Source organism: Bacillota bacterium, assembly GCA_033549065.1.
Taxonomy (GTDB): Bacteria; Bacillota; Dethiobacteria; order DTU022; family DTU022; genus JAWSUE01.
Genome location: JAWSUE010000012.1, coordinates 1 through 57,671, shown reverse-complemented (window position 1 = coordinate 57,671; position 57,671 = coordinate 1). Strand labels below are relative to the sequence as shown.

At 45.3% G+C, this 57,671-nt stretch carries 51 protein-coding genes, 1 tRNA gene and 2 riboswitches (1 of these 54 running past the window's edge); of the genes, 14 read left to right on the top strand and 38 right to left on the bottom strand.

Annotated elements, in window-relative coordinates; translation table 11 throughout:
• From SCJ97_09380 to SCJ97_09365, 4 genes are all read left to right on the top strand, one after another.
• Positions 1-1,659 carry the 3' portion of an aldehyde ferredoxin oxidoreductase family protein gene (locus SCJ97_09380; protein ID MDW7740250.1) on the top strand. It extends 96 nt beyond the left edge of the window, so the window shows 1,659 of its 1,755 coding nt (coding positions 97-1,755); the start codon falls outside the window, past its left edge; the stop codon is at positions 1,657-1,659.
• Positions 1,660-1,696: 37 nt separating this feature from the next.
• Positions 1,697-1,930, top strand: a complete 234-nt coding sequence (locus tag SCJ97_09375; protein ID MDW7740249.1) for a hypothetical protein — start codon at positions 1,697-1,699, stop codon at positions 1,928-1,930.
• A 54-nt stretch (positions 1,931-1,984) separates the two neighbouring features.
• Positions 1,985-3,592 carry a hypothetical protein gene (locus SCJ97_09370; GenBank protein ID MDW7740248.1) on the top strand — a complete coding sequence of 536 codons (1,608 nt, stop codon included), beginning with the start codon at positions 1,985-1,987 and terminating at the stop codon, positions 3,590-3,592.
• Between the two features lie 71 nt (positions 3,593-3,663).
• The gene (locus SCJ97_09365; GenBank protein ID MDW7740247.1) at positions 3,664-4,932 is read left to right on the top strand and encodes a saccharopine dehydrogenase NADP-binding domain-containing protein; all 1,269 of its coding nucleotides are present in this window, start codon (positions 3,664-3,666) and stop codon (positions 4,930-4,932) included.
• A 128-nt stretch (positions 4,933-5,060) separates the two neighbouring features.
• Here the strand turns inward: SCJ97_09365 and SCJ97_09360 are convergent, their stop codons facing one another.
• The 9 genes from SCJ97_09360 to SCJ97_09320 form a co-directional block, all read right to left on the bottom strand.
• The gene (locus SCJ97_09360) at positions 5,061-5,183 is read right to left on the bottom strand and encodes a desulfoferrodoxin FeS4 iron-binding domain-containing protein (protein ID MDW7740246.1); all 123 of its coding nucleotides are present in this window, start codon (positions 5,181-5,183) and stop codon (positions 5,061-5,063) included.
• Between the two features lie 355 nt (positions 5,184-5,538).
• On the bottom strand, positions 5,539-5,832 hold the full coding sequence (locus tag SCJ97_09355) for a metalloregulator ArsR/SmtB family transcription factor (GenBank protein MDW7740245.1): 294 nt from the start codon (positions 5,830-5,832) through the stop codon (positions 5,539-5,541).
• Between the two features lie 58 nt (positions 5,833-5,890).
• Positions 5,891-6,403, bottom strand: coding sequence for a DUF6125 family protein (locus SCJ97_09350; GenBank protein ID MDW7740244.1), 513 nt, complete (start codon positions 6,401-6,403; stop codon positions 5,891-5,893).
• Between the two features lie 30 nt (positions 6,404-6,433).
• Positions 6,434-7,978, bottom strand: a complete 1,545-nt coding sequence (locus tag SCJ97_09345) for an alpha-amylase family glycosyl hydrolase (GenBank protein MDW7740243.1) — start codon at positions 7,976-7,978, stop codon at positions 6,434-6,436.
• A 191-nt stretch (positions 7,979-8,169) separates the two neighbouring features.
• Entirely contained in the window at positions 8,170-9,585 is a 1,416-nt protein-coding gene (locus SCJ97_09340; GenBank protein ID MDW7740242.1) for an MATE family efflux transporter, read from the bottom strand.
• Positions 9,586-9,714: 129 nt separating this feature from the next.
• Positions 9,715-10,608: an MBL fold metallo-hydrolase gene (locus SCJ97_09335; protein ID MDW7740241.1), complete on the bottom strand. Its 894-nt coding sequence runs from the start codon at positions 10,606-10,608 to the stop codon at positions 9,715-9,717.
• A gap of 95 nt (positions 10,609-10,703) precedes the next feature.
• Entirely contained in the window at positions 10,704-11,783 is a 1,080-nt protein-coding gene (locus SCJ97_09330; GenBank protein MDW7740240.1) for an ABC transporter ATP-binding protein, read from the bottom strand.
• A gap of 11 nt (positions 11,784-11,794) precedes the next feature.
• The gene (locus tag SCJ97_09325) at positions 11,795-13,351 is read right to left on the bottom strand and encodes an iron ABC transporter permease (protein ID MDW7740239.1); all 1,557 of its coding nucleotides are present in this window, start codon (positions 13,349-13,351) and stop codon (positions 11,795-11,797) included.
• 41 nt (positions 13,352-13,392) lie between these two features.
• A complete protein-coding gene (locus SCJ97_09320; protein MDW7740238.1) occupies positions 13,393-14,433 on the bottom strand; it encodes an extracellular solute-binding protein in 1,041 nt (346 codons plus the stop codon).
• A gap of 469 nt (positions 14,434-14,902) precedes the next feature.
• Here SCJ97_09320 and SCJ97_09315 point away from each other — a divergent pair, with 469 nt between their 5' ends.
• On the top strand, positions 14,903-15,175 hold the full coding sequence (locus tag SCJ97_09315) for a hypothetical protein (protein ID MDW7740237.1): 273 nt from the start codon (positions 14,903-14,905) through the stop codon (positions 15,173-15,175).
• A gap of 135 nt (positions 15,176-15,310) precedes the next feature.
• Here SCJ97_09315 and SCJ97_09310 read toward each other — a convergent pair whose 3' ends face one another.
• From SCJ97_09310 to SCJ97_09290, 5 genes are all read right to left on the bottom strand, one after another.
• On the bottom strand, positions 15,311-15,823 hold the full coding sequence (locus SCJ97_09310; GenBank protein ID MDW7740236.1) for a C-GCAxxG-C-C family protein: 513 nt from the start codon (positions 15,821-15,823) through the stop codon (positions 15,311-15,313).
• A 90-nt stretch (positions 15,824-15,913) separates the two neighbouring features.
• Positions 15,914-16,252 (bottom strand): DsrE family protein, encoded by a 339-nt coding sequence (locus tag SCJ97_09305; GenBank protein ID MDW7740235.1) that lies wholly within the window; start codon positions 16,250-16,252, stop codon positions 15,914-15,916.
• Between the two features lie 106 nt (positions 16,253-16,358).
• Positions 16,359-16,452, bottom strand: a tRNA-Sec gene (locus SCJ97_09300).
• Positions 16,453-16,599: 147 nt separating this feature from the next.
• The gene (locus SCJ97_09295) at positions 16,600-18,021 is read right to left on the bottom strand and encodes a diguanylate cyclase (GenBank protein MDW7740234.1); all 1,422 of its coding nucleotides are present in this window, start codon (positions 18,019-18,021) and stop codon (positions 16,600-16,602) included.
• Between the two features lie 142 nt (positions 18,022-18,163).
• Positions 18,164-18,799 (bottom strand): class I SAM-dependent methyltransferase, encoded by a 636-nt coding sequence (locus SCJ97_09290; GenBank protein MDW7740233.1) that lies wholly within the window; start codon positions 18,797-18,799, stop codon positions 18,164-18,166.
• 98 nt (positions 18,800-18,897) lie between these two features.
• Positions 18,898-19,022, top strand: a riboswitch (molybdenum cofactor riboswitch).
• Between the two features lie 67 nt (positions 19,023-19,089).
• Between SCJ97_09290 and SCJ97_09285 the strand changes: the two genes are divergently transcribed.
• From SCJ97_09285 to SCJ97_09265, 5 genes are all read left to right on the top strand, one after another.
• Positions 19,090-19,293, top strand: a complete 204-nt coding sequence (locus SCJ97_09285; protein ID MDW7740232.1) for a TOBE domain-containing protein — start codon at positions 19,090-19,092, stop codon at positions 19,291-19,293.
• Between the two features lie 14 nt (positions 19,294-19,307).
• A riboswitch (molybdenum cofactor riboswitch) is annotated at positions 19,308-19,433 on the top strand.
• 209 nt (positions 19,434-19,642) lie between these two features.
• A complete protein-coding gene (locus SCJ97_09280; GenBank protein MDW7740231.1) occupies positions 19,643-20,554 on the top strand; it encodes a substrate-binding domain-containing protein in 912 nt (303 codons plus the stop codon).
• A gap of 128 nt (positions 20,555-20,682) precedes the next feature.
• Entirely contained in the window at positions 20,683-21,381 is a 699-nt protein-coding gene (locus SCJ97_09275) for an ABC transporter permease (GenBank protein MDW7740230.1), read from the top strand.
• Between the two features lie 58 nt (positions 21,382-21,439).
• Entirely contained in the window at positions 21,440-22,117 is a 678-nt protein-coding gene (locus tag SCJ97_09270) for a phosphate ABC transporter ATP-binding protein (GenBank protein ID MDW7740229.1), read from the top strand.
• Between the two features lie 17 nt (positions 22,118-22,134).
• On the top strand, positions 22,135-23,298 hold the full coding sequence (locus SCJ97_09265; GenBank protein ID MDW7740228.1) for a putative sulfate/molybdate transporter: 1,164 nt from the start codon (positions 22,135-22,137) through the stop codon (positions 23,296-23,298).
• Between the two features lie 78 nt (positions 23,299-23,376).
• On the opposite strand, the gene SCJ97_09260 is transcribed toward SCJ97_09265, so the two are convergent.
• From SCJ97_09260 to arcC, 24 genes are all read right to left on the bottom strand, one after another.
• The gene (locus SCJ97_09260) at positions 23,377-25,041 is read right to left on the bottom strand and encodes a cyclase family protein (protein ID MDW7740227.1); all 1,665 of its coding nucleotides are present in this window, start codon (positions 25,039-25,041) and stop codon (positions 23,377-23,379) included.
• A 266-nt stretch (positions 25,042-25,307) separates the two neighbouring features.
• A complete protein-coding gene (locus SCJ97_09255) occupies positions 25,308-26,732 on the bottom strand; it encodes a trimethylamine methyltransferase family protein (GenBank protein MDW7740226.1) in 1,425 nt (474 codons plus the stop codon).
• A gap of 60 nt (positions 26,733-26,792) precedes the next feature.
• Positions 26,793-27,587 (bottom strand): methyltetrahydrofolate cobalamin methyltransferase, encoded by a 795-nt coding sequence (locus tag SCJ97_09250; protein MDW7740225.1) that lies wholly within the window; start codon positions 27,585-27,587, stop codon positions 26,793-26,795.
• 64 nt (positions 27,588-27,651) lie between these two features.
• On the bottom strand, positions 27,652-29,667 hold the full coding sequence (locus tag SCJ97_09245; protein ID MDW7740224.1) for a hydantoinase/oxoprolinase family protein: 2,016 nt from the start codon (positions 29,665-29,667) through the stop codon (positions 27,652-27,654).
• 27 nt (positions 29,668-29,694) lie between these two features.
• The gene (locus SCJ97_09240) at positions 29,695-31,173 is read right to left on the bottom strand and encodes a trimethylamine methyltransferase family protein (GenBank protein MDW7740223.1); all 1,479 of its coding nucleotides are present in this window, start codon (positions 31,171-31,173) and stop codon (positions 29,695-29,697) included.
• 20 nt (positions 31,174-31,193) lie between these two features.
• Positions 31,194-31,826 (bottom strand): corrinoid protein, encoded by a 633-nt coding sequence (locus SCJ97_09235; protein MDW7740222.1) that lies wholly within the window; start codon positions 31,824-31,826, stop codon positions 31,194-31,196.
• A gap of 112 nt (positions 31,827-31,938) precedes the next feature.
• Positions 31,939-33,513 carry a BCCT family transporter gene (locus SCJ97_09230; protein ID MDW7740221.1) on the bottom strand — a complete coding sequence of 525 codons (1,575 nt, stop codon included), beginning with the start codon at positions 33,511-33,513 and terminating at the stop codon, positions 31,939-31,941.
• 356 nt (positions 33,514-33,869) lie between these two features.
• Positions 33,870-35,663, bottom strand: coding sequence for a sigma 54-interacting transcriptional regulator (locus SCJ97_09225; GenBank protein ID MDW7740220.1), 1,794 nt, complete (start codon positions 35,661-35,663; stop codon positions 33,870-33,872).
• 42 nt (positions 35,664-35,705) lie between these two features.
• Positions 35,706-36,191, bottom strand: a complete 486-nt coding sequence (locus tag SCJ97_09220) for a prolyl-tRNA synthetase associated domain-containing protein (protein MDW7740219.1) — start codon at positions 36,189-36,191, stop codon at positions 35,706-35,708.
• Positions 36,192-36,310: 119 nt separating this feature from the next.
• On the bottom strand, positions 36,311-37,843 hold the full coding sequence (locus tag SCJ97_09215) for a hypothetical protein (protein MDW7740218.1): 1,533 nt from the start codon (positions 37,841-37,843) through the stop codon (positions 36,311-36,313).
• Positions 37,844-37,936: 93 nt separating this feature from the next.
• The gene (gene tatC / locus SCJ97_09210; GenBank protein ID MDW7740217.1) at positions 37,937-38,704 is read right to left on the bottom strand and encodes a twin-arginine translocase subunit TatC; all 768 of its coding nucleotides are present in this window, start codon (positions 38,702-38,704) and stop codon (positions 37,937-37,939) included.
• A gap of 29 nt (positions 38,705-38,733) precedes the next feature.
• Positions 38,734-39,543: a hypothetical protein gene (locus SCJ97_09205; GenBank protein MDW7740216.1), complete on the bottom strand. Its 810-nt coding sequence runs from the start codon at positions 39,541-39,543 to the stop codon at positions 38,734-38,736.
• Between the two features lie 92 nt (positions 39,544-39,635).
• Entirely contained in the window at positions 39,636-40,349 is a 714-nt protein-coding gene (locus tag SCJ97_09200; protein MDW7740215.1) for a hypothetical protein, read from the bottom strand.
• Between the two features lie 40 nt (positions 40,350-40,389).
• On the bottom strand, positions 40,390-41,523 hold the full coding sequence (locus SCJ97_09195) for a Nif3-like dinuclear metal center hexameric protein (protein MDW7740214.1): 1,134 nt from the start codon (positions 41,521-41,523) through the stop codon (positions 40,390-40,392).
• Positions 41,524-41,534: 11 nt separating this feature from the next.
• Positions 41,535-42,386, bottom strand: coding sequence for a D-amino-acid transaminase (dat, locus tag SCJ97_09190; protein MDW7740213.1), 852 nt, complete (start codon positions 42,384-42,386; stop codon positions 41,535-41,537).
• Between the two features lie 66 nt (positions 42,387-42,452).
• Positions 42,453-43,919: a trimethylamine methyltransferase family protein gene (locus tag SCJ97_09185; protein MDW7740212.1), complete on the bottom strand. Its 1,467-nt coding sequence runs from the start codon at positions 43,917-43,919 to the stop codon at positions 42,453-42,455.
• On the bottom strand, positions 43,920-45,953 hold the full coding sequence (locus tag SCJ97_09180; protein ID MDW7740211.1) for a bifunctional metallophosphatase/5'-nucleotidase: 2,034 nt from the start codon (positions 45,951-45,953) through the stop codon (positions 43,920-43,922).
• A 38-nt stretch (positions 45,954-45,991) separates the two neighbouring features.
• The gene (locus SCJ97_09175; GenBank protein ID MDW7740210.1) at positions 45,992-47,053 is read right to left on the bottom strand and encodes an XdhC/CoxI family protein; all 1,062 of its coding nucleotides are present in this window, start codon (positions 47,051-47,053) and stop codon (positions 45,992-45,994) included.
• Between the two features lie 70 nt (positions 47,054-47,123).
• Positions 47,124-47,960: a glucose 1-dehydrogenase gene (locus tag SCJ97_09170; GenBank protein MDW7740209.1), complete on the bottom strand. Its 837-nt coding sequence runs from the start codon at positions 47,958-47,960 to the stop codon at positions 47,124-47,126.
• Positions 47,961-48,087: 127 nt separating this feature from the next.
• The gene (locus SCJ97_09165; protein ID MDW7740208.1) at positions 48,088-49,572 is read right to left on the bottom strand and encodes a succinate CoA transferase; all 1,485 of its coding nucleotides are present in this window, start codon (positions 49,570-49,572) and stop codon (positions 48,088-48,090) included.
• A 16-nt stretch (positions 49,573-49,588) separates the two neighbouring features.
• Positions 49,589-50,818 carry a DUF418 domain-containing protein gene (locus SCJ97_09160; GenBank protein MDW7740207.1) on the bottom strand — a complete coding sequence of 410 codons (1,230 nt, stop codon included), beginning with the start codon at positions 50,816-50,818 and terminating at the stop codon, positions 49,589-49,591.
• Positions 50,805-51,665, bottom strand: a complete 861-nt coding sequence (locus SCJ97_09155) for a carbon-nitrogen family hydrolase (GenBank protein ID MDW7740206.1) — start codon at positions 51,663-51,665, stop codon at positions 50,805-50,807. The genes SCJ97_09160 and SCJ97_09155 overlap by 14 nt, the downstream gene beginning before the upstream one ends.
• Positions 51,666-51,772: 107 nt before the next feature.
• A complete protein-coding gene (mnmA, locus tag SCJ97_09150) occupies positions 51,773-52,876 on the bottom strand; it encodes a tRNA 2-thiouridine(34) synthase MnmA (protein MDW7740205.1) in 1,104 nt (367 codons plus the stop codon).
• Positions 52,877-53,021: 145 nt separating this feature from the next.
• A complete protein-coding gene (gene arcC, locus SCJ97_09145; protein ID MDW7740204.1) occupies positions 53,022-53,963 on the bottom strand; it encodes a carbamate kinase in 942 nt (313 codons plus the stop codon).
• 286 nt (positions 53,964-54,249) lie between these two features.
• Between arcC and SCJ97_09140 the strand changes: the two genes are divergently transcribed.
• From SCJ97_09140 to SCJ97_09125, 4 genes are all read left to right on the top strand, one after another.
• Positions 54,250-54,447 carry a cold-shock protein gene (locus SCJ97_09140; protein MDW7740203.1) on the top strand — a complete coding sequence of 66 codons (198 nt, stop codon included), beginning with the start codon at positions 54,250-54,252 and terminating at the stop codon, positions 54,445-54,447.
• Positions 54,448-54,575: 128 nt separating this feature from the next.
• On the top strand, positions 54,576-55,589 hold the full coding sequence (locus tag SCJ97_09135) for an aromatic acid exporter family protein (GenBank protein ID MDW7740202.1): 1,014 nt from the start codon (positions 54,576-54,578) through the stop codon (positions 55,587-55,589).
• Between the two features lie 186 nt (positions 55,590-55,775).
• Positions 55,776-57,137 (top strand): sodium/glutamate symporter, encoded by a 1,362-nt coding sequence (locus tag SCJ97_09130; protein ID MDW7740201.1) that lies wholly within the window; start codon positions 55,776-55,778, stop codon positions 57,135-57,137.
• 208 nt (positions 57,138-57,345) lie between these two features.
• On the top strand, positions 57,346-57,671 hold a 326-nt coding region (locus SCJ97_09125), incomplete at its 3' end, for an FAD-dependent oxidoreductase (protein ID MDW7740200.1).

Genomic DNA, 57,671 nt, shown 5'->3' with positions numbered 1-57,671 from the left:
GGCAAAGGGCTGAGTATCAAATATCTCTACGAAGAACTGGAACCGGGTATTGATCCTCTATCTGAAGAAAATAAACTGATTTTGATGACCGGACCGATGACGGGTACGATTATACCCAACTCGGGGAAGCTCGCTATCGCCGCTAAATCACCGGCCACAGGCACAATTCTAGACTGTTCTATTGGCGGTCACATATCTGCCGAAATAAAATACTCCGGTTATGATGCTGTCATCATTGAAGGTAAATCTAAAATACCGGTTTATCTCTATATTGAAGACGATAAAGTTGAACTGCGCAGTGCCGCAGGGATCTGGGGTAAAGGCGCTCATGAAACAGAGCATATAATTGCCGATACTCTGGGAGATGTAGTTACCATGGCAATCGGACAGGCCGGAGAAAATCTTATCCCCATGGCCTGCATCAGTTCTGAACTATACCGGCAGGCCGGTCGCGGAGGTATTGGCGCCGTTATGGGCAGTAAAAACCTGAAAGCAATTTCTGTCAGGGGTACCAAGGGGATTAAAATACCCAATACCCGTAAATTTTCTGCTGCCATGAATAAAATAAAGCGTGAAGATACGATGACCGATGATAACATGTGGGCTTACAGTGACGGGACCCCCATGATTGTCGATTTAAGCCAGTCAACCGGGATCCTTCCTACCCGCAACTTTCAGGAAGGTACTTTTGACGATTATGAAGGTGTAAATTCCGAAGCAGTTAAAAGTTTCCTTAAAGCCAAAAAAGCCTGTTTCGCCTGCCCGTTGGCCTGCAGCAACTATGTCGTTAAAGGTAACACCCGGGTTGAGGGACCGGAATATGAAACACTTGCGCTTTGTGGATCCAACTGCGGAATAGGTGATCTGGAAGCAGTAATGGAATTTAATCGTCTTTGCGATGATCACTGTTTAGATACAATATCGGCCGGTAACGCTGTTGCCTTTGCCATGGAACTTACTGAAAAGAGCATCCATGACTTTGACATCAGGTTCGGCCAGGTGGAAAGATATTTGGAAATGCCCGGATTAATTGCCCGTAAAGAAGGCGTTGGCGCTGATCTGGCCATGGGAGTCAGGGCCATGGCAGAAAAGTATGGAGGCTCTGACTTTGCCATGCAGGTAAAAGGCCTTGAAATACCGGGTTACGAGCCGAGAGGATCATGGTCAATGGGGCTGGCTTACGGCACTGCCGACCGCGGAGCCTGTCACATGAGAGCCTGGCCGGCTGCTGTGGAAGCATTCGGAGATATTGATCCTTTTACCAGCGAAGGTAAGGCTAAACTGGTTATTGATCTGCAAGAAATTAATTCAGTTAAATTCTCAGCTATATTCTGTGATTTTTGGGCTCTCAGCACCGAGCGAATGGCTGAAATTCTGAGTTCACTTCTGAACAGGGAAATTTCTGCCGATGATCTGATCAAAATCGGAGAGCGGATTAATAACCTAGCCCGCCTTTTCAACGAAAGGGAAGGCTTCGTGCGTAAAGATGATTACCTGCCCGAGCGCATATATAAAGAAGAACTGACCACCGGTGCAACTGAAGGCAAACTTCTGCCGCGAGAGGAATACGAAAAAATGCTCTCTGAATATTACAAACTGCGCGGTTGGGAAGACAATGGCCGGATAAGCAAAGCCAAGAAAACAGAATTGAACCTTTAGAAAATGTAAGTAAGCAACAAAAGAGGAGGTGCAGAAAATGAAAGTTTTTCTCCAGTTAAAAGGCCCGCTGAAAAAATACGGGAATGATTCCGACACACTGGAACTAGAATTCGATAGAACGATACTAACAGTACGTGAAATTGCCGAACAACTGGGTATTCCCACCTCCTCAGTTTCTTTTATTCAGGTAAATGGAAGTAAATCTAGCCTGGACGAATCCCTTAAGGGAGGTGAGCTTATCGTCTTTAATCCCCGTGTTGCCGGAGGTTAATAGATACCTAAGTAATTTAGCATATTATTAATTAATAAGGAGGATTTACAACGTATGGAAGATAGTATCCTGCAAGTATTTTCAACAGCTAATTGGATCCTTCTATTCCTCGGAATCTACATGGTTGTTATTATCGGGCTCGGCGTTTTCTACAGTCGCAAAGTTCATGAAGCAGACGACCTTACCGTTGCCGGACGCCAGCTTAGCTTTATATTCATGGTCCCTTCGATTATTGCCACATGGATCTGTGCCGGGGCAATGATGGGAGCTGCCGGCTATGCATTTCTCTTCGGAATGCAGGGGGTTATTTTCGACCCCTGGGCACCAGCCCTTTGCATGGTCATTATCGGTATTTTCTTCGCTTACAGAATGCGTAAAGCCAAGTATACAACAGTTACAGATTTCTTTAACCATCGTTATAGCAAGTTCAGCGGCTTACTATATACTATCATTCAGATTCTCTCTGCCCTGGCCTGGCTGGGCGGGCAGTTGGTGGCTTTAGGAATTATTGTTTATCTCACCACCGGGTTCAGCATGCAAACTGCTGTAATTATCGCTACGGTGGCCATCATCATAGTAACCAGCTTCGGTGGCCTCTGGGCCCTGTCCCGGGTTGATGCCATCGGGTTTGTTCTGATCATTGTTGGTCTTCTGGTTCTCCTGCCTGCTGCTTTGGGTGAGGTTGGCGGACTTGGCGAGCTATTCCAAACCGCTGAAAACTGGGCTGAACTGCCAACCTGGTCGATGAAGATAGAAAGTGGCGAGGAGGGGTACCTCTGGTATACCGGCCTGTTTGCCGTCCTGCTATATATTTCGGCGTGGACTTCACTATCTCTGGGCGATGTTCCGAGCCAGGTATTGATGCAGCGAGCGTTGGCAGCTAAGAACGAGAAGACAGCTGTTGCCGGTTTTCTGACCAGCGGGGTGCTTTACCTGACTATCGGTATGATACCGGTTTTGATCGGAATTGCCGTATTTACGACAGGGATGCTCGAAGGGGTGCCTGTATCTGAAGCTGAAAATGTTTTGCCCTGGGCAGCCTATACGTTCCTGCCTCCCTGGGCTGGCGTACTCTTTATCGTATCCCTGGCAGCGGCCATTGTCAGCACTTCCGGAGACAATTCGCTGATTATTTCTACCCTGATCGGGCATAATATTTATCGCAATTTAAAACCTGAAGCCACTCCACAACAGGTACTGAAAGTAGTCAGGATTTGCATTCCAATTGTAACTCTTTTTGCTATGGCGATTGCCCTTTACTTTGAAACAGTCTACAAGTTGATCGTCCTTTCCGGTGGCATCCAGCTGGCTACCGTTTCCGGAGCCTATATAATCGGTTACTTCTGGAAGAAAGCGAATGTAGCAGGCGCCGTAAGTTCATTCTTTACCGGCCTTGTTTCCTGGATCATTGTCTACCTGGCAGTCCTGCCTGCAACCATGGAAGCAAATATGGATGTTTTGGTTGAGGGCGAGGTATATATGTCATGGGCTATGGATGATGCAATCTTCATTGCCCTGGTTCCGGCTTTTATCATCAGCTTCCTGACTTTAATAATTGTTTCACTGGCAACCCAGAAGAAATATCCTCCTAAACCGATGAGGACGCTTGACGGCGAAGACATGAGTAATATGCCAAAATTCTTCTGGTCCAAGTCTTCTTAAATACATGGTGTAAACAGGCGGCCGTTTAATGGCCGCCTTTGTTTATAAATAAACTCTGCGGAGGGATACCCTTGAAATTACTTATTATCGGCTCGGGAGGTGTGGGGCAATCGACAGCAATGATCATCAAACGGGCCGGAGAAGAAGGCTCCTGGGCAGAAAAAGTTGTCCTGGCTGATTATAAACTGCCCAGAGCTGAAGAGGTTGCCGCCATGTGTAGCGACTACCGGTTTGTCGCCGAAAAGGTTGATGCGGGTAATGCAGAAAGTATCAAAGAGCTGATTAAAAAACATCAGATTGATTTTGTGATGAATGCGGTTGAGCCGGTTTTCAACGAAAATATTTTCGACACATGCCTGGAATGCAATGTAGGCTATATAGACTGTGCAATGACTTTATCTAAAAAGCATCCGGAAAAACCTTACGAGTTGACCAACGTCAAGTTGGGTGACTACCAGTTTGCCAGGCATAAAGATTGGCAAAAAGCAGGTTTGATGGCTATAGTCGGTTCAGGAGTTGAACCCGGTATGGCCAATGTTTATGCCAAGTTTGCAGCCAAGCATCTTTTTGATACCATCGATGAAATAAACGTTCGGGATGGAGACAATTACGAAATACCCGGGTATGAGGGCGTAGCTTTCGGTTTTTCAATCTGGACTACTATAGAAGAGTGTCTCAATCCGCCTGTTATATGGGAAAAGGATCGCGGCTGGTACTGTACTGAAGTTTTTTCTGAACCGGAGATCTTCTCTTTTCCGGGTGGAATAGGCGACGTTGAAGTGATCAATATCGAGCATGAAGAGGTTATCCTCATCCCCAGAGAGATCGACTGTAACAGGGTTACCTTTAAGTTCGGGGTTCCCCGTGAAATGAGGGCATTGCTGCTCAATCTTCAGGACTGCGGAATGGATAGCGCCACCAGGAAAATCAAGGTTGGAGAAAGTGAAATAACTCCACGGGATTTTCTGGTTAAAGTTGTTCCGAACCCCCTTGAACTTGCACCAAAAATGATCGGTAAAGGTTGTGCCGGGACCTGGGTAACCGGGAAAAAAGACGGGATGAGAAGATCAGTTTACCTTTACCAGGTAGCAGACAACCAGGAGTGTTACAAGAAATACAGGACAAATTCTGTTGTAGCACAGACTGCATTCAGTCCGGTAATCATGCTCGAGTTGGCTGCCAAAGGAATTTGGGATTTGAAAGGGGTCCACGGGCCTGAATCCTTCGATCCGGATCCATATATAGCAAGGATGGCCAAATACGAATTTCCGGGAGGCCTCCTAGAAATGGACTCGGAATACAGCGAAAAACTTAATATGAAAAAATTGCTGGAAGCATAACCAGTTTTAAACCTTTAAGATCAGTCTTTAATTCTGTGATTTTAACGATTTAAAAAAGAGTGAGCCGGGACTTTGTTCAAAAAGCTCCGGCTCAATTAGTTAAAAGATCAATTTATGCTTATTGAAGACTACTCTTCTACCAATTCCATCGGCTCATCACAACAAACCAGGGTACCTACCCCATCTTCCAGAACCTTTACGACATTGGTGCATACCTGACACTTATATACCTCGCCAACTGCAGTAGCCATAACTTACATTACCTCCAGTTGAATATTTAGCAGCTGCAATCTCCACATCCGCTTTGCCCGCTGCCATCAGTAACAGAAAAACCGCCTCGTGGACCATCATGATAGTCGATCAATTTCCCACTGAGGAAATCAGAAATTCCGTTTTCAAAAACAAACTTAACTTCTTCTGTTTCATGAACTAGATCTTTTTCTTCCTGAACCGACTCATCCAGAGTCAGGCCGTACCTAGGTCCGCCTCAGCCAACACCGCTTATATAGATGCGAACATAGGCATCTTTCTTGCCTTCTTCGTTTAAAAACTCAACAAATTTTTCTTTTGCTTTATCCGTTACAGTGAACATGGATAAAACCTCCTCTATTCTGATATATTGAAAAGAGCCCTGATAACAGCAGCAGCTTCTTCACTTGCCACACTGTAAAATACTTCTGTTCCCCGCCGATCCCCCACTACAATACCAAGATCTCTAAGCCTTCCCAGGTGCTGAGATACTGTTGATTGCGACAACTGCATACAATTTTGCATGTTGGAAACATTGCATGTATCTCTGTGTAATAATTCCTTTACTATACAGAGTCGGACAGGATTGGAAAGTGCCTTCAATAAATTTGCCTTTTCTTTTATCAAAGACATTTCTGCTGTTATATCCATCAGGAGACCTCCTTTGCACATATTATGATTATATCATAATATTAGAATAAATCAACACTTATTCTTCATTTAAAGTAAATTCCCAGGCGCAGAAACTATCTTCGGGATGTTCATCCGGGGGGCAGTGCAGGCACCTGGTTTCAATCCGGGGATCAATGGTTTTTGCAAAACCGCTGTACTCAACAAGCCCCACCGGGCGGCAGGGAAATTCGGGGAGCTGTTTACGTCTCCGGGCTGATTGAACCCTGCAGTCCACCATTTTAAAAATAATTGTACTTTCATCCGGCTCAGAGATTTCCTGTATGTTTATAAACGCATAAAGTCTCAACTGAAGTGCTTTCTTCAAGGCAGACAAGCCCCCTCCCTTCCCAATCCCGAGAAAGGCCATAATTCTTTCAGCTTCAATTACCGTAAAACGTTCCCAGGCTCCAATATCCAGTCTGATAGCTTCATCCATACCATGAGCTTTTTCGACCTGCTGGAACCAAAGCCCATCATGAGCCAACCACCTCTTTGCAAAATCACTCAACAACTGCTCCAGTTCTTCACGACTAAACTTCTTCAGATCCACTGCGGTTCTCCTTATCATCAGATTTGTCGATTAATTAAGGTCGACTAATATACCTTCTTCCGGTTCGAGAGTTATCGAGCCGGCCCGGCCGATTTCTTTGCGATCAGGATCAGTGGAAATAATCAGTTGTTTTATTCCCTTACTCTTCGACAGAACAAATTCCTGCTTTCTGGAAGAAAAGTTAAGCGCTATCAGTAGGTTTTGCTTTTCATGTTTTCGAAGATAGGCATATATTTCCCCGGGAATACCTTCTGTTAAACTTTCATATCTGCCACCCAACAGGGCAGGCAAGCCTTTACGAAGCCAGATTAACTGTTTGAAGAAGTTAAGATGCGAATCAGGATCGCTTTCCTGGGCAGATACATTTAATGTGTCGGCTTCCGGACTGACCGGCAGCCATGGCTGTTGCTTGGAAAAACCACCGTTCGGTCCATTATCCCACAGCATTGGTGTCCGGCAGCCATCCCGCCCGCGATGAAAGGGAAACCATCTGACTCCGATGGGATCACGTAAATCTTCTCTGGGCAGTCTCACTTCTTTCATCGCAATTTCTTCACCGTAATAAATAAATGGCGAGCCCCTGAAGGTCATCAGCATCAACACCAGCATGCGGGCCCTTTTCCAGCCCTTTCCACCCCGATCATAACGGCTGGCTGTCCTAATTACATCATGATTGCTGAAAGCATAGGCGGGCCAGGCCTCTGGCGGAAGTGAAGCTTCCCATCGATCAACACACCTTTTAAATGCCCCGGCTGTCCACCGGCAGTGCAGTAATTCAAAATAAAAATTCATATGCAGTTCATCGTTACCTCTTCCGTAATACGAAACCAATTGACTGGGATCATCAGTGATTACCTCACCCACACTGGTTATACCGGAATATGAATTAAATACACTTCGAAAGCCTTTGAGCACCTCGTGAGTCTCCGGTTGGTGTTGGTTATATTTTCGTTTTTGCAGTTCCGGCAGCGACAACAGTTTCATGATGTTTGACATCAAAAGACGATCACTCAAAGGAACACTCGTTTTAGAGCGCTCGCAGGCATAAAATGGAGGATTGTTCCGGAAATACTTGTCCTTGCAATAGATATGGGGCACATCAAGCCTGAATCCGTCAACACCACGGTCAAGCCAAAATCTTATAACATCGGCTATAGCTTCGCGAACCTCCGGGTTATCCCAGTTCAGATCTGGCTGTTCCTTTAAAAATGAATGCAGGTAATATTGTCCTGTTTCTTCATCGAAGGTCCAGGCCGGTCCGAAAAAATTGTTACGCCAGTTATTCGGCACCCTGTTACCGGGGCCTCGGCCATCTTTCCATATATACCATTGCCTTTTTGGATTGCTCCTGGAAGAACGGGATTCTACAAACCAGGGGTGTAGATGTGATGTGTGGTTGACAACCAGGTCCAGCAAAATTCTGATCCCTCTTCTATGTGCCTCATAAAGAAGCAGGTCGAAATCCTGCAGGGTCCCATATCGCGGATCAATGTCACGGTAATCGGCAACATCGTAACCGTAATCAAAATCAGGGCTGGTAAAAAAAGGGCTGAACCATATAGCATCGATACCCAGTGAATTCGGAGTACCGTCATTCAGATAATCAAGCCTGGAGATAATCCCCTGAAGATCTCCAATACCATCGTTGTTGCTATCCTGGAAACTGCGGGGATAGATCTGGTAAAAAACTGCCCTCTTCCACCAATCTTCTTCGTATACTGCTGTGTTATTTACTACTTTTTTAATGTTCAGTTCCTCCTTTTAGCCTATCCTATGTTTTCCAGGGTCGGAATCGGTTCGAGAGCATTCCAGTCTTTCTTGCGATAGCGTATATAGAGCAATAGAGCGCTGACGGCAAATTGGATGGCTGTTATCCACCAGATATAATAGATCTCCAGATTAAAAATGAATACAACGGCGTAGATCAAGGGCAGCCGGATAAATAGATTAGTATAGAGGCCAATTTTAAATGGCCCTTTTGTGTCACCGGTTCCTTTCAGCGCTCCCGAAAAAACCATGGTTAAAGCAATAAATGGTTGCTCAACAGCTGCTATCTGCAGACAAAGCACCCCAAGGCGCAATACTTCAGGATCGGGTGGATCAAAGAGGCTCATCACCAGGTAAGGGAAAAAGAAGAAAATCAAGCCGAAAAGGCTCATCAAAATTGTCCCCAAAGCTACTGCCCAGTAGCCGGTCTCCCTGGCCTGTTTTATAAATCCGGCTCCCAATCGCTGACCAACCAGGGTTGTTGCCGCTATGGCGAAGGCATGTCCGGGCATAAAAGAAAAAGCCTCGGCAGCAATAGCCGCTGCATTGGCCGCAAAGGCGACGGGTCCGAGAAAAATGATCCAGCTTGCCGAAAGCATCCTACTGCCGCTGTGGGTCAATTCCTCGGCACCGGCAGGAATACTGAGTTTAAGGACCTGCTTTAACGCATCCAAGTCCCATGGGAATAATGAGCGCAGCGAAAAAGGTAGTATTCCTTTATGAAAAAGCAGATATCCCAGTGACAGGGCAAGTCCGATAAGCTGAGCCGAACCGGTTGCCAGAGCCGCTCCCTTAACTCCCAGAGCCGGAAATCCAAAGTTGCCGAAAATCAGCAGATAGTCACCAATCACGTTATATAAGTTAAATATGAGGGCGATAATCATCGGAACCCGGGTATTCCCTATACCCCTGATTATTCCACTGGCCACGACAAGCGGCAGCAGGGCATACCCACCGCTTGTCAGGGCATAATAAAAATATTCCTTCGCCAGCCCAACCGTTACAGGATCCTGGATAACCCAACCGAAAAAGGCATTGTAAAAGAGTAGACTGATCACGGTAAAGATTGCGGTTATCAGCAGGCTTACCGACAGCGCCTGCCCACCGACAAGAGCAGCACGGTTCATATCGTTTGCCCCTGTGTAACGGGCAACCAGGGCATTGGCGCCGATACCGAGAGCGCCTAAAACCATTAAAGAGTTGAAAAGAACTATGGCGCCATACTCGACGGCAGTTGCTTCATGAGCACCAAGACGCATAACCATGGCAGTATCAAAAATCCAGACAAAGGTATGCAGCCCCATTTCGATAATAACCGGCCAGGCCAGGATAAGGATACTGGCAACCGGCTTGAAGTTACTACTTCCTCCGACCAGCGCCGGTTCATTTAAATATGTATTCTTTTTATCGGACATTTTTTGCCTTTCCTCATGCTTGTTCCAACCAAAACTGATACTGCCAAATGTACAGATAAATCGAGAAGGATTCTCAGATCCTTCCCGTTGGGCACTCTTTCAGATGAACAATATTTAATCAGTGCAACACTACCTTACAGATTGCCAGAGAATTGCTCCATCCGAAAAACTGTATGATAATTTTTCTTCAGCATGCAAAAAGGAGAGATAAGATTTCAATGTGCTGCCCACCAGGACATGCTGGGCAGGATTCATATCCAGGTTATATTTTTTACAGAGTTCAGCCATAATTTGATCGACCCTGGAAGGTTTTTCACAGCAATCAAGAATCAGGTTGAGAATTTCATCTATTTTTTTCCTGTTGATCCCGATCAGCGCATCAAGAGAGTCCATTACTCTACCGTGGCCGGGAACAAACAGGTCAGCTCTGATGGTCGTTAGCCTCTCAAGAGTATCAAATTGGGCCTGCAGGTCAAAAAGGAAGAAAAAGTGATATTTATTGATTATATTCTCCGGGAAAAGACTATCTGCAATAAAAAAAACATTATCAGGAGTTAATATCCCGATCATATCAAAAAAATGCCCCGGGAGGGGAATTGCTTCAAGCCCTGTATCAAGAATTTTCCCTGCTGCAGCGATGACCGAAGTAACTTTTGAAGACCTGGCTCTTAAGAATTTATTATCAAGCGCTTTATAGGGAAACCCACCATAAAGCATGGAAATTTCCAGAATCGGATCGTTGATAAAAGCTGATTCGATCCTTGTTGCAGCAATCTGGCAACCTGTTTTTTCCTGGAGAAAGTTGTTACCCCCGATATGATCGGCATTTGAGTGGGTGTTAACAATCATCTCCAACGGCCAGCCTGCTTCCTCAAACAAACGTAAGATCTGCCTGCCCGCTTCCTTGTCATTTCCACTGTCGATCAGAATAGCAGAATTGCCATTGATGTAAACGCCAACGTTTGTGGGTGATGGAATATAGTAGGTATTTCCGGCCAACCGGACCAGGGACAATTTTGCCATTATTGACCTCTGAACGGACTTTAATGTAACTGTCTTACAAATTGTTCTTCAGCATAGCTTTTTACATTTTATCATTGTTTTTTTAACCATACAAGCTACCTGTTTTCTTTATATGCACCCTGCCCGTTACCGACCACAGCAACAAATTCAGGGATAATCATAAAATTAATTTTGGTACCGATTCTGACATCTTCTTCCGGATGTATATGAGCCATTAAATGATGGACCTGTCCAGAAGATTCAACTGAAATAACAGCATCATAGGCATCCCCGGTATAAGCCAACTCTATTATTGTGCCAGAAAGCGAACCATTGTCAGACATTTCAAGTCCGTCCGGCCTGATTGATAGACAAACCTTTTCACCGGGCAGGTGGCCATGAGTATGTAAACAGGGAAACTTCCCGATATCAGTCTGAACGGAGCAGGCATCATCGGCCATTATTCCTTCCAGCAGGTTGCTTCTTCCAACAAATGTAGCCACAAAAGTATTTTCCGGGTACTGGTAAATTTCTTTCGGAGTTCCAACCTGCTGGATCTCTCCATCTTTAATTACCACTATCTGATCAGAGATGGCCAGGGCATCTTTTTGGTCATGAGAAACAAATACGGCTGTAGTCCCGGTCTTTTTTAATATAGATTTTAGTTCAAGGCGCATTTGATCTTTTAGTTCTGCATCAAGGTTGCTGAATGGCTCATCAAGGAGTATCACTGCCGGCTTTCGGGCCAGGGCTCTGGCCAGGGCTACCCTCTGCTGCTGGCCTCCCGATAGTTCGTGTGGGTAACGGCTTTCATAACCACGAAGCGACACAAGTGATAATACTTCCTGAACTCTTTGATGTTTATCTTTCTCCCTGTAACCGAAAGCCACATTGTCAAATACTTTTAAATGGGGAAAAAGCGCATAATCCTGAAATACCATCCCTACACCGCGATTTTCCGGAGCAACCCAGTTATTATCTCCGGCGACCTGATTGCCAGAAATGAAAACGGACCCCTTCTCCGGCTTCTCAAAACCAGCAATAATTCTTAACAGGGTGGTTTTTCCACACCCGCTGGGACCCAGCAGAGTTATAATCGAACCCTCTTCCACATTCAGGGAAAAATCTTTTACAGCAGGTTCCGGGCAACCGGGATATGTTTTAGTAACATTTTTAAGTTCAATAACAAGTGTCATATTAGATCACCTCAATATCGGCTTAGCATTAACTTGAGAGGAATAACGGAAACGAGAACAACCAGGAGAGCTGCCGGTGCAGCCATGTGATAAACTGCATCGCTCGCCTCAACCCAGACCCTGACAGCCAGTGTATCAAATCCGGGAGGTCGAAGAAGCAGGGTTGCCGGAAGTTCTTTTATGGCGCTGACGAATACAAGTGCTCCTCCCGCCATGAGTCCGGGCGAAAGCAGGGGCAAGATAACTTTAAATAAAACCTTGAGCGGACGATAACCCAGGTTTCGGGCTGCTTCATCGATCCTGGGGGAAATCATGCTCAGTGATGCATTCCCATATTGAATTGCCTGAGGCAGAAAGCGCACCAGGTAAGCGATGGAGATCAGGTAAAATGTATTGTACAGCCAGGGGATATAGGTATTAAAAATAAAGATAAGCCCCAGGGCAACAATTACTCCAGGCAGGGAATATCCCGCTGAACTGATTTTATTAAGTAACTCAGACGGTACTGACGGATGACGGGATTTTAGATAAACCAGTGGAAGGGCAAGAGCCATGCTCAACAGGGCAGCAATCCCGGCCACCTTAATGCTGTTCAGGGTATACCCGAAAAAATTGCTGTCCAGCGCACCGAGAGCAATTCCGTATCCCGACCAGTAGATGAGAACTCCCACCGGAATTATCACCGAAAGCAGAAATATCAAGAAGACCCAGATCATAGCCGGCACTTTCCACTTAGCCAATCTGATCAAGTCGGGCTGTTGGAAAGTACCACAAGTCTGGTAATATTTTTGATTTTTTCTGTAGATCGATTCCAACCATAGAAACCCCAGGGTTAATATGATTAATATAACGCTTAGCACTGTTGCCGACAGGCGATCAAAGCTTTCCATCTGGTAATAGATTGCCGATGTAAAAGTGTTATAGCGCATTATCGCAATTACACCAAATTCAGATAATACGCAAAGCGCGGTTAAAATTGCACCGGCACCGATGGCCGGCCGTAAAAAGGGTAAATTAACCTTCCGGAAAATTTCCCATGAACCGAGCCCGAGAGAACGTGCTGTATCTTCATAGCTGCGGTTCATCCTCTTTAACGCTGCACCTGAAATAAGAAAGACGTAAGGAAATTTAAAAAGGGTCATAACCAGTAAAACGCCCCAAAAAGAGTAAATATTAAAGGGTAACTCACCAGCAAGATCTTGTATCCAACCGTTAGGCCCGAAAACCATAATGTATGAGACTGCTCCTACATAAGGCGGCAGCATTAGTGGCAGGGCGAGCAACCACTGCCAGATATTCCGACCAGGCAGATCACAACGGTAAACCAACCAGGCCAGGGATACACCAAGCAGAATTGCCAGAAAAGTAGTCGCCAGGGTAATCTGTAAAGTATTCTGCAGTAATTGTGGGATCCGTGAATCGATCAGCCGCGCCCACCGATCAGTCCCGGCCATGACAGCCCGCCAGATTACAATCACGACCGGCATCGCCATCAATAGAGCAGTTAGTAATCCTGAAAGGACCAGCAGAGGATCAGGCTTATTATTTTTCCAAAGTCTTTCCCACATTATAGATAATTCTCCTTCAACCAACCGAAAAGAGTTATAGCTTATCTTAATTCGATATCAAGCCCGGCCCGTTCGATCAGTTCCTTTGTATCAAGAAAATATTCGCCCAGCATGCTTAAATGCATTTCCTGAACCCGGTATTCAGAAATGACAGCCGCCTCATCAATTGCTTCGATGGTCGGATTGATCGGCACCTCCAAAGATGCATAGGAGAACTCACGCTGGTTCTCGGGCAGGAGAAGCCAGTTAATAAAAGTTTTGGCGTTATCCGGATTGGGTGATCCTTTGATAAAAGCGATGCCGGCGCCATTTATCACCGCTCCCATTTCTCCTTCAGCCTGATCGGGATAGATTGCTCCCACATTGTTATTGGTCGGTTCTCTCAACTGCTGGTGGTAATAGTAATTGTTAACCAAGCCGAACCTGAATTCACCTGCTCCGACTGCACGCCTGATATCGCCATGGCCTTCCATTATGGCCCCGGCATTTTCTTTAACCTGTGAGATCCATTGTGCCGTCAGCTCATCACCCCATTCATAACGGAGGGCGGAGATATGGGCGATCATTCCTGAATTGCCTCCCCTGGTGATAGCAAACTGACCTTTCCACTGCTCGTCGGTAAGCTCCCAAACTGTTTTCGGCATTTCTTCTTCGGAAATCAGATCTTTGTTATATATGAAAACTCTTGTTCTTGCCGATAAGGCAAACCAGGAATTATCTATAGCTCGGTACCTTTGATCAATCGTATCGATTCCGTCCGGCTCAAACTCCTGCAGCAGTCCTTCCATACGCAGATATTCCAAAGCCCCGATATCATTTGAAATAAAAATATCAGCCCTGGGGTTACCAGCCTCTTCAACTATCCTGCTTACTACACCACCGCCGGCGTGCAGAGCCAGAACCTTGATTCCTGTTTCTGCTTCAAATTTCTCAAGAAGCGGGTTAACAAAATTTTCGTTGCGGGATGAATAGATAACCAGTTCGCCTGCAGCATCTTCATTGATGCTATCTCTGCCGCAGCCAACCAGGGTGAACATTATAACACTTAATATTAGAAGCGCCAGGGAAAACTTGAATTTCATCGCTTGTAATACCCTCCTAATTGTTAGTAATTACTAACTTTATATATAAAAAATAGAAACACCTGAATTGAGCATGCATCGTTTGATATTAAGCCTATCACTTTAGTAGTCTATTGTCAAGCATAAACACATCTTTTACTAATAACCGCTATTATTTAATTTACCAGATGAATAATGTAACGGATCAAACTGTAAATTCCCAGGACTGCTCCCAGCAGTAGATAGATCATAATTCAGGGTGATATCCTTCTATACCATGGGGCTTTTAACATTTTCATTAGGATGCTCTCTTTTCACTGTTTATGTAAAAATGGACTAGCTCATTAACTCTTTACAATTATAATATACCATCATCCATAATTTTCATATACTTTTGATTATATTACTACTATATCTATAGACATACTTGACTATTCGTTTTGCAAATATTACACTATAGTAAAGCATGTAGGAAAGTAGGAACCAAATCATGTATGCGCGAGTTGGCAAAATACCGGGAAATCATGTGAAACAGGTCCTCGAACTCCTTAATGAAGTTGAAAAAGAAGAACTCAAGGAAATGAAGGGCGTTTACGTATTAGTAGATGAAAAAAAAGAAAAGCTGATGACCATCACCCTCTGGGAATCAAAAGAAGATTTGAAAGCTTCTCTGCCGGCAGCTAAAGAAGTATTTAAAGAAGTAGAAAAAATAACCGGATGGCCTGTTGAAGTGGAACATTTTGAAGTTGCTCTTCAGCAATAACTCTAAATGTATCGTCATCTAAATTACCGGGCTAACCAAAATGTAATTACTTTTGGTTAGCCCGGTAATCTGTACAGAATAATTGCATTAAAGCCTTTCTGTTCATCAATGTAAAAGCATAACAGGAATAATTTTTTACCCTTTTTTCAATGGTATATTGTTGTCAAGTAAAATTTCTCCTACGATGGAAGCAGCGGTTCCTACAACATTCGTGCACTTGTCATCATATGCCCCCGCCTGGATAAATTGCTCTTTTTCTTCAGGATCTGCGGTATTGAATGAGCGCCCCATAATTTTAGTCTGAACCTGCCCACATGTGAAGCCGCCAAATTTCTGGAAAAATCGATCTTTGTAGATATTAACAATCTCTTTTGCCTTATCCATCGCATCAGGGTTTTCAAAATCCTTTTTCTCTCTGCCAAAAAAATAGTTAAGAATCAAAACCCCTCCGTTAAAAGCTCCGCAATAACCGTTTGTGACCGATGCAATCCCACCGGCATAAGCTGAGGCAGATTTAAAGATCAGATCATCTACATCAAAAAATTCCTGGATTGCGGCTACCGTACACTGCCCACATCCATGATTATTCCTTTCAAACATGAAGCCTTTTTGATATAAACCCTCGAGAACCTCTTCTTTTGTACCCATTTCCACTATACACCTCATTTCGGCTTAAGTAAGACTGTAAGCTGGGGTCAGGTCTTGAATTATCACTTTTTAGGCCTGACCCCGTTACTCTTATACTGTTATAACCTTTGTTCCTGATTTTAATTCATCGGTTAAAATCGATCCGATATAAAGCACTTCAATATCCATGGCACTTAATCTTTCACTCACTTGATACTTATCAGCACAGGCCTTACACGCCCTTACATTAACTCCTGCATTTTTTAATTCTTTCAGTTCTTCCTGTATATTCTTATTTTCTGAAGCAACCTTTGCCGAAGGGCCCCATATTATTAATTCAACCTCGTTCCACCAGCCTTTTAATTTTGAATTTCTAGCGTACATAAATGCCATATTAATCGCAGCTTCTTCGTCCCGAGAAATCCATAAAACAACTAATTTGTCCTTCATATCATCAAACCCCTTAAAATTTAAGTTATAAAATATAAGCACGGGATATCAATTGTGAATTGGCAAGAATGGGGTCGGATCTTGAATAATTGACCCCGTCAAGATTTGGCGGGAGTAGATGGGAATCGAACCCACCGCAGGGGGCTGCCCTGCCACTGGATTTGAAGTCCAGGAACGCCACCAGGCCGCTAACTACTCCCATAAATATAAACCCCTGAAAAAGGAGTTTCCAGGAAATATTCTACCAGTTAAGATGCCATAAAGCAACATAACCGGCTCATTTCATTAAAGATGATAATGGGGTTAATCGCAGTACGCAAGGAAGAAAATGAATCCAGTAATTCTTGTTAAACAATTTTTAAAAATATATCGGCCAATACGGGATCAAACTGGCTGCCTGCATAGAGTCTGATTTCGGCCAGCGCTTCATCCCTGGTCATCGCTTTCCGGTAAGGCCGGTCATTTGTCATAGCATCATAAGAATCTACAATTGATAGAATCCGGCATTCAATCGGAATTTCTTCACCCTGCAGACCCAGTGGATATCCACTACCATCAAATCTTTCGTGATGGCGAAGGATCAGATCTGCTATATGAGCCAATTCGGGTGATGACTGGGCAATCCGGTAACCTTTTTCAGGGTGCTGCCGCATAATTTCCCATTCTTCCTCTGTCAGTCCACCTTTTTTAAATAAAATCTGGTCAGGGATTCCCACTTTCCCTAGATCATGTACCTGGGAAAGCATGGAAAGAGCAGCTTGGGCTTGCTGGTCCAAACCCACCTCTTCTGCCATTTTCCTGCATAGCTCCTGTATTCTTTCGGCATGCCCGCTTGCGATATAATCCCGTTCTGAAAGTGCAGCCAATAATGCATTCACTACCTGGCTGCGGGCGCTTTCCGCACGATTCTGTTTTTCAAAACGCATTTTGCTTATGGCTTCTTTAATGCAGTCGTCGAGTTTTTCGGATTGGTCATGACAGATTGAACAACCGATTGAAACGCTGATCGGTATCCTTCCGTGCTCTTTATTGAGTTCGTTTATTTCATGGGTGATCTGGGCAACAATCTTTTCACACCTGTTAGTATCTGAACGCAGTAACAGAGTGATAAATTCATCACCACCAACCCTGGCCAATATGTCGCTTTTTCTGAGTGGTTTTTTCAATAAATTTGCGCAGGTTTTCAAAATCATATCGCCTTCCTTCTGGCCAAAGGTTTCATTTATAAGCATCAATCCGTCCAGGTCTGCGGAAATTACAGCAACCGGGTACTCGTTACCCCCATCAAGCTTGGCAAGCTCATTTTCAAAATATACCCTATTATATAGACCGGTTAATTGATCGTGTAGGGTAAGGTACTCGAGCTGCTTCTGGTACTGACGGTGCTGATTTCTCACATCGGCTTCACGTAATTCGCGTTCAATAGCAGGAACCAGGCGGGAGAGGTTACTCTTCATAATATAGTCATGAGCTCCGCCCTTCATGGCATTTACAGCAATTTCCTCACCGATCGTTCCAGAAACAATAATAAAAGGCAAATCTCTTCCACTTTCTTTTAAAACTTTCAGGGCTCCAGGCGCACTGAACCTGGGCATGGCGTGATCGGAGATGATCAACTGCCACTGAGGATCATCCAGGGCTGCACGCAAAGCTTCTTCTGTTTCAACACATCTATAGATAGGCTCAAAACCACCTTTTTTAAGTGCTCGCAGGATCAATAGCAGATCATCTTCTGAATCCTCAACGATGATTACTCGCAGTATTGACAAACTGTATCAACTCCTTCAAACGACTTTGGGGAGGCTGTATATGATAGAATATTAATTTAAAATAATTCTCCCAAAAATAAAATAATTCCTTTAATACATTTTTTGATTTTATGAATCGGGAATAAAATAATCTTACAAATGATTAAAGCGAAAGGGTAATTAACCTCTTTTTCATTGTGAGCTCGCTGAAGCCAAACCTTTTTTTAATCCACTGAAAAGCTTCGCGATGATAGAAGAATACATGAGTGGGGTCATTTTTATAATACCACTTTTCAAATTCAAATTCATCGTCGTAGAGTTCGGTCATGCAAAATAGCGAACCCCCGGGCAACAGAAGTGAACGCATCAGTCTGAATTCATTTTGTGGGGAATGAAAATGTTCGATCACTTCCGAACAGATTATATAATTATATCGTGCTTCTAAAACCGAATGATCAGGCCAGTAGAAAGGATCATACAACAGGGTTTGATATCCCCTCTCCTTAAGCAGATATGATGCAACCGGTCCTGAACCTGCGCCGTAATCGAGCCCGCTGTCTTCCGGATAATATTTATTGATTACAGCACGAACCAATGGTTGGACAAAAAGCCTGTAACCTGGGTCAGAAACATCATTATTATGTTGATCGTATCTTTCTTTTTCTTCAGCCGGTGAAAGATAGTTTTCAGGTGATAGCATCACAGATTGGCAACCACTGCATTTCAAGTAATCTCTACCCCTGTGAGTAGAAAAATATAAGGCCGGGGCATGGCATAAAAAACAGCTAAGTTTTTCCATGGCGAGAATCACCTGTTCGAATTATTATTCTTATCATAGCCTCTATAGGACTTGACTGCAAATTCTCTTTGTTATAAAATGCACATGTAAGCAAACCGAATAAGCAGTTCCTTCGAACCATTTTCTCTAAAGCGCTTCGCTCAGGCCACGAGAAATGGCCGGCAGGGTATGGCTGGAAACGGCTGTGCCTCCCATTGTGGAAAGAAGGTTCACTCATATTTAGTGAGTATAATCGCATTTCCAAAGTGGGGAAATGCGGTTTTTTTGTACGGAAGGAGGTGTAAAAATTAATGAAACTATCAGCAAGAAATCAATTGAAAGGTAAAATTACTCAGGTTAAGGAAGGTCCGGTTTCGACAGAAGTCACCATTGAAATTAACGGCATTAATATTGTATCCAGCATTACAACCGGTTCGGCAAAAACAATGGACTTAAAAGTCGGTGATGAGGCTTATGCAATTATCAAAGCCAGTTCGGTAATGGTGGGTAAGTAATATTTTGAATATAACTAAATATTTACCTTCGATCCATCAAGCCTAAAGTGTTTATATGATCACCATGGCTAGTGGACGTTAGGGTACAGTTGGAAACAACGGTGCCTCCCAGTGCGGAAAGAAGGTTTGATCATGCTTTTATGTCAGGCCGCATTCTTCGGGAGGAGAATGCTTTTTTAATTTAAGACCATTGAATGATAGAGCATGTTCACAACCTTTATTACAAAATATACAACCCGGAAAGGAGGCAGTATAACAAATAACCGCTGCAGACCGGTGAAAGGGTAATATAAATTAATTCTTGTCCTACAATAAAAGTAATAGCAAATCAAATTCAGGAGGAAAAAACATGCTTTACCGAAAAAATTCATTACTACTATTCTTTGTTTTATTTTCATTGGTATTTGGTCTCTTGATGTTTACAGCCGGTTGTGCCCAGGATACAACCCCGGAAGCAGAACCCGAAGAAGAACCGGAAGAAGTCCCGGAGGAGACCCCGGAGGAAGTTGAAATCATCGACACCATAATCCTGGCAACCACCACAAGCACCTACGACTCGGGCCTGCTTGATTTTCTGAATCCTATTTTTACTGAACAAACCGGTATTGAAGTACAGGTCGTTTCCCAGGGAACCGGTGCAGCATTGGAAACGGGAGCACGCGGAGATGCAGATGTTTTACTGGTTCATGACCGGGTTTCGGAACTGAGGCTTGTCGACGAAGGTGCATTTGTTGACCGTTACGATGTTATGTACAATGATTTTATTTTTGTCGGCCCCGATGATGATCCCGCAGGGATCAAAGCTGTGAGCACTGCTGTTGAAGCATTTAATTTAATAGAAGATAGCGGTAACACCTTTGTTTCACGAGGTGATGATTCGGGAACTAACAGAATGGAATTACGACTCTGGGATAGCGCAGGTATTGATCCAACCGGTGAAAGCTGGTATTTATCCATCGGGCAAGGTATGGGTGATACCCTGAACGTTGCCAATGAATCACTCGGGTATACCCTGACTGACCGCGGCACCTATGTAGCCATGAAAGATACTCTGGATCTGGTGATCGTGCTGGAAGGCGACCCGGTCCTCTTTAACCAATATGGTGTTATGGCTGTTAATCCGGAGTTGCATTCACATGCCAAGTATGAATACGCAATGATGTATATTGAGTTCTTGATGTCAGATGAAGGTCAAAACCTGATCAATTCTTACCAGGTAAATGGAGAAACCCTCTTTTTCCCGGGTTATGGCCTTGAATAAGTGCAGTTGAAGCATGTCCCCTTTTTAAGATTTGGAAATAACTTGATATTGAGCATTACATCCAAATTATTTGTCTGGAATTAACAATGTGTTGATCATTATCAAGTTATTCTTGCGGAGGTGTATTTTTGTCACGTTTATTTGAGGGTATTATCGAAGCCTTTCGTTTAATTATCGCTTTTGATCCTGAATTACTGCAGATTGTCCTCTTATCGCTCAGGGTATCCGGAACAGCTATTATCATTTCATCATTAATTAGTATACCCCTCGGCGCCATACTGGGTTTAAAACCTGAGAAGAAAACCCGGTTACTGAATAAAGTAATATTTACTTTTATGGGAATGCCTCCGGTTGTGGCTGGTTTGATCATTTACTTAATTCTTTCCCGACAGGGACCGCTTGGCGTACTTGGAATTCTTTACACTCCTGCAGCAATGATCATAGCCCAGGTATTTTTATCATCGCCAATCATTACAGGCTTAACCATGGTCGGCATCCGGGCTAAAGGCAGTGAAATAGAAGAAGTCGCCCGATCCCTCGGGGCCAGTTCTTCCATGGCCATTCGGACCGTCATAAAAGAATCTCGGTACGCTTTGCTTGGAGCAATCATCACCGGATTTGGTAGAATCGTGGCCGAAGTGGGAGCGGTAATGATTGTTGGCGGTAATATTGCCGGTCATACCAGGGTTATGACAACCGCCATAACCCTGGAAACACGCAAAGGGAATTTCGAACTGGCCATCGGACTCGGTATCATTCTTCTGCTACTCTCCTTTATTGTCAATTCTTTACTCTATACAATTCAGAAGGGGGGCAAAAACAATTAATCCCGATAATAATTTATTTGAATTAGCCAATATAATAAAAAAATACGATAAAGAAGTATTGAGTATTAATAATCTCACAATTCAGAAGGGTAAAATTTATGGAATTATTGGTCCCAGCGGAGCCGGAAAAAGCACCCTTCTACGGATAATCAACCTGCTCACCATGCCGGATCAGGGAAGCATCCTTTATAAAGGCAGCCCCTTGCCTTCAAATGGTCAGGATCGTCTCACTATACAGCGTAAAATGTCAATGGTTTTTCAAAAAACTTTACTCTTCAAAGATAGTGTTTATAATAACGTGTCATATGGATTAAAAGCGAGAAACTACCCGCATAAAGAAATTCATGAACGAGTTACTACTCTACTGGACCAGGTTGGTTTACAAGAACTGGCCAGAAGAAGAGCCGACACTTTATCAGGGGGAGAAGCACAAAGAGTTGCAGTTGCCAGGGCTATAGCATTTGAGCCCGAACTATTATTACTGGATGAAGCGACAGCTAACCTTGACCCTATTAATGTTGAACTTATTGAAAAATTAATCTGTAAGTTAAATTTGTCTAAATCAATTACTGTCATGATGGTAACCCATAATATTTTCCAGGCCAAAAGGATTGCCAATCATGTGATATTCATCAATCAGGGTAAAATTATAGAAACAGGTAAAACAGAAGATATATTTAAAACTCCGAAAACAGAACAAACAAAAGCTTTCGTTGAAGGTCGTATGATTTACTAAATTGATAAGGGTACAACATGCAAATCGGAGCATATGAATTTAATTTAAGAGAACTATCAGGGGCTATGGGAGATTTTGGAACATTAATACCTCTCGCCATAGGTTATATTGTAGTATGTGGTTTAAACCCTTCAGGTTTACTGGTAACTATAGGTCTGGCCAATATCATTACAGGGCTGATATATAAATTGCCCATGCCAATCGAACCGATGAAAGTTTTGGCAGTTGTCGCCATAGCCCAGGGTTGGACTCCATCAATGGTCTATGCTTCAGGCTTTGGGATGGGAATTGTCTGGATTATTTTTGCACTAACAGGGTTAATGAAGCATATAGCCCGGTTTACTCCGAAATCTGTAATACGCGGGATTCAGGTTGCTCTCGGAGGATTACTGGCAATTGAAGCGCTAAAAATGGTCTCTGATTTTTGGTTGCTCGGCATCATATCGGTTATAGTTATACTACTGCTTCGTAATAATCGTTACATGCCGGCAGCTGTTACTCTGGTGGTTTTAGGTATAGCAATCATGTACTTCAGGGGAGACTTAACTGATTTGAGCGGCCTGGAATATTCACTGCCCTCCATGACTTTCTTTAAGCCTATTGAAGTCTGGGAAACCATGCTTTTAGCTGGATTTGCTCAAATACCGCTGACAGCAACCAACGCTGTGATATCAACATCATCTTTGATAAACTCATACTTTCCTGGCCGGTCAGTTGGCGAAGGACGTTTATCTTTGAATATGGGATTAATGAATATTCTATTTCCTTTTTTAGGCGGCATGCCTTTATGTCATGGAGCCGGTGGTTTGGCTGGCCAATATTACTTCGGAGCCCGAACCGGAGGAGCAAATATTATTGAAGGCATGATCGAAATTGCTATGGGTATTTTACTGGCCACTTCAATCGCCGGCCTTTTTGCACTATTCCCCATGGCAATTATCGGTGCAATGATGTTTATGGTTGGTATAGAACTGATTAAATTTTCAAGAGATGTTTCGTTAAACTGGAATATGATTGTCCTGGCTGTAACTGTTTTAGTTTCAGTTTTAACCAACATGGCATTTGGATTTCTTGCCGGTTTAGCTGTTTATTACATGATTACATTTTATATTAGCCGAACAATGAAAAAGCAGGCCAACGATGATACAGTTGAACTGAAAAAAAATAAACCGGTTGAGTAGATCCAACCGGTTATATATAAATTTTTGAGGCTTAAATCCACCTCTTGGCGGGGCGCTCCCCCGCCCTTCTTTTTGAGATTACTCTTTCCAGGCTATAAAACGTGCCCAGCATGAAGCAAGTTCCATTCCTCGCTGGAGGAAACAGCCGAGGAAGTAACGGCCACCTTCCAGATCATTTAGATCCTTGCCCAGGTTTTCGGCATGGACAACACCATGCGGGAAGAGATTGAGGTGCATATCCTGGTAGTACTTGTCCAGCGGGTACATTTCATCCCAGTCCTTACCGTACTTCTCTTTCAGTTTCCGGTTTGCTTCTTCAAAGGTCTTCGGATGGAAGATACGCTGGATCGTATTCATCGGGTGTTCCATGGCCACACAGTCAATGCCGAGCCACTTGATCTTCTTCTTCATGCACCATTCAGCGAAGTCCGGCGAAGGACCTGGATGGCGGATCATGTACCTGAATTCATCCGAATCAGGGCTAGCCCAGCCATATTTCCCATATCCGGTCTTGACGATAAGGATGTCTCCTTCTTCTACATCAACTACCGATTCGATCATCTCGGGGCTGTATACACTGGTATCGCTGACCATTTCTGATATATCGGCAATAGCGGCAGGGCCGATCCAGTATTCAAAGGGGGTCTGACCAATCGTTTTTCCGTTAATGTAGAAGTGAGGTTCACCATCCATGTGGGTTGCAATGTGGAAGCTGCACTTACAGTGGGCATTATTACGACCTAAGCCGAAATACTGCCCGCCTACACGCTTGGTGTAATGAGCAATAAGTGGGATATAGTTTGCCCACTGTGGTGTCTGCACACTGAAGGGTACTGAGAGATCATAAAGTTTTGCTTTATTCATCGCTGCAAAAAACTCATCTTCGCTTACTCCATCAGGAGCCTTAGCCGCGGCAACCCTTGACCAGGCTGATTCCACTTCTACGAAAGGTAGTGCCCCGATTATGATCCAGGCTCGCTGATTGTTCAGCTCTTTAATCTGCCCCCCCAAAGATTCGGCCAGAAGCAACCCGGCTTTGGGCATAGTTTGATGAGTCAGCTTATAATACTCATCGACCGGGAACATTTCATCCCAGGTTTTACCATGAGTTTCCTTCAGTTTATCTTCAGCTTTCTTGAATTCTGCTGCATGCATATAGCGGATATTGGTATTCATTGGGTGTTCGGCACAACCGCAGTCAACGCCAATAACTTTCAGTTTCTTTTTCAAAGCCCATTCAAAAAATCCGGGTGCGGGACCGGGGTGGCGAACCAGGTAGGAAAATTCCTTGTTATCAATTCCTCCCTGCCCTTTCGGGTTTTTAACATCCGGCTGATCAAAGGTATATTTATGGTAGCCGGTGTTAATAAGCAGGATATCGCCTTCTTTTACTGTAACCCGTTTCTCGATCATTTCCGGGGTATAAAGACTGTAATCAGATACATCAGCTGAAATATCGACAATAACACCTTCGCCGCAGATGTCCTCCAGGGGGATATCGGCTATCGTCTTCATGCCCGAATGAAAAGCTCTCGGTCCGACAAGGTGGGTCCCCGTATTATTCGACCATTCGATCAACTGACCGTTTGCGCCCTGCCCACCATGATAAGAACCGGTGACCCGCTTGAAAAAATGAACCTGCAGCGGCATCTCACCAGGCCAGGGGGGAGTAAAAATGCTTAGAGGCTGAGTCAGGTCATACCATTTTGCTTTACTGAGCAAATCAATCATGTTTTTACTCATGGCAACCTCCACATAGTAAGATTTATGAAGCATAAAGCTTTAAACAAGAGATATCTGAAAAAATTATAGCCTGTGCAAGCAACAAATGTCAAACTATCTCATATTGTTTATTATATTTTTAACTTTGAAATCCTTTATGATTAACTAACGAAATAAAGGCTATTTGTTTGTTAAAATCCTACATTCCGAAGGGTTAAAGGGGACAGTGGGACAGGGGATTAATCCCCTGCCCCGACAGATTTTATCCTGATCAGTAAATGCCCAGGCTATTTGCTCAGCTTCTCAATATAGCTGTCAAGTTCAGCTTCAACTTTTTCATCCAAGGGTGGATTCTGGAAATCCTGCAGAACCGATTTAACATATTCATGCGCACGCTGGGGAGTATCAGTCAAATCTGTTGCCCCGGCATAATTAATCCTAGCACTGATAAACGGCAGGCGCATATCCCGCATGTGATTGAAGGTATGTTCATCTGCAATGAAATTGCCTCCACTGCCAACCCTAAGCAGCGTATCAACAGCCAGGGTATCTTCATTGATCGGGAAACCCTCTGCATATGACTTAACCATCCCGAGCATTTCATCATCTATAACAAATTTTTCATATGACATGGTCATATAATTCTCGAGCAGCCCGGCAGAGTGTAGGATGAAGTTTGTCCCGCTGAGAATTGTATTCATTAAAACCATCATTGACTCATAACCGCTCTGGCTGTCTGTAATTATGGCATCAGTAAGCGCTCCACCGCCGCGTGATGGCAGTCCGTAGAATCTTGCTAACTGCGCTATGACCGAGAACATCTTTACTGATTCGGGGCTGCCGATGGCCAGGTTGCCTGTCCGTAAATCGACGATACTTGACGCGGAACCGAAGACCACCGGAGTCCCGGGGCTGACCATCTGGGCAAATATGATACCAGAGAGGATCTCCGCCGCCTGCTGGACCAGTGAACCGGCCAGGGTAACCGGCGATGTTGTGCCGGTCATCGCCAGAGCAGCAATAATTACCGGCTGATTATTACGGGCATAAACCATCAGCGCATCGAGCATTCGGGAATCGAATTCCAGGGGACTATTGGTATTGATCAGTGAGATCAGGCAGGGGTTTGTACGAACGGTATCGATCCCCCCGTATATAATCGAAGCCATCTCGATAGTTTCCTGAGCTTTTTTACTACCCATAGCGCTGCCCATCAGGCACTTGTCTGTATATTTTACAGCAGCATGAAACATTTTTGCGTGTCTCAGATGATCGGGGATATCATTTGGCTCAACAAGAACGCCTCCGACAACATCAAGGTTTTCACTCCGGCCGGCGAGCTTTGTAAAAGCTATATAGTCATCATAGTTAGCATTTCTCCTGGCGTTCTGAACATAATCCATCACATATGGAGAACCGTAACCTGGTGCATGAACAGTATTATTGCCACCGACAACAACATTTTTCTCAGGATTTCTGGCATGAAGAGTAAACTCAGACGGAGCCAGGGCAATCTTTTCCATGACCAGTTCAGGCGGGAAAAAGACTCTCTCACCTTCTACTTTTGCTCCATTTTTCTTCAATATATCCCTTGCTTCCTGGGAGTAAAACTCTATACCGTTCTTCTCCAGTACGGTTAATGTAGCCTGGTGAATTTTTTCCAGATCTTCGCTCTTCAGGTAGTCTACAGCTTTCAAATCGCGATTGATCATTCTTATCACCCTTTCCTAAACACGCGAATTAAAACTAAACTAGAAAATCAGCCTGTCCTGTTAAATCAGTTTATCGGCACGGGACGCCTTCAGATAATTCATGGCATAGGGATCGAGATTTAGAATAACCTCCGCTGCTTTTACCAGGCTCATCTTCTTCTTGTCCAGCGGATCAACTATCGCTGAATCCATCCCGCGTCCCATGGCAAGCACGATAAATGCCTGGTTCAAAAGAGCGCGGTGTGGCAAACCAAAAGAAATATTGCTCAGCCCGCTGGTGATATGGCAGCCGGATTCGAGGTTTTTTATTTTCTCAATAGCTTCCAAGACCTGCGGCCCATATTCTCCATTGACACTAACCGGTTTGATCAGTGGATCTAGAAATACCTTTGTCAGATCAACTCCATCTTTATCGAGGTTGTCAAGAAGCCTTTTCGCTACATCCAGCCGGTCATCGGCGGTTTCAGGCATACCTTCATCGCTCATGCAGAGAGCAATCACTTCAGTTCCTGCTTCCTTGACCAGGGGAACCAACTGTGAGTAACGTTCTTTCTCGAGGCTTATTGAGTTAATCATGGGTACACCTTTATGTACTTTTAATGCTTCCTGCAAAGCTTTCGGATCAGGACTATCAAGAGCCAGAGGTTTGCTAACGACCTCCTGGACTTTCTCCACTAACCAGACCAGGTGTTTTGCCTCATCATGGACATATGCTCCGGCATTGACATCAATGAAGTCTGCTCCCGCCTCTTCCTGTTTCAGGGCCAGATCCTGAAGATAGGCCACATCCTGCTCGTCTATAGCTTTCTTGATCGCCTTGCGGGTTGAATTAATCAATTCTCCGATAATAATCATTTTTCGCTTTACCGGTTTTGAAATGTACCGGTAACCAAACCTCCTTCTACAATATTGTTTATGATTAGCCGCTCCAGGGTTTACCAACGGCTGATATCTCTATTATACTTTCAATAAAGAGTTTATTGTCAATTGAATCTCCTTCTGCTGTAGAAGTAATCTTGCTGTAGCGATCCTGTCTTTCAACCAATGTTTCTATCTCAACCGCTCCTCCTGCAGAAGCCTGTTCATAAACATATTTTTTACCTTCTCGGTATGCATAATCTACTGCTTCATCAAAGATCATAAAAAATTCTCTCTGGTAAGGGCTGTGAACCAAAAAACCTCCACCCTCTCCGGGCTTAATTAATATTGAGATCCTTTCAACTGCCTGACCGCTGACAGTTCCAACAGCATTGGCCACATCGGCATACTGTGGCAGAAAAAGTTTTGCCTGAAGCCTGTCGGCCAGTTCAGGAAAATAAGCATCGACAGGAGCTCCAACTGCTACAATGGGATGATTCAGACTGGTAAAAAATTTAACCTGACTATTAGTATCTCCATTATCTCTGCTAATTATCTTCCTCAGCATATAGTTGGCAGCTTTTTCATCCGCAAGTGATAGGACTACACCCTCTTCTTCAAGAAGACGGTCCAGGGTTAGCGCAGCAAGTTTAAAAAGAATCTCTTCCAAAACTTTTTCAGCAAATTCAGCTGGTGACTGACGGTAACGGGTTGCAAGCATTGCCGTTCCCAATTCAGCAGCTTTCATATCCCATAATTCCAGTTTGCCCTGGAAATGCAAAATATCTGTTGGAGTCAACGACGCCCGGTGAACGGAAGCAACATTAACCAGTCGATGCCAGGGCAAAAGGTCAATCTCTTTCTGCAATTTCCGGCTGATGTAATGGAGTGTATGAGGCCCGTCTTTGATCAAATCTATTATTTGCTTTTCGGTTGCGGTGAGTTTAATATTAAGCGGATCCCTGATGTAGTTCAAAATGATCGATGGCTGAGTATCCATAATAGCATAGTCAATCGGCCTGATTTCTTCCAGTTCAGCAGTCAGGTAAGGGTACTTTGAAGCGATCCAACATAAAGGAAATACCCTTTGCGGTCCGATTGAAAGTACTGCATTTTTCGATACCTGGATGAGGCTGTCTCCACCAAGGCCGATAGTCGTGATCTTGGCTGCCTTGACCCTGGTTAACCATCCTCCCACACTCGCCCCTTCTTTATTCAGCGAAGGCCTGCCATTTCTGAGAACGGCAACATCAGTGGTGGTCCCTCCCATATCAATGACAATGCCTTCTTCAACACCGGTTAACGTCAACGCTCCGATTATACTGGCGGCCGGTCCGGACAAGATTGTCTCGATCGGCTTTTCCCGGGCTTTCGTTTCGCTGATCAAACTGCCATCACCCCGGACCACCATGAGCGGAGCCTCGATGTTAAGCCTCTCCATACCCTGCTTGACAGAATTCATTAAATCGGTAATCAGGGGCATCAGTCGGGCATTGAGAATTGCCGTGACAGTTCTCTCATGCATTCCAAGATCTGTACTCAGTTGGTGTGCTGCAACAACCGGGTAACCGGTGAGCCGCTGGATCATCTCGACAACCTGCATTTCCTGGATCGGATTCCTGATACTCAAGTACCCGGATACAGCAAAGGCATCAACATGATCCTTCATATCCAGGATTGCCTTCTCGATCGCTTCGAGATTAAGTTCTTCCCTGATCCTGCCTTTGATATTGCAACCACCCGGTACTACTGCGACATAGGGAGTAGGTAGGTCCTGCCGGGCTTCAAAACCGATCTGGATCAGACCTACCTCGGCTCCCTGACCTTCAACTATGGCATTGGTGGCTAGTGTAGTGGATAAGGAAACCATCTTGATCTGCCCTATATCTACCTGTCCGCTGTTGCTCTCCTGAAATGCTTCAATCAGTTGATCTAGACATCGGTTTACAGCAAAGGTCAGATTATGCCTGGTCGTTTCCACTTTCGTTTTGGCTTTTACTGATTTTTTTTCCAGGTCGAATATTACACCATCGGTAAATGTTCCCCCTGTGTCAATCCCTAAAGCCAGGTTTGCCATGATATATCCCACCAATATGTAGAAGGTTTACTTGTTCAATTTAGATTCTGCTTCGGCAATGATATCCTTGATCTTCTGCTGCACATCTTTCGGCAGAGGCTCAGGTTCATAATTTTCGAGAATATCTATTACTTTATCATTGGCTTTATCAAAGAGAGTTTTAAAACCGTCGGCAGCCCAATTTTCATAGATCTGGCGCTCAAACAAGCGGGGATACCAGGTCTGCTCCTTGAAGTGCTTCATTGTATGCTCCTCACCGAGGAAGTGTCCGCCCGGGCCAACTTTGTCAATTACATCAAGGGCCAGGGTTTTGTCGCTTACCTCAATACCGCTGACTATCTTGCGGGCAATACCAATTAAATCGTCACAGATTGTCAGGTATTCAAGCGATGCTGTATTACCATGCTCAATATATCCCACATCATGGTTCAGGTTTGCTCCTGCCTGAGCTGTAAGCAGAATTGACATTGCACCCTCAATCAAAGCCTGTTCGTCAACAACTTTTGCATCAGTACATCCGCAGGTGCCGAACATGGGAAGATCAAGATAATGATGAATATCTGCCAGAGCAGCCATCATCAGATCAAATTCCGGTGAACCATATGAGAATATGGTGGTCTGCATATCCATAACGGTAAATACGCCGCCCATGATGAACGGGCTGCCCTCCGATGTCACCTGGTTAAGAACCAAACCGCTCAGGCTTTCGGCCAGACCGTTAGCCATGGCTCCGGCCAGTGTAGCCGGTACTGTTCCGCCGGCCATGATACACGGTGTATATACAACAGGTAGTCCCTTCTTCGCTGCCAACATCAGCTTGCGCGCTGAATCATTGGGGTGCTGCAGGGGTGAAATCGGCTCTGCATAAAGAGTAAGAAACGGGTGGTTCCTCAATTCCTCTTCCCCGCCGGCTATCAACTCGCACATTTTGATGATATCTGAATAGCCTGGCTCATCGATCGCAGTAATAACGATCGGCTTGGAAGTATTCAGGACCATGGCTTCGAACTGGTAGCGATCGTATACCAGCTGGTGAACATCCTGGACAATACCCAGGGACATTACAAAATCAAGATTGGGAAGTGCATCGATGACCTTGGTGGCCATTTGAACAGTCTTCCTGCTTGCTTTAATTCTCTCCTGGGTGTAAGGATCAATAAAATTGGGAGTATCGGAACCGGTTCCGAAATAAGCATTCCCGCCTTCCATCTCCATAACCCTTTTACCGGTCCTGCTGTTGCAGAGTGAAACCTTTCTCGGAACAGTGTTCAGGGCTTTCTCAACCAGCTTAAAAGGTATCCGAACCCTTTTACCGTCTACATAGCAACCTGCTTTTTTCATCCTGTCAACTGCTTCATCGTCTAAATATGTAACTCCGGTCCTTTCCAAAACTTCCATCGCCGCTGCTACCAACCGCCGGCACTGGTCGTCCGAGAGAACCTGCAGGAAAGTTGATCCCTGTGCTTTAAAGCAACTTTTCATTTTCCCAAATTCTCCTTTCTCCACTTGGTTTAAGAGCGGTTAGATTAACCGGCCAGTTTCTGGGCAAGGTCCTTGGCCGAAGCGGCATCAGGTGCCCATCCATCGGCGCCAATCTCATCGGCAAAGTCCTGGGTTACAGGCGCTCCACCAACTATAACCTTGACCGAATCTCTTAAACCTTCTTCCTTCAATACTTCAATCGTATCTTTCATCGCCAGCATCGTCGTCGTCAACAGCGCACTCAAGCCCACTACCTGCGCCTTGTGCTCTTTGACAGCCTGCGCAAATTTCTCAGGTGTAACGTCCACACCTAAGTCCACTACTTCCATCCCACCTGATTCCATCATCATCCCAACCAGGTTCTTACCGATGTCATGAAGGTCCCCGGCTACCGTGCCCAATATTACCTTGCCGGTCGATGAACTCTCACCTTCCACCAGCAAGGGCTTCACAATATTCATCCCTGCATGCATCGCCTTCGCAGCCATCATCACTTCGGGAACATACATGTCGCCTTTCTTGAAACGGTCTCCTACCACATTCATCCCGCTGATTAACCCTTTGTTGATGATCTCTGTCGGCTTAACGCCTTCATCAACCAACTGCTGGGTTATCTCGCCGGCTTTTGCCGCATTACAATCAATAATGGCTCCCGCTAAAGATTCAAAATCTGCCATTAAGTAAACACTCCTTTCTGACTATTCTTTTTTTTATTGAGTGGCATAAACCGCCGGATGCAAAGTGCATCCGGCGGAATATACCTTAACTCTACTATATATTGCTTTTTCTTTATTTACCAGCTTGCAATTCCTTCAGAGCATCCTGGATCCGCTTTTTCTCCAGAGGTAGAGTACCATCGCGCATCTCTGCATAGAGTGACTTGAAAAGGCAGTATAGCATCAGGAACATAATAATCATGAAGGGAAACCCTCCAACAACAGATGCTGTCTGAAGTGAACCCAAAGCACCGGCGCCGCCGGTAAAGAGCAGAATGGCAGCGATAGCTCCTTCAAGAACTCCCCAGGTAATCCTCAGGGGCAGAGGCGGGTTAGGATCTCCGCCTGATGTAAGCATACCATTAACATAGGTCCCCGAGTCTGAGGATGTAATGAAGAACACTGCCACCGAAAACATGGCAACAACTATCAGTAAGCCAGACCACGGCAGATTCTGCAACAAGGCAAAGAAACCCATCGCGGAATCAGCTGATACTGCTTCCCCGATACCGCCACCGCCAAAGTGCTCCATCCAGAGGGCTGAACCACCAAAAACGGAGAACCAGACAACGCTGACAGCAACAGGAACAAGCATAACACCGACAATAAAGTTGCGGATCGTCCGGCCTCTCGAAATACGGGCAATAAAGGTACCTACAAAAGGTGCCCAGGCAATCCACCAGGCCCAGTAGAAGATGGTCCAGGCTCCATACCAACCTTCAGTATTTTCTCCGGCAGCATCAAGTCCGAACGACATGTAGATGATATTCTGCAGATAATCACCGACAGAGTGGGTTAAAAGGTTAAGAATAAAGAGGGTCGGACCGACAATAAATACCAACAGCATCAACAAACCGGCTACCACGATATTAATCTGGCTCAACCACTTAATGCCGCGATCAATACCGGTCGAAGTTGAGATAACCGCTGCGGCAGTTATAACTATCACAATAGTAACCCAAATTGCCGGAGTGCTAGGAATACCGAAAAGGCTTTCCAATCCGGCGCCAAGCTGCATAGCCCCGAGACCCAACGATGTGGCCAGGCCGAAGAGGGTGGCAAATACACCGATGATATTTACCAGAATACCCCAGGGACCTTCAATTCCTTTACGGCCAAGGATAGGCTCCAGGCATGAACTGAGCAGCATGGGCAAACCTTTGCGGTAAGAGAAGTAGGCCAGTGAGCCGGCCACTACTGCATAAATAGCCCAGGGGTGGAAGCCCCAGTGGAAGAAAGCATAGCGCATAGCCACGTGAATAGTCCCGGCATTACCAGCTTCTCCAAGCGGCGGCCACATGTAATGCCAGATCGGCTCGGATACACCCCAGAAAAGCAGGCCGATACCCATGCCGCAGCTGAAGAGCATAGCAAACCAGACTTCATTGTTGTATGCGGGCTTCTCATCGTCTCCACCAAGTTTAATCTCACCAACAGGACTTAGCAGTAAGAAAACTATCAAAAAAAGAAAGATACTGGTGCCAAGGATAAACGACCAGCCCCAAGAATCAACCATATAGCTAAAAACATTACCTGTTGCGACACCAAAAGCCTCCGGCGCAGCAGCACCTAATAAAACAAAGATTACCATTACGATAAGAGCAATTAAAAATGTTGGTTTTGTATAAAGACTACCTCCGTTTTGCAAATCAAAATACCTCCTTAAAATTTATTTGCGGAAAAACGGCACGACTACTTTCCCCATCTAACATCCCCTTTCTAATAAAACAAAAATAAACAACACCGATAAGATGCTCGAGAGCATTTAACCAGAATTAAAAATGCTTACTAACTGCTAAATTATTAATAAAGCAATAGTCATGCCATAAAACAACAGAGAGCCATGCTTAAAAAAACCTATTAAATTAAGCATAATAAAAGACCATTTCTTAATTGAAACAGTCCATATTTCTCAATATGAGAAAATTAAAATCATCAGAATATTTTAAAGACGGCTAAATAAGCGAATGCTGCTGTTTTCTCAATATGAGAAGTTTTCTCATATCAAGAAACATCCTGCTGGATTGATTTAAGTTTTCGATAAAGTGTTGCCCTGCTAATGCCAAGGGCTGATGCTGCTTTTTCTTTTCCAAAAGTGGTATTCCCGTATTTAAGCAAAGCCGCTTTAATGGCCTTTTTCTCCAGTATTGTCAAATCTTCAAATCCACCTGGATCAGCAACTCCGTAATGCCTGGTAATTTTTTCGGGAAGGCTCTTCCTTGAAATTTTGGAATCAGATTCGATATTTATGGCGTATTCTATGGCATTTTCCAGCTCACGGACATTCCCCGGCCAGGGGTAAACCAGCATGGCCTCCCTGGCATCATCCTGGAAACCAATTACATTTTTATTCAGACGCTTTGAATAGTAATCAAGAAAATGATGCATTAAGAGCAAAATATCATCCTTGCGATCCCGGAGAAGAGGCAGGGTGAAAGGTATAACATTGATACGATAGAAAAGATCTTCCCTGAATTTCCCTTCCCCGATCAGTTCTTCCAGGTTGCGGTTGGTAGCGGCAATAATGCGAACATCTACATCCCTGAAAGAAACACCGCCGATTCGTGCAATATTTTTATTCTCAATCACATGGAGCAATTTAACCTGGAAATCAAGGGGCATATCACCAATCTCGTCCAAAAAGATTGTTCCTTCATGGGCCATTTCAAACTTACCGGGTTTTCCACCTTTACGGGCGCCGGTAAACGCACCCTCTTCATAACCGAAAAGTTCAGATTCCAGCAGGGGAGCAGGAATGGCCGCACAGCTGATCGAGATAAAAGGCTTGCCCCTTCTCGGACTTTCTTCGTGTATGGCCCGGGCGAATACTGATTTTCCCGTACCGGTTTCACCACGAATCAATACTGTTGAATCAGTGGAGGCTATCAGTTTCATCTTTTTCTTTATCTCGTTTAATTCACTGCTGGTACCGATAATCCCCGAAAAAGTTGTTTTTTTGTTTTCCTTGATAATCCGGTTGGCCATTTCCTCCACTTCTTCTTTTTTACGAAAAGATATTACCGCCCCGGAAATGCGATCATCCTCATACATAAGTGTAATATTATAATAAAGGCGCAGCTGTTCGTTATCCGAATCGATATAGATAATCTCTTTACCGTAGTACTGGCTGTCGTCTTCAGTTTCCTGCCTGTTGAAAACTTCATTCAGGTTAAAGTCAGGAAAGAGGACGCTTATATGCTCACCCAGGTGACTATCCAACTTAAGACTTAAAATCTGCCTGGCCGCATTATTGATATTGGTTATTCTGCCCTGTGAATTGAAGGCAATAACCCCTTCATATACAGAATTAATAACATCCCTGAACTGGTTCATCAGGCTGGTAATCCTGCTTTCCATTTTCTTTTCATTCAGGGAGATAGTTATCATATTACATAGTTTATTGAGGAAGTTTTGCATTTTTTCATACTGATTCAGCAGTTTACGACGCTGCTGTTCGGTAAGAGCCAGCAATGATATACTGCCTATTTTTTCTTCATTAAAAAGGATGGGCATCATCATGAATGCAAGAACGTCACATCTGGCAGAGTAATCACAGTCGGCACAGCATACAGCATGAGTGGTATTTTCGACTAATATTGAATCGTTATGCGGTGATGACAATATCTTGGAAGTCATGCAGCCTTCGTCATAAACCACCCCAACCTCTTTTTCGAAATAGCCGCTTCCGGCTATTACTTCCAGGCGTTTACTGATAACCCCGATCTCAATATCAACCACTCCGGCAAAAGCTCCGGTTACCTGTTGTAAAAACCCCTGTATGCTTTTTAACTCCTTCATGAAAGGTCCTCCATAAATATCTGCCCTGCAAATAAATCAGGTTTAAATATAAACTATCTCATTTCCAAAATGCTTTAGAAACTTTTCAAAATCATTGTAAGCGATACTGATTGTTGCCGTATTAACATTGGGGTGAAAATTTACAGTTTCATGTCGCTTTAAATCTTTATCAAGAACGAGGGTAACAGCTTTTTTTAGATCATTGATTATCCCCAGGGGGGATACAGCTCCGGTTTCGAGACCAAGATGCTCCATAAGGCGGCGCTCGGAAGCAAAACTCAGCTTTCCGGATGCAAGCTTTTCAGATAAACCACCAATGTCGGCAGTTTTTGTATCTTCCAGGACTACAAGGTAATGGCGATTGCCTTTATTGTTTCTTAAAAATAAATTCTTTGAGTGAGCTCCTTCAATATTCTGCCAGTATTGTTTTGCTTCATCAACGGTAAAAACCGGCGGATGCTCGTACCTTTTATAACTAATTCCAAGTCCTTCAAGGGTATCATATACTTTCTTTTCAGTTTCATTGATCAAAGGTGTTCTCTCCTTTCAAAATCCTTAGGCTGCATCTTGATGAACAGAACTATTATTTAATAGCTGTACTTTAAAAATGCTAACATGTCGATGATATCATGTCAAATTCTGCACGATTATCTACCGTAATCCCGAACCAGGAATGGACCGTACCCAAAAAACCAGATACCTCTTTTTGATTCAACCCTGCCGGAGCCGATAGAATGCACACCAATTTCGCGTCCAAAAAACCAGAACCCGGTATGCGAACGACCATCTGCATGTTTCATTGTTCCCTTCCCGTTTGGATGACCATTCCACCATCGGCCCAGATACTCACGGCCATCTGGCCATATACGCACTCCATGACCGGAAAACTTACCTTCAGAGAATTCACCGTTATAGTGCCCACCATCGGCAAATCGGCAGCTGACCCGACCATGCAGTAAACCATTTTTCCAGTCACCCTGCCATACCGAACCGTCACTGCGGGTCAGGGTACCCTTTCCATTCCATCGACCCTGTACAAACTGACCTTCATAAAAATCACCATTTGCAGCTTTATAGGTCCCTTCACCATGCATCTCATCTTCAAACCACTGGCCTGAATATTCAGCTCCGTCCGACCACACCTGAACTCCATCTCCAGACCTGTAACCATCAACGAAATCGCCGCTGTAGGAAAAACCCGCTTTACCGGTTATTACCCCATTTCCGTTCGGCCGGCCGTAATTCAGCTCACCCTGATAGGTTGAACCGTCGGCAAAATAATACCTGCCGTTGTTTGTCGGCCTGCCTTTACGAAATAAACCGGAAAATCTGGAACCATCATGAAAAGTTATTGTTCCCTCTCCATGCGGTAAATTGTTTTTACTCTCTCCAGTGTACTTTGAACCATTCGGATAGTATAAAACACCCTGTCCGGTATCAATTCCGTACTCAAATTCACCTTTAAACTTTCTCCCGTCGGGAAAAAGAACCATCCCTTTTCCGGAAGGCAACCCTTCCTCAAGTCGCCCCCCGAAAATTGCTCCATCAGAAAAGCAGAAACTGCCCTTTGCAGTAAATTCTCCTTCTTTGAAATAACCTTCAAATTTTGAACCATCGGTAAAAGTAAAACAACCGCTTCCATGCATGCGGCCTTCTTTCCATTGCCCTTCATATTTTCTCCCGGCAGGCCAGATCTGCACTCCACTGCCCTGCCGGCGATCTTCAAACCATTGCCCCGTATATGTTCTCCCATCTGGCCAGATCATATCTCCTTCACCGTGTCGAAAAGAATTTTTCCACTCTCCACGATAACTTTTCCCGTCAGGCCAGGAGTAGGTTCCATCACCCTCGTAGAGGCCGCCAACAAAATCTCCTTCGTACTTCTCACCGCTCGGCCAGTAATAGATGCCGTAACCCTGCATCTGATCATTTTCCCACTCGCCTTCGTAGCGGCGCCAATCGGCAAATATATAGGTCCCCTTACCGTGCATCCGGTCCTTATACCACTGACCTTCATATTTATCACCGTTAGACCAGATAAAAGTGCCCTCACCATGGAATAAACCGTGTTCCCAGTCACCGCTATACCGGCTTCCGTCCGGCCAGGTTACAGTCCCCTTGCCATGTGGCTTATTATTTAGCAAATCACCACGGTATTCACCGTTACCGGCCAACTTCATAGATATCGACTGCCTTTCTGTACATGATTTTTGATCTTTGGAAGAATTTCTACAAGTTCATTTCTTTTCCCTGCATTATGACTGCATTGCAGGTTATTCCTGAACTTCCGGAGTATCGGCTGTAATCCGGCGGGCTTTCTTACGCCAGGCAAGATAAACCATGAAAATGCCCAATTCGTACAGCATCATGAGTGGAATAGCCATGAGAACCTGGGAGAAGATGTCGGGGGGGGTCAGAACCGCAGAAAAAATTACAATTATTAATAGGGCAAACTTACGGTTTTTACGCAAAAATCCGGTGTTTACCAGGCCTATACTGCCCAGGAACCAGAAAAGAACAGGAAGCTGGAAGACCAGGCCAAATGAAAAAACAAATGAAGTTATAAAAGCTATGTAGCGGGCAAAACTGAAGTTGGGAACTAGATCTGGCCCTGAAAAACCGATGAAAAAATTTAGTGCGAAGGGGAGAACCACAAAATAGGCAAAGGCAATACCCATTGCGAATAGAACATACATAATTAAAGTTAATATAAGAGCCGATCTTCTGGGCATGCGGACAACTGTTGTAACGATAGCCAGCAGTTGATAGAGTATTATCGGCAGGGTAACCGTTGCGCTCGTTATAAAAGCCAGCCTGATATTGGCCAGAAGAGCTTCCGAAGGTGTGAGAAAAATCAACTGCAGTTCATGCCCTTCCCCCAGAAATCTAGAATAAGCCAGGTCGCCGGGGATAAGCATTAAATGACGAATATAGTCGCTGAAGGTAAAACTGATCACTGCAAAAACAAATACTACTACAGTAATTATAATTAACCGCTTACGTAAATCCTCAAAGAGGCGGATCAGTTCTTTTCTTTCCATAGAACTTCAGTAACGCATCCTTCCAGTTATTATTCGCCTGATTCGATGGAGGCGCTGTCACCGGAAAGGTAGTTAAGGTAATTCATTGCCTCCTGGTAAATTTGACTTTCTTCATTTTCCTGCTCCATTATATCCAACAAAACTGTTTCTGCAGTTGCCTGGTCATCCAGATATTCACCCAGCAGAACAGCATAGTAGAAGCGCTCTTCATTGCTTGCTGTGTCAGATGTAACTTTCTCATCGAGATACCCGTACAGCCAATCAAGATCATCTTCCAGTAGTTCTTTCTCGCCCGCGGAATTAAGAATTCCGACCAGCGAGAGGTGAACCAGCGGATCCGGATTCTCCCGCAGCTGCTGACGCAGGAGGGTTACCTGGTCATAAGCCGGCTGAAGATCCCCACCCGATTCAAGATAGAGATAGATCAGTTCCAAACGATATTCCGGTTTATCGGGTTCAAGATCGATAAGAGACTGGTAAACCGAAGCCAGCTTGATCTGATAATCCTGCAGAGTTTCATCATCATCATCAAAAAATACCTGCTGGATAAAAGTCAGATACCGATAATTCTCCGCCAATTCCATCAGCACAGGTACTGTTGGTTCATGCTCCTGCAGGTAAGTTTCAAGCCTTTCCACTTCCGCTTTGTAGTAGGCAAGGTAATCTTCAGGTTGTGGATCGTTAGCCTGTCCCGGAAGGCTCGGCGTACTGTTCCCCATGCTCTGGGCCAGGTAAACCCCTCCCAGTGAAGCAAGCATCCCCACAGCAAGTACCCCGGCGATAATCGCCGCCCACCGCTGTTTCTTCAAATCTTTCGCTTTAATCTTTTTTCGTGCCACTATTAATCCCTCCGGCTCATACCAATAATTCCGCTGTTATTTATATCAATATCTTATATTTATAGTCTTAATGCAAAAAATGCAGCTGCCTGTCAGTCGTCAAACCTGACCAGCAGGCGCCCGCAGTTTTCACAATACACCATTGCGTCTTGATTGTAAAGCCGCCCGCTTAAACCTGATGATATAAAAACCTTGCAGCCCCCGCAAAGATCATTGGTTACCATCGCTAAGGCTTTTCCCTGATTTTTCGCCGCCAAAATATTGTATTTGCTCATATACTTCGGTTCAATTTTATCCGCCTGAAGGTTTCTTTTTGCTTCCAGCTCAACTCGTTCAGCTTTAAACCGTTCGAGATCCGCCGCCAGGGTGTTTTTCTTTTTCTCAAGTTCTCTTACACTTCCCTGCAGTTTGCTATCTAAATCGGCGATCGCTTTCTCCTGTTCCTCAATTGATTCCATCAAAACAATGATCTTGTCTTCCAGTTTCTTTTTTTCTGCTGCCAACAGATCCAGTTTGCGGTGCATCTGTTCCAACTCTTTTACATTCGTAACTTTGCCGCTGTAGAGGTTATCGGTTAGCTCCTTCCGGTCATCATCAATTTTCTGGGTATCCATCTCCAACTGCCTCATCGTTTTCCGATCTGCTTTTAGCTGGTTTTCAAGCTCGCCAAGAGCATTTTTTTCTTCTTCAACCTCTTGTTCTGTTTCATCAACTCCACTTTGCAGTGGCGCATTTTCGATTTTTTGATCCAACTCCCTGATGGATAAATCCAACTCCTGTAGTTCCCAAAGTAATTTAAGCTGCACTCTTTTCTTTGCCTCCTTTAAAAAGTAACAGGGTAGGCTTTCACCTACCCTGCAGTTTGTTCCATTGTGTATGGAGAGAAGTTTGAAGGTATACTTCTGTCTTATAGCTATCTGACTCCAGACGTTGCTCCAGGTACTCGCGCAGGTAAATTACCGCCGGCCATTCTGTCGCTTCATGTCCGGCATCGATAATATCCAGGTTCAATCCCTGTGCGAATTTTAAGTCATGATAGCGAAAATCTCCGCTGACAAATATTTCAGCCCCTGCCAGAGCGGCTTTCTCAATTAATGATCCACCACTGCCCCCACACAAGGCAATTCTATTATATTCTTTTTGGTTACCGGTGTAATAGCGGATATCTTCACTGATCAGACTTTCCCGGCAGATCTCCAGAATTCCGGTTATATCCATAGGTTCATCCAGATCAAGGATCAATCCCAGGCCGACCGGATTTCCTTCCAGGGCCAGGGGATACAGGTCATAAGCAATTTCTTCGTAGGGGTGAGAAACTTTTAAAGCTTCAACAACCAAAGTTTTTTTACTCGCGGGTAAGATAGTTTCAATGCGAATTTCTTCAACTTTTTCCAGGTTACCGCTGCTGCCCAAAAAAGGTTTTGCCCCTTCTTCAGGCATAAAAGTTCCCGTTCCTGCCACCTGGAATGTGCAGTGGCTGTATTTGCCTATATGTCCTGCTCCCGAAGCGGAAAGGGCATTTCGAACAGTATCTTCGTAACCAACCGGCACGAATACTACCAGTTTAAGGAGCTGATCGCTGCCGGTGATCTCTATAACCGACGATTCCCGATAATTGATTCCCATTGCCCTGGCCAGCTGATAGCTGACACCTTCAAAGGTGCAATCGTAATTAGTATGAGCACTATAAATACTCAGTTCATTTTTCAGAGCCAGGGATGTAAGCATGCCGGTCGGGGAAGCAGTATCAATTACTGAAAGGGGTTGGTAATAGAATGGATGATGAGTAACAAGTAGATCGGCGCCCATGGCCAGAGCATCATTTATCACTTCCGGGTCGGGGTCAAGGCCAACATATATTTTCTCTACGGATTTATCGAAGCTGCCTACCTGCAGGCCCACATTATCGCCCGGAAGGGCAAAGGATCGGGGTGCAAGGTCTTCTAAGTATGAAGCTATTGTGGCAACTTTAGCCTGCAAGAGTAACCCTCCTAATAGAGTTGCATAACTTTAGCCCTGAACTGATTCATCAGGTTCCGGCAGATCGGTCCGGGGGCAGAATCACCGACAGGACATTCATCAATCCAGCCTATCGGGTTAACATCCATTGTCGTCGAAGTCAGCCAGGCTTCGGAAACATTTTTCAGCTCTTCCAGGGTGATAGCTGTTTCAGATACCTTTACACCCTCGGTTTTCAAAATATCTATGACTATCTTCCTGGTAACTCCATGCAGGATCAAGTTAGTCGCAGGATGGGTACGGACTATTCCGTCGATTACTGTAAAAAGGTTCGAACGAGTTCCTTCAGTGACTATTCCTCCCTGGCGGTATAGAATGGCTTCTACTGCCCCCGCTTCGGCGGCAGTCTGGCGGGCCAGCAGGTTGGGGAGAAGATTCACAGTCTTGATATAACAGTTGAGCCATCTTTCGTCCGGCAGAGTGATACATTTTACCGGTTTTATATCCTCAAGCGCGGGAAGTGGAGCCATCTCCCTGATATACATGATCATTGATGGTTTCGCATCAGGTGGGAAAAGGTGATCGCGTTGAGCAATGCCCCTGGTAACCTGAATGTAGAGATAGCCCTCCGCACACTCACCTTTTTCAATCAACTGCACAATCGCATTGTTAATATCTTCCAGCGAATAGGGCAGTTCCATTTTTATTGCCTTTGCACTGTTCTGCAGTCTGTTCAGGTGATCTTCAAGTGCAAATGGCTTGCTGTTAAAAACTCTGATTACTTCATATATCCCATCACCTAACAGATAACCGCGATCTTCAAGAGATACAGTTGCACCTTCCAGATTATCAATATTTCCGTTGATCCAGGCTAAATTATGCACTTATATCAGCTCCGCTCTTATGATGTGATATGGTCTAAAGTAGCATAATTCCTGCAGCATGTCTATCTAGTGCTGGCTATGATCTTCGATTATGTTTATAATTTCAGCCTTAAGCTTATCGTCAAGCTGATCAGGCTTGTGATTTTCAAGAATCCACCAGGCCTTTTCCCGGGCATTTTCTTCAGCTTCACGACAGCCTTCAGTCTGCCATTTGCCATAAGGACTGCGGTTCATTACTGCAGGCTGCCAGAGTTCCCGCATATGCTTCAGGGTATGCGGTTCAACCATGAAATGGTCGTCAGATCCCACAGCGGCAATTGTCTCCAGAGCCAAAGTATTTTCATCGACAATAATCTTTTCGGTTGAACGCCTGATAATTTCAAATATCTCACAGTCCATCAAAAGCTGCTCGAAGGAAAATATTAATGCTCCGGCCAGTAACCCTGCCCCGCACATCATATCAGCACCGGCCATTATGCTTGACATCCCCGAAAGGGCATTTTCAACTCCGGCATGCCAGTTTGATGCTTTAGCACCGGTGGCAAAGGTGCCGATATTCGAAGGCAGATTATAGTAGCGCGCCATCTGGGCAGACATTGCCTGCAGCAAAAAGTCTTCGGGGCCTCCACAGCAAACTGCTCCGGAATGCAGTTCCATTACTGTGGCACATGAACCGTAAAAAGTCGGGCAGCCTGGTTTATATGTTTGGAGGAAGACAATCCCGGCCAGGATTTCAGCATTAGCCTGGGCCAGACTGCCGGCCAGGGTTGCCGGAGCTGTTGAACAGCCGATCTGCATCGTTAAAAAACCGGTTGGTATACCGGCATCGGCAAAGATCATTGCTGCTTCCAGCCCTTCAGGATCGTAAGCAAGGGGACTGATGCTGCACTGGAAATTAGAGATTATCGGACGGTTTCGCAGAGCCGCGGAGCTTCCGGCAACTGCTTTGGCAATTCTGATTGAACCTTCTGCCGCTTCAGGATCAACCGCAGTCATCGCCTGGACATGTTTTGTTGAATTGGCCAGCTGGGCGTATAATTCATAAAGCGGCTGTTTCTTCTTGGGACGATCCTGGGCGCTGATAACCGGCCAGAGAAAAGAAATCTCTTTCAAATAATCGGCAACAGTAACTGCTTCCTCAAGATCCTTCAATGTTGACCTGCGCAGTTCTCCACTGGTCAGGTCTATTACCTGCAGCCCGCTCCCATCTAACGAAAGGTATCCAAACTCACCATTAACCGGCAGGTCATTAACCGGGTTCCTGGCAGCCAGGGTAAAAGTCTGTGGAGCCTTTTTTATGGCCTCTTCAATTAACTTTTCGGGGATATATACTTTTCCGCTTGTGCTGTTAGTTCTTGCACCTGCCTGACCCAGTATTTGTTGAACTTTTGGGTGGGGCATCTTGATTCCGATCTTGCTTAATATATCCACTGAAGCCTGATGTATGGTGGCAACCTGATTTGGATCCAGCCAGTCCACCTTTTTTGAAAATTTAACCGGCTGGACATTCCTTCTATTTTGATCTTTATCCATTTATTCTACCTCACGACTTTTACGGGTTTTTCTGCGACTTCTTATTTTTCTGATCAGCATATAGATTCCGAAGATGATAAGTAACAGAAGTAGAATCGGGAGGATAACCAGGGGGAATGAACGGGAAGGGTTGATCCTGCCTCCTGTTGATGAGTAATATGAATCGATTTCCGGTAATCCCGAATTGCCGACCGTTTGTGCCGCTGCATATTCCAGAACAGCCTCCCAGACCTTTATCTCCTTCCCATCGACCCTGACTACAAGCCTGTCAAATTCATCTTCGGGTACAGGATTTCCTTCACTGTCTTTCAAGACCAGCTCAAGCTGCGGCAGCAGCTCACCAACCATTGGCAGAAAAGATACAATATAAGAATCGGTTACCAGGCAGTAAAGTTGCTCGTCGCCCCGTTCAATGGGCTGGTACTGACTATCATCATTACCCTGCCTGCCGTCACCGGTATACCTTTCAGCACTGATCACTGCCCTTGTTGTCGGGATGGGCAAATCCATAATGGGTACGGTGAAAAGTATGGCGTTTTGTGGATTATAGTCATAACGCAATCCGGAAAACTGGAGGAAGAAAGTATCCCCCATCATATCAGAAAGAAGAACCGCCACCTCCAGGGCGCGCCGGATTTCTTCCCCGGTAAGGTAAGCCGCAACCAAAGAATAACCCGCTTCGCCATCGGGACCAATGCCGAGACCAACCTGTTGAACTAGATCATAGACAGAAACTTTTCCCATCGAATGCGGCATGGTACCGGGGTTGACACTACCCCTGATTGCCCCGTTTGCCTGAATCGCAAAATCTACCTTCCGGCCAATTTTCTCCTCCGTTATAAGGCGCATGGCATCTGATACAAAGTTGCCAAAGGACGACTCCTTGAGAGGCGGTTTGTTTGAGAGTTCGAAGTTCGACAGCATAACCGTATCCAGTATATGCTGAAACTTACCGTCAGTCCGAGCTGCGATGATGTAGTTCAGTTCCGCAGTATACTGCTCGATCAGTTCATTGATCTCGGGATTAATCGGTATGTTGTGATCCAGGGGGATAAGGTAAGGATCATTGACCTCAGCGTTACGAAGCCTTAACTCGCCTGAGCCTGTATTGAAGGCGAGTTCCAGCTGTCCAAGATATTGAAGCTGTGAGCCGGCCTGGACAATGATCACCCCGTTTTCGATAACCGGCTCTTCAAGAACTGTATGTGAATGACCGCCGATTATAAGGTGAATACCCGGTACTTCGCGAGCCAGCTCCTGATCTTCTTCAACCCGGGAGTGTGTAATGGCAATAATCACATCTGCTCCCTGCTGCTGCAGTTCTTCGATCATCTGCCGGGCAGTTTCATGCTGATCGGCAAACTCAACCGGCTCATTGGCTGTTGTATAAGAGATAGCCTGTTCTCCGATCAAACCAAAAATTCCGATTACGAGTCCGTTGTCGAGGGTAATAAGATGGTTGCTCCGGTATAATCCATCCCGGGCAAGCGGGTGATCGGAAGGAGCAACCGTATTTGAAGCAATGATCACGGTTTTATCATGAGCTGCCGGATAACCGGCCTCAAGGAGGTATTTTGCCAGAATATCGGGACCATAATCATATTCATGGTTACCGATAACTGCTGCATCATAACCGATCAACTGCATCAGGTTCAGTTCCGGAGCCAGACCCAATGGGATAAGCCAGCTAAAAGGCGACTCACCCATATAGTCCCCTGCTGAAAAGAGTAAAACCGGTTGGCCGACGGCTTCGCGATCCTCCCTGATCTGATTGACCGCGGAAGCCAAACGGGCAAATCCACCAACTGTTGGATTATCCCTTTCGGGGTGATAATCAATAGCCGGTGAGTGTGGAATCAAGGCACTGTGTTCATCATTGGTATGCAAAATGGTAAAATATATTTCGTCTTCTGCTGATGCTCCGGTTGCCAGGAAAAATAAGAAAAAAATTATGAGAGCCATGAGTGCTCTTGACTGGCGAAGAAATCTAATTTTCGAAAAGAATGAAATAGCTGGTTTGGCTTTTTCGGTCATTTTAATACTCCTTTATCATATAATTACCCTGGCTATATTTATGGTAGCAGTTCGATAAAGATTTCCATAATCCCTCCACAGGCCATTCCTTCATCTGCGGCTACATCCCCGGTTAAATCAAGGCGCATAACTCCCTGCTCTTGATGATCCAAACGGGTGAGAGCTTCCTGCCTTACTCCGGCTTCCGAACAACCCCCACCTATAGTTCCCTTTAGCGAACCATCAGGAAAAATCAGAAGTTGTGATCCTGTTTTTCTGGGTGTTGAACCGAGAGTTTTAACCAGGGTTACCAGGGCCGCTTTCTGTTTGTCTTCTTCGATGCGAACCAGCTCTTGAAGGATATCCTGTTGGATCGCTTCATCACTGCTTGTGCTTCTTCTTTCCTGTATTATCTCGGCCAGTATGCTGATGGCAATTTCTCCTTCACTGACCGCGCCGATGGGCAGGCCGATGGGAGAATGAACCCGGGAAAGCTCTTCTTCCGTATACCCTAATTCTCTTAATTCGTTGAGCTGGGCACGCACCCTGCTCTTACTGCCGATCATACCGATATATGCCGCTTTCCGCCCCAGCGATTTCTCCAGGCAATACCGGTCATGTTTATGACCCCTGGTTACAATCACAATGTAATCGGCGAAAGTCGATTCAATAGAGTCAAGGGCATCGCCAAAGTGTTCGCAGATCAACCGGTGGGCATGAGGATGCAGTTCCCGGGAAGCAAAGGCAGGCCGATCATCGATAAGAATAATTTCAAAATCGAGATTGGAGGCGATCCGGCAGAGAGCAGCCCCAATATGGCCGCCTCCTAGAATTATCAAGCGGGGATGGGGCGAATAAGCATGGATAAATACTTCTATCTGATCACCGGAGGGTAGCTCTGTTTTGAGTGTGAAATTTTCTCCGCCTTCGGCGATTGGCGAAACTATTTGATAGATCACTTCGGCCAGCATTTGATTAACATTACTGTACAAAATCTTACCTTCGCTGATCACCAACTGCTTGCCGATTAAATCATAATTTTTATCACTGGAGATTACTGTAACCAGTACTGACGGTTTTCCTTCTTTCAAGAGGCTGCTGATTTCCCTGTAAAAACTCATGAAAAACCTCCTGCTCACTTTGGGTATCTTATCTCCTGGATAAACTACCGGGCAATTTATTTAAAGATTTCTAAAGTAGAGGACGTATTCCGTTTCCACCTGTAATATTCAAAATCTCTCCGGTCATATAGTCAGCATCGGGGGAGGCAAAAAAAGCTACTGCAGCGGCAACATCTTCAGCAGTGCCAACCCTGCCCAGCGGGGTAGCTTTTGCTGCTTCATCGGCTATCTCTTCTACAGTTTTGCCTTTTATCGTGGCTTCCTTACCCCAACCCCACCGTTTCATCTCAGTATCGATTTCTCCGGGACATAAGGCATTGACACAAATTTTAAAGGGAGCCAGCTCAAGAGACATAGAACGGGTTAAACCGATCACTCCCGCTTTCGATGCGCAGTATGCATGCATCCAGATTGCCCCGCTGCGAGCTGCCCGTGAAGACATGTTGATAATTTTTCCGCCTTCCTCGTTACACATCATCAACGGTGCGGCCGCCCGGCAGCAGAGCATGGTTCCCGTCAGGTTCACTTCAATCGTTTTTCTCCAGGCTTCCGGATCAGTGAGAGCCAGCGGTGCAGGGTCGATTATTGTCCCGGCATTATTCACCAGTATATCAAGACGTCCGAATTTGTCCTTTACTTGTTCGATCATTTTCTGTACGGAATCAGGATCGGTTACATCAACCTCTATGGCCAGCGCTCCAACACCCATATCACTGATTATCTCAGTCAGATCATATAACTGGTTTTCAGTTTCGTCACTACCCCTGCCCTGTTCTGACAATACGGCCAGGTCGGCCAAAGCTACTGAAGCGCCTTCTTCAGCCAAACGCCGGGCGCAGGTAAAACCAATTCCCTTTTCCCGTCCGGCTCCGGTAACCAGGGCAACTTTCCCAACCAATCTTTTCATTAGATCTGCCTCCCGATTTTAGCAATTTCTCCAAATAATAGGGTAACCAATAAATAGTACTAAATGATCAGCAGTAAATAGTGCTGCCAAATTATCAGAAAATATAATTAACTAATGTGTCCCGAAATTATTCCCAGAATTTCATGGTGCCCTTTTCCTGCAGGCTGATGTGCAGCTCAAAACATTTTTTCAGGTTCTGGCTGATATGGCCGGATGGGGAGTCGGACACGTAGCGGTGCAGGTAATCCCGGTAGTCAGGGTGGGCACATTTATTGATGATCCTTCTTGTCTTCTCGGTCGGACCCAGTCCGCGCAGATCGGCCAGCCCATGTTCGGTGACAAAAACCTGGACGGAATGCTCGTTATGATCGGGATGAGTGACCATTGGCACAACGGTAGATATCCGTCCACCCTTGACGGCTGAGGGAGCCATAAAAATTGAGAGATAGGCATTGCGGGTAAAGTCACCGCTGCCGCCGATCCCGTTTACCAGTTCCGTCCCGCAAACGTGAGTTGAATTGGCATGGCCGTTCAGGTCAAATTCAAGCGCCGTGTTGAGGGCGATTACTCCCAGTCTTCTGATAACACCCGGGTTGTTTGAAAGTTCCTGAGGGCGGAGGACAATCCTCTGGGTAAAGAAATCCATATTGCTGTAGATCCTCTGCAGGTTATCATCCGAAACTGTCAGGCTGCAGGTGCTCGCTCCGGTTAGCTGCCCCTGCTCCATCAGATCGATCAGGCCATCCTGAAAAACCTCAGTGTACATGTTGAAGGGAGGTATATCAGGATCGTCACCCAGGCAGCTCATCACCGCATTGGCAATATTTCCTACACCGGCCTGAAGGGGAAGAAACTCTGAAGGTATACGACCGGCTCTCTGCTCATCTAAAAGAAAATCGACCACCTGGTGAGCAATTTTTCTACTGATTTCGTCAGGTTCAACCAACGGTTTCATCCCGTCCGGCTCGTTATTGTCGATCACGGCTACAATCTTTTTCGGATCAACTGTCGCATAGGGTAAGCCGATCTTGTTTAGCGGATCGTAGATGGGGATGGGGCTCCGGTTTGGCGGCGGCGGCATTATAGTAATATCGGCCATTTCACTTAACCGAACCGAGTGATAACGGTTTAACTCGATAATCACTTTTTCGGCACAACGTAAAAATGTCGGCGAGGCCCCGATAGAAGTGGATAAATAGATCCTTCCATCAGCCGTGATCTCTGCAGCTTCGATAACAGCCCAGTCGACATTGCCCAAAAACCCGAACATGACCGCCTGGGGCAGGTGGGAGAGGTGCATATCGGTAAATTCAATCTTATTCTGATTGATCTGTTCGCGCATAGTCTTCGAAGATTGGTATGGTGCTCGCCAGGCAACAGCTTCAGCTTCGGCCAAAACTTCATCGAGACTGCCGGTGGAAGCTCCGGTGAGAACATTTAATTTGAACGGTTCACCTTTGGCATGTATTTCCTTTGCGCGTCTTGCCAGTGCACGGGGAATTGCTTTTGCCGCACCGGCTGCTGTAAACCCGCTGAAAGCAACGGTTTGGTTATGCTCGATCATGGCCGCTGCTTCTTCGGCAGAGAGCCTGGGAAATTTTATCGGACTCATATCTGTTCATCCTCCTTCAATCTCTGTTTCTTAGAGGTTGTCGATTTTTATAGGTCATTGTCCTCCAGATCCACTCCATCGGACCGTACCTGAATTTTTTATACCAGATGTTGCTCCAGATAACCTGGGCAAGATAAATTGCTATTGTAATCAGCACACCCTGTGCCAATGTTACCTGTCCAAAAAAACCGAATCCACAACCGTAAAATATTATCATACAAATCAGCGTCTGGGCAAGATAATTGGTCAGAGCCATCCTTCCGGCTGCAGCAACCGGTGAAAGGATTTTCTTCCAGAATTCGCTCTGCAGGGCGATCAGCACCAGAGATATGTAGGCTGGAAAAAGGAATATTGAAGCCGTGTAGTTTGCTGCTGAAAGAAGCGCGGGGCGGACAATCAACCCGACGGGGATAAAGCCGGCATCGATCAAGCCGTAGATTAACATCAATACAGCTCCAATGGCCAGTCCACGGTTGCGGATTTTAGTCAGCAGGGGGATATTCTTTCCGATGTCTTTAAATATACCGGTTTTCCCGGCATAAAGTCCGCAAAGAAAGAAGGCCAGTACAGCAGGAATCCAGACAACCATGCTGATTATTACGTAAGGGAGTTCGTTAAACACCCTGAAAAGAATCAACTGTCCAAAACTGCCTCCGGTGTAAACATCAATTGCGCCGTTAATCATCATGCTCATTATCGCCTGGTAGCTGTCACCGGCAGAATATTCGCCATAACCGTTAATCAACCCGAATAGACTGTACAAAGTAAGCGTGGTAATGAATAGCCCGATTATCCATTTTCCGATCGCTTCCCGCGATTTGTCCCTGAACTTCAGCAATAAAAAGCCGACCAGGGCATAGGTAAAGAGAATGTCTCCCGTCCAGAGGATCACCAGGTGAACAGCTCCAAAGAGAAGCAGGGCAAACAACCTTCTCCTGTATAAAGGAACCAGCTCAAAGCCTTTACTCAAAGTTCTCTCCATGAAAATATAAAAACCGAGTCCGAAGAGAAACGAGAATATGGCGTAAAATTTACCGGTAAAAACAAACTGGATTATAATGGCGCTGAACTGTTCCAGGCCGGCTGGAAAGTTTGAAGGATATCGCTCGAAGAATATAGGGTATTTGAAAAAAGACATGTTAACCATCAATATCCCGAAAAGGGCCAGCCCACGGATGATATCAATTTCTTTTATTCTCTCTGCAGGCTGGATTGGTCTTGGATCAGTACGGTTATTGGGCTGCAATTTTTTTACCTCTTTTTCTTTTTTTCTTGTTTTGCCCCATGCTTATCGGTCTCAGCGGTACCTGCACACAGCGATCTTCAAGTGCGGGGAAACTGGTTCTTACTGTATATACCTTTCCGGGGTCTATAACCGCCGTCAAAACCTCTTCGCCTTCCCCTGCCCTGGTTACAACCTCACCCCAGGGATCAACAACCATACTGTTACCAGCCATGGTGCAATCTTTCAGTTTGCCGGCACAATTACAGGAGACCAGGTAACTCAAATTCTCCAGAGCCCTGGTCCTGTTAAAAAGCTCCCAGTGTTCAAGACGGGCCAGCGGCCAGGAAGCAATCACAAAGATGGTATCTACATCACAGTTAATCATTTCTCTGTATAGTTCAGGAAAACGCATGTCGTAGCAGGTGCTGAACCCCCAGGTACCATGCCTGGTTTTCAAAGTGTAGATCTCTTCCCCCGGTGATAAAAGAGCACTCTCCTCGGACTGGAAGCCGAATAGATGAACTTTCCGGTAACAGCCGGCTAATGTTCCGTTGGGGCTGATCAATATTGCGGTATTGTAAAGATTGTCTCCTTCGCGTTCAACAATGCTGCCTGCCAGAATATAAGAGCCAATTTTCTCTGCCCAGGGAGCAACCAGATTGAAGGTTTCACCCTGCAAAGGCTCTGCTTCATTCTCGTAGCGTTCAAAGTTGAAATAACCGGTACCCCAGATTTCAGGGAGCATGATCATATCCGGCAGCGGATTCTCACAGTAGATTGATTCAAGATGATTTTCAACTTTCCTGAATCGATCCGCCTTTGATTGGTGATCATCAACTTCAAGCTGAATAATCTTAATAGTGACCATGTGCTCGCTCCTTATTTATGAGGTTAAGATTAAAAGTTCAACAAGAAACATTATGATCCTTCTGTAGAACAGGCAAAAACTACCCGTGCCATCTCAAGTCTTCGATGCTATAAAACTTCCTTGATGATTCCTCCTCCAAGTACTTCTTCCCCGCGATAGAAAACAGCTGACTGACCGGGAGTTACCGACTTCTGAGGTTTTTCGAACTCCAGCCTGGCCAGGCTGTTATCCGGAGGGAATAAAAAAGCTTTGATCGCCGCCGCCCTGTAGCGGACTTTTAAATCTACCTCAAAAGGCTCCAGAAAAGGGTTACCGGCAATAAAGTTAAGGTTTTCAGCAATCAGACCGCGGCAGTATGTTTCACTGACCGGTCCGACAACTATTTCGTTTTTATCCGCATCGATTTTCAGCACATAGTAAGGTTCAGCCGTTGTCAAGCCCAGGCCTTTTCTCTGGCCGACCGTGTAAAATGCAATTCCGTGATGACGTCCGAGTATCAGGCCTTCCGTAGAAATGATATTCCCGGGCGACAGGGTGTCGGGATTCTGCCGCTCCAGAAAAGCCCGATAATCATTATCGGGAATAAAACAAATTTCCTGGCTCTCCGCTTTATCAGCAACTTTAAATTCCTGCTGTTCAGCAATTTTTCGGACTTCCTGCTTCGTTTTCATACCCAGCGGGAACAAAGTGGCTTTCAATTCATTCTGTCCGAGGACATAAAGCATGTAGCTCTGGTCTTTTTGCCTGTCCAGACCTCTGTACAGCCTGTAGAGATCTGTTGTGGAGTCATATTCAATGCGGGCATAGTGCCCGGTGGCTATCTTGTCGATGCCCAGACCTGAGGCTTTTCTGATCAGGTAGGAAAATTTGATCGTCCGGTTGCATTCTACACAGGGATTAGGTGTCCTACCCTGAAGATATTCGGCAGTAAAATTTCCGACAACATCCTGCAAAAACTCTTCCTGCATATTCAGGACGTAATGGGGTATGCCGAGCTGTGCAGAAACCATCCGGGCATCGTTGACAGCTTCCAGGGAACAGCAGCCCCTGGCTTCATCCCCAGCCAGCTCCTCTGCTACCGGGTCAATCCACAGGCGCAGCGTTACCCCGACCACATCATATCCTTCTTCTTTTAGAATGTAGGCCGCCACCGAACTATCCACGCCACCGCTCATGGCAACCATTACTTTTACTCTCTCAGCGCCAGACAATTAGAATCACTTCCGGTTCTTTAGGCTTAGGGACATTATAGCACAGGGAAATAATCTAAAATCCCACTGATAATAGAAATAGGGCAAGCACAATGCAATCTACACATTTTGCCTGCCCTGTTTCCAATAATTCAAAAATAAATATTTAACTTATTGTTGTTCCCGATTTGCCGTCAAGAGCATCGAGGGAATTGTAAAGCGAAGTGATGATCGCTTTTTTCCCCGGGTTTCCCTTCACAAAATTGACGGCAGCCTGCACTTTCGGCAGCATGCTGCCCGGTGCAAAATGTCCTTCAGCAATATATTTCTCGGCCTCTTCAACCGTCATGTGATCAAGATCTTTCTGGTCCGGTTTATTGAAGTTCAATGCTACTTTATCCACTTCGGTCAAGATCATTAAAATATCAGCCCGGATATCATCTGCCAGTCTCGCTGCGGCCAGGTCTTTATCGATAACGGCAGCAATACCTTCCAGGGAACCATCTTCCTTTTCGATGACTGGTATTCCACCACCGCCGGCCGTAACTACAATTGTTGTATCCCACAGTTCCCTTAGACAGGAAAATTCCACGATACGTTTGGGTACCGGCGAAGCCACAACCCTGCGCCAGCCCCGACCTGCATCCTCTTTTACGATATATCCCTTCTCTTTTGCGGTTAATTCCGCTTCTTCTTCCGTATAAAAGGGGCCGATCGGTTTTGTGGGGTCTTGGAAGGCTGGATCATCCTTATCAACCACTACCTGGGTGATAATTGTCACTACCGGAACATTCCTGTTTCGCTTCTTTAAAGCATGACGCAACGCCTGCTGGATATGATAGCCGATATAGCCCTGGCTCATCGCCCCACAGACATCAAAAGGCATGGTAGGCACCACATCAGCTGCCGCTTCGCTGGCCAGCAGGATATTACCGATCTGGGGTCCGTTTCCGTGGACAATTGCCAGTTCATAGTCAAGCTTACTCATTTCGGCCAGGTATTCGACAGTTTTTTTAACCACCTCGAGCTGAGCAGCGGCAGTCGCCGGGTCACCTTTTCGCTGCAGAGCATTTCCACCCAACGCCACAACAACTTTAGCTAACGCCATTTATTATTTCCTCCATTTTTAACTCAGATAATACTACGTTTGATTACTTCTATTAAGCAGACTCTTTTCCTTCTCGAGTTTCCTGTAAATCTTCAGTGCAGGTTCATTACATCTCTGGCTGATACATGTTACCATTACTTGCATAATTTATTATTTTGTGGTATAGTTATTAAAGTGTTAAAAAGTTGATGAAATTGAACATCCATAAGCCTCCTGGTAAACGGTTCGGCGTACGATGCTTGATCTAATTGCACTTTTTGGACAATATTATTTAGGAGGCTATACAATGGAAGGTAAAGTAAAATGGTTTAACGCAGACAAAGGTTATGGATTCATCGAACGCGAAGAAGGAGAAGATGTATTTGTTCACTTCTCTGCAATTCAGGGCGATGGTTTCAAAACATTGGATGAAGGCCAAAGTGTTGAATTCGATGTCACCGAAGGAAATCGTGGCAAGCAGGCAGAAAATGTAGTTCGCATCTAAAGCAGTTCTTACATTACAAACCTGGAGTGCTTCCGGATTATTCCGGAAGCACTTTTTTATGACTCACCCTAAAAGATCAATTCCTAGTATAATATAAGCAAATGGAATATAGATGGAGCGATGACTACTTGAACCGCTATATCATTGGAGGAAGAGTTTTAAAAACAGTGCTGGCCGTAACCCTGGCCATCTATATCGCTCAGTATTTTGAACTACCGCGGATGATTTTAGCCGCATTGGTTGCCTTAATAACGGTCCAGAAAACCTTCTATCATTCACTTGTCCAAAGCTTATCTAAAATCGGTGGAGTCTTGCTGGGCGGTATTCTGGGAACAACTTTCAGTTACTTTTTTGGTGTATCACCATTAGGATACGGGTTGGTTACGCTGGTTGCTATCTACATCTGCCTGCAGCTGCGCTGGCAGGAACATATAGTTGTCACCACTGTAACAGCAATTACCATCATCTTCAGCGGAAACGAAATGCCCCTGTTATCCTATTCGATTGGACAAATCCTTACTGCTCTCATCGGTGCAGTGTGCGCCCTCACGATCAATTACCTCTTTACCCCTAATCACAAGAAAGAAGTCTTAAAGAAGATCCGGCAGACCGAAGAAGGCTTAAGCCAGGCGGTCAACTTCATCATGCTCGAGATGAGCGAACCGGGATGCGATGATACGGCATTCAAGGAATTGGTTTTAAACCTCAGACTGGAAATTGAATCGGGGCTGGAAACTGCCAAACTCTTCCAGGAGGAACAGCGCTTTATCATCAACCGGGAAACTGCTGCGGATCGTTACTACCAGACTTTCCAGATTTACAGTTCCCAGTTGAAACGGTTAACGGAGATGCATAACCTGGCCCGCCGCATTCCGATAAAGGTTCCACAGGCCGCACCACTGATCAAGTTTTTCCGTATCGTTCAGGCCATGCAAAAGCGAAGGCTTGAGGGAAAGAAAGCTCACTACAAGCTGGTTGACCATCTGTTGGTCAAAATGGAGCAGAGTTTTGAAGAAATGGCTTTACCGAAATCACGAAAGGAATTTATCAGCAGGGCCTCCCTCTTTCATCTTTTACAGGAGATTAAACGCTACTACAACCGCATGCAGCAGATACCGTCGGCCGTTTTATCAACCAAGTAGTCTCCCCTGGATAATTTCTATTATCAGGAACATACCCAATTCCATCAGCTGATTATAAATAAAGAAATAAGCAAAATAATTAAAATAATTCTTGGATTAATACATGGAAATAAAATATAATAAACCAAAGAGCCAGGAATACCACATAACCACGGTTTGAACTATTATTGAAGAGGAGAGGATACAATGGATACACCTTTTCCCTTTGGACCTGTAATGGTTTTTGGCTACATGGCTGTAATGCTTTTGATCGGAATGCTGCTCAGAGCGTCGATTAAGTTTTTCCAGAACTACCTCATTCCCAGCTGCTTTATAGGCGGCACCATCGGACTCATTCTTGTAAACACAAGTGTACTGCCCCTATCGACAGACCTTCTCGAAACTTTCGCCTACCACCTGTTTGTAGTCTCATTTATCTCTCTCGGCCTTACTACAACACTCAGTAAAGATAAGAACATCCATGCGCGAAGCCCGGTCAAGGGCTCTCTCTGGATCGGTCTCGTCAGCGGGATTACCATGTCCATGCAGGGTATTATCGGTGTGCTCTTTGTTTTTCTGCTTAATGCCGTAGGCTTCAACTTAAACCAGCTTTTTGGATTTCTTTCACCTCTCGGATTTACCCAGGGTCCGGGCCAGGCTCTATCGGTCGGGAAGGTTTGGGAGGAATTTGGCTTCACCTCTGCGGCAACCTTAGGGCTCTCTTTTGCCGTCCTCGGATTCGCCTTTGCCTTCTTCGTTGGTGTCCCCCTGGTCAACTGGGGTATACGCAAGGGTTTCACCACCCTGGCGCCTAAAACCCTATCCCTTGATATCCTTAAAGGTGTCATCCAGAAAGATGCCAAAAAAGAACCTGCCGGTGAACTGACAACACATTCGGGCAATATCGAGTGTCTGGCCTTCCATGCAGCGCTGGTGGGATTGGTCTACCTGATAACCTATGGAATCATGTACCTGATTAACTCTTTACTATCCGCAGACGTGGCCTTAACGGCCTGGGGGTTTTTCTTCTTCCTGGCTGTCCTGGTGGCGCTTCTGGTCAAACTTGTGATCACAAAAATAGGTTTGGGCCATCTTCTCGATCCAGGGGTACAGCGCCGGATAACCGGGTGGGCTATCGACTTTTTGATCATAGCCACCATCATGGCCATCCAGCTCGTCATCGTCTGGGAATATATCGTTCCAATCCTATTGATTTCCCTGGCAAGCGGAATCCTGACCACCCTGGTGGTTGTCTATATCGGCCGCCGAACCTGGGAATACAGCTTTGAAAGAACGGTGGGAGTTTACGGTATTGCCACCGGCACAGCAACCACAGCACTGCTTCTGCTGCGCATCGCCGATCCTGAATTTGAAACACCGGTTGCCCTCGAACTTGGTATACAGGTAATCTTCGCGGCGCCCTTTGTCTTCAGCCTGATGATGTTAATGCATGCGCCGCTGTGGTGGGGCTGGAGTGTGCAGATGGTTCTTCTGGTCTATATCGGAATTATGCTGCTTTCCTACATCTTACTCCGTGTCTTTAAGTTCTTAGGACCGCGTAAGTTTTAAAGCAGCAGTTAAGATTTTACATGCAGATATGATACCAAGCTGCATGCCCGATTATTGGATTAGCCATCTGAAGCAACGCACTTCAATTTGCTGCTGACTGCATAGCATATTCCCCCCCAAAAGTAATGATTCTATAGCAGTCAAGCGTTATCATGATCGGGGAGGGCGCCTGGTAAAAGGGAACGGCAGAATAACCGGTCCAAATACGGTGACAGTTGGGGATGAAGTATTTACAGCCCGACGTGGCATTGTGATTTCTACCGGTACGAAACCTGCCATCCCTGATCTCTCCGGGCTGGAGAGCGTGAATTACTGGACAACCCGTGATGTAATAAAGCTGGAGAAGCTGCCTTCTTCACTGACCATAATCGGAGGCGGGCCAGTCAGCTGTGAGCTGGGACAGGTCCTTTCCAGGTATGGTGTGGATATTAAGATTGTACAATCACGCGAACAGCTCCTGCAGAGAGAGGAACCTGAAGCAGCCGAAACAATAAGGGAAATATTTGCTTCTGAGGGTATAGAAGTTATCACCGG

Coding starts and splice junctions, on each gene's coding strand:
- SCJ97_09370 (MDW7740248.1), top strand. CDS start 1,985: ATGGAAGATAGTATCCTGCAAGTATTTTCAACAGCTAATTGGATCCTT.
- SCJ97_09235 (MDW7740222.1), bottom strand. CDS start 31,826: ATGGCAGATTTTGAATCTTTAGCGGGAGCCATTATTGATTGTAATGCG.
- SCJ97_09340 (MDW7740242.1), bottom strand. CDS start 9,585: ATGTCCGATAAAAAGAATACATATTTAAATGAACCGGCGCTGGTCGGA.
- SCJ97_09285 (MDW7740232.1), top strand. CDS start 19,090: ATGAAACTATCAGCAAGAAATCAATTGAAAGGTAAAATTACTCAGGTT.
- SCJ97_09355 (MDW7740245.1), bottom strand. CDS start 5,832: ATGGATATAACAGCAGAAATGTCTTTGATAAAAGAAAAGGCAAATTTA.
- tatC (MDW7740217.1), bottom strand. CDS start 38,704: ATGGAAAGAAAAGAACTGATCCGCCTCTTTGAGGATTTACGTAAGCGG.
- SCJ97_09320 (MDW7740238.1), bottom strand. CDS start 14,433: ATGAAATTCAAGTTTTCCCTGGCGCTTCTAATATTAAGTGTTATAATG.
- SCJ97_09310 (MDW7740236.1), bottom strand. CDS start 15,823: ATGGGTACAAAAGAAGAGGTTCTCGAGGGTTTATATCAAAAAGGCTTC.
- SCJ97_09375 (MDW7740249.1), top strand. CDS start 1,697: ATGAAAGTTTTTCTCCAGTTAAAAGGCCCGCTGAAAAAATACGGGAAT.
- SCJ97_09250 (MDW7740225.1), bottom strand. CDS start 27,587: ATGATTATTATCGGAGAATTGATTAATTCAACCCGCAAGGCGATCAAG.
- SCJ97_09180 (MDW7740211.1), bottom strand. CDS start 45,953: ATGACCGAAAAAGCCAAACCAGCTATTTCATTCTTTTCGAAAATTAGA.
- SCJ97_09155 (MDW7740206.1), bottom strand. CDS start 51,665: ATGGTCACTATTAAGATTATTCAGCTTGAAGTTGATGATCACCAATCA.
- SCJ97_09325 (MDW7740239.1), bottom strand. CDS start 13,351: ATGTGGGAAAGACTTTGGAAAAATAATAAGCCTGATCCTCTGCTGGTC.
- SCJ97_09360 (MDW7740246.1), bottom strand. CDS start 5,183: ATGGCTACTGCAGTTGGCGAGGTATATAAGTGTCAGGTATGCACCAAT.
- SCJ97_09260 (MDW7740227.1), bottom strand. CDS start 25,041: ATGAGTAAAAACATGATTGATTTGCTCAGTAAAGCAAAATGGTATGAC.
- arcC (MDW7740204.1), bottom strand. CDS start 53,963: ATGGCGTTAGCTAAAGTTGTTGTGGCGTTGGGTGGAAATGCTCTGCAG.
- SCJ97_09280 (MDW7740231.1), top strand. CDS start 19,643: ATGCTTTACCGAAAAAATTCATTACTACTATTCTTTGTTTTATTTTCA.
- SCJ97_09175 (MDW7740210.1), bottom strand. CDS start 47,053: ATGAGTTTTTACAGGGAAATCAGCAGCCTCTTGAAAGAAGGAAAACCG.
- SCJ97_09255 (MDW7740226.1), bottom strand. CDS start 26,732: ATGATCAATCGCGATTTGAAAGCTGTAGACTACCTGAAGAGCGAAGAT.
- SCJ97_09165 (MDW7740208.1), bottom strand. CDS start 49,572: ATGAGTCCGATAAAATTTCCCAGGCTCTCTGCCGAAGAAGCAGCGGCC.
- SCJ97_09130 (MDW7740201.1), top strand. CDS start 55,776: ATGGATACACCTTTTCCCTTTGGACCTGTAATGGTTTTTGGCTACATG.
- SCJ97_09265 (MDW7740228.1), top strand. CDS start 22,135: ATGCAAATCGGAGCATATGAATTTAATTTAAGAGAACTATCAGGGGCT.
- SCJ97_09315 (MDW7740237.1), top strand. CDS start 14,903: ATGTATGCGCGAGTTGGCAAAATACCGGGAAATCATGTGAAACAGGTC.
- SCJ97_09245 (MDW7740224.1), bottom strand. CDS start 29,667: ATGGCAAACCTGGCTTTAGGGATTGACACAGGGGGAACATTTACCGAT.
- SCJ97_09215 (MDW7740218.1), bottom strand. CDS start 37,843: ATGAAGTTGGCCGGTAACGGTGAATACCGTGGTGATTTGCTAAATAAT.
- SCJ97_09140 (MDW7740203.1), top strand. CDS start 54,250: ATGGAAGGTAAAGTAAAATGGTTTAACGCAGACAAAGGTTATGGATTC.
- SCJ97_09335 (MDW7740241.1), bottom strand. CDS start 10,608: ATGGCAAAATTGTCCCTGGTCCGGTTGGCCGGAAATACCTACTATATT.
- SCJ97_09290 (MDW7740233.1), bottom strand. CDS start 18,799: ATGGAAAAACTTAGCTGTTTTTTATGCCATGCCCCGGCCTTATATTTT.
- SCJ97_09225 (MDW7740220.1), bottom strand. CDS start 35,663: ATGAAGGAGTTAAAAAGCATACAGGGGTTTTTACAACAGGTAACCGGA.
- SCJ97_09305 (MDW7740235.1), bottom strand. CDS start 16,252: ATGAAGGACAAATTAGTTGTTTTATGGATTTCTCGGGACGAAGAAGCT.
- SCJ97_09330 (MDW7740240.1), bottom strand. CDS start 11,783: ATGACACTTGTTATTGAACTTAAAAATGTTACTAAAACATATCCCGGT.
- SCJ97_09185 (MDW7740212.1), bottom strand. CDS start 43,919: ATGGATAAAGATCAAAATAGAAGGAATGTCCAGCCGGTTAAATTTTCA.
- SCJ97_09170 (MDW7740209.1), bottom strand. CDS start 47,960: ATGAAAAGATTGGTTGGGAAAGTTGCCCTGGTTACCGGAGCCGGACGG.